At 52.1% G+C, this 57485-nt stretch carries 57 protein-coding genes (1 of these 57 running past the window's edge); 30 read left to right on the top strand and 27 right to left on the bottom strand.

All coding sequences use genetic code 11. From position 1 onward, the window contains the following. On the bottom strand, positions 1–675 hold the 5' portion of the coding sequence (locus QVF11_RS28250; protein WP_112217390.1) for a substrate-binding domain-containing protein. 321 nt of this gene lie to the left of the window's left edge; the window shows 675 of its 996 coding nt (coding positions 1–675); it begins with the start codon at positions 673–675; the stop codon falls past the left edge of the window. Positions 676–749: 74 nt separating this feature from the next. After that, complete coding sequence (locus QVF11_RS28245) at positions 750–1298, bottom strand: helix-turn-helix domain-containing protein (RefSeq protein ID WP_112217389.1); 549 nt, start codon at positions 1296–1298, stop codon at positions 750–752. A 100-nt stretch (positions 1299–1398) separates the two neighbouring features. Here QVF11_RS28245 and QVF11_RS28240 point away from each other — a divergent pair, with 100 nt between their 5' ends. Both QVF11_RS28240 and QVF11_RS28235 read left to right on the top strand, forming a co-directional pair. Continuing rightward, the gene (locus QVF11_RS28240; RefSeq protein WP_142464746.1) at positions 1399–2058 is read left to right on the top strand and encodes an AzlC family ABC transporter permease; all 660 of its coding nucleotides are present in this window, start codon (positions 1399–1401) and stop codon (positions 2056–2058) included. After that, the gene (locus QVF11_RS28235; RefSeq protein WP_287861139.1) at positions 2058–2381 is read left to right on the top strand and encodes an AzlD domain-containing protein; all 324 of its coding nucleotides are present in this window, start codon (positions 2058–2060) and stop codon (positions 2379–2381) included. The genes QVF11_RS28240 and QVF11_RS28235 overlap by 1 nt, the downstream gene beginning before the upstream one ends. 55 nt (positions 2382–2436) lie before the next feature. On the opposite strand, the gene QVF11_RS28230 is transcribed toward QVF11_RS28235, so the two are convergent. The 7 genes from QVF11_RS28230 to QVF11_RS28200 are packed head-to-tail and all read right to left on the bottom strand — an operon-like array spanning position 2437 to position 7302. Continuing rightward, a complete protein-coding gene (locus QVF11_RS28230; protein WP_142514957.1) occupies positions 2437–3021 on the bottom strand; it encodes a P-loop nucleotide/nucleoside kinase family protein in 585 nt (194 codons plus the stop codon). Next, complete coding sequence (locus QVF11_RS28225) at positions 3018–3455, bottom strand: PTS sugar transporter subunit IIA (protein WP_002954847.1); 438 nt, start codon at positions 3453–3455, stop codon at positions 3018–3020. The genes QVF11_RS28230 and QVF11_RS28225 overlap by 4 nt, the downstream gene beginning before the upstream one ends. 23 nt (positions 3456–3478) lie before the next feature. Beyond that, positions 3479–3748, bottom strand: coding sequence for a hypothetical protein (locus QVF11_RS28220; protein WP_287861135.1), 270 nt, complete (start codon positions 3746–3748; stop codon positions 3479–3481). A gap of 58 nt (positions 3749–3806) precedes the next feature. After that, the gene (locus QVF11_RS28215; protein ID WP_287861133.1) at positions 3807–4649 is read right to left on the bottom strand and encodes a class II fructose-bisphosphate aldolase; all 843 of its coding nucleotides are present in this window, start codon (positions 4647–4649) and stop codon (positions 3807–3809) included. After that, positions 4636–6003, bottom strand: a complete 1368-nt coding sequence (locus QVF11_RS28210; RefSeq protein ID WP_142514956.1) for a PTS sugar transporter subunit IIC — start codon at positions 6001–6003, stop codon at positions 4636–4638. Before QVF11_RS28210 ends, QVF11_RS28215 begins: the two co-directional genes overlap by 14 nt. Further along, positions 5996–6310 (bottom strand): PTS sugar transporter subunit IIB, encoded by a 315-nt coding sequence (locus QVF11_RS28205; protein ID WP_110276106.1) that lies wholly within the window; start codon positions 6308–6310, stop codon positions 5996–5998. The genes QVF11_RS28210 and QVF11_RS28205 overlap by 8 nt, the downstream gene beginning before the upstream one ends. Positions 6311–6321: 11 nt before the next feature. Then, entirely contained in the window at positions 6322–7302 is a 981-nt protein-coding gene (locus QVF11_RS28200) for a 6-phosphofructokinase (protein ID WP_287861130.1), read from the bottom strand. Between the two features lie 558 nt (positions 7303–7860). On the opposite strand from QVF11_RS28200, the gene QVF11_RS28195 reads away from it, so the two are divergent. The 4 genes from QVF11_RS28195 to QVF11_RS28180 are packed head-to-tail and all read left to right on the top strand — an operon-like array spanning position 7861 to position 12568. Beyond that, positions 7861–8307: a PTS fructose transporter subunit IIA gene (locus tag QVF11_RS28195; protein ID WP_142512745.1), complete on the top strand. Its 447-nt coding sequence runs from the start codon at positions 7861–7863 to the stop codon at positions 8305–8307. A gap of 10 nt (positions 8308–8317) precedes the next feature. Continuing rightward, a complete protein-coding gene (locus QVF11_RS28190; RefSeq protein ID WP_142512744.1) occupies positions 8318–9763 on the top strand; it encodes a PTS fructose-like transporter subunit IIBC in 1446 nt (481 codons plus the stop codon). Continuing rightward, positions 9753–10823: an aminopeptidase gene (locus QVF11_RS28185; protein WP_287861127.1), complete on the top strand. Its 1071-nt coding sequence runs from the start codon at positions 9753–9755 to the stop codon at positions 10821–10823. Before QVF11_RS28190 ends, QVF11_RS28185 begins: the two co-directional genes overlap by 11 nt. Further along, a complete protein-coding gene (locus QVF11_RS28180; protein ID WP_287861126.1) occupies positions 10823–12568 on the top strand; it encodes a putative frv operon regulatory protein in 1746 nt (581 codons plus the stop codon). Before QVF11_RS28185 ends, QVF11_RS28180 begins: the two co-directional genes overlap by 1 nt. 53 nt (positions 12569–12621) lie before the next feature. On the opposite strand, the gene QVF11_RS28175 is transcribed toward QVF11_RS28180, so the two are convergent. Then, complete coding sequence (locus tag QVF11_RS28175; RefSeq protein ID WP_287861124.1) at positions 12622–12834, bottom strand: YdgH/BhsA/McbA-like domain containing protein; 213 nt, start codon at positions 12832–12834, stop codon at positions 12622–12624. Positions 12835–12962: 128 nt separating this feature from the next. Continuing rightward, positions 12963–13715, bottom strand: coding sequence for a formate dehydrogenase accessory sulfurtransferase FdhD (gene fdhD, locus QVF11_RS28170; RefSeq protein ID WP_287861251.1), 753 nt, complete (start codon positions 13713–13715; stop codon positions 12963–12965). Positions 13716–14154: 439 nt separating this feature from the next. Between fdhD and fdnG the strand changes: the two genes are divergently transcribed. From fdnG to fdhE, 7 genes are all read left to right on the top strand, one after another. Further along, positions 14155–17205 carry a formate dehydrogenase-N subunit alpha gene (gene fdnG / locus QVF11_RS28165; RefSeq protein WP_287861122.1) on the top strand — a complete coding sequence of 1017 codons (3051 nt, stop codon included), beginning with the start codon at positions 14155–14157 and terminating at the stop codon, positions 17203–17205. 12 nt (positions 17206–17217) lie between these two features. Next, on the top strand, positions 17218–18120 hold the full coding sequence (gene fdxH / locus QVF11_RS28160; RefSeq protein ID WP_112216883.1) for a formate dehydrogenase subunit beta: 903 nt from the start codon (positions 17218–17220) through the stop codon (positions 18118–18120). Further along, positions 18117–18752: a formate dehydrogenase cytochrome b556 subunit gene (gene fdoI / locus QVF11_RS28155; RefSeq protein WP_112216884.1), complete on the top strand. Its 636-nt coding sequence runs from the start codon at positions 18117–18119 to the stop codon at positions 18750–18752. Before fdxH ends, fdoI begins: the two co-directional genes overlap by 4 nt. Before the next feature lie 167 nt (positions 18753–18919). Then, positions 18920–20263, top strand: coding sequence for a vWA domain-containing protein (locus QVF11_RS28150; protein ID WP_142512732.1), 1344 nt, complete (start codon positions 18920–18922; stop codon positions 20261–20263). Between the two features lie 17 nt (positions 20264–20280). Beyond that, positions 20281–21774 carry a sensor histidine kinase gene (locus QVF11_RS28145; protein ID WP_112216886.1) on the top strand — a complete coding sequence of 498 codons (1494 nt, stop codon included), beginning with the start codon at positions 20281–20283 and terminating at the stop codon, positions 21772–21774. Between the two features lie 3 nt (positions 21775–21777). Then, entirely contained in the window at positions 21778–22464 is a 687-nt protein-coding gene (locus QVF11_RS28140; protein WP_112216887.1) for a response regulator transcription factor, read from the top strand. Between the two features lie 146 nt (positions 22465–22610). After that, positions 22611–23540 (top strand): formate dehydrogenase accessory protein FdhE, encoded by a 930-nt coding sequence (gene fdhE / locus QVF11_RS28135; protein WP_181484268.1) that lies wholly within the window; start codon positions 22611–22613, stop codon positions 23538–23540. Between the two features lie 36 nt (positions 23541–23576). Here fdhE and QVF11_RS28130 read toward each other — a convergent pair whose 3' ends face one another. Together QVF11_RS28130 and QVF11_RS28125 are read right to left on the bottom strand one after the other, a co-directional pair. Next, a complete protein-coding gene (locus QVF11_RS28130) occupies positions 23577–23951 on the bottom strand; it encodes a type II toxin-antitoxin system VapC family toxin (RefSeq protein ID WP_287861117.1) in 375 nt (124 codons plus the stop codon). Next, positions 23948–24193 (bottom strand): ribbon-helix-helix domain-containing protein, encoded by a 246-nt coding sequence (locus QVF11_RS28125; RefSeq protein WP_287861249.1) that lies wholly within the window; start codon positions 24191–24193, stop codon positions 23948–23950. Before QVF11_RS28125 ends, QVF11_RS28130 begins: the two co-directional genes overlap by 4 nt. Positions 24194–24397: 204 nt before the next feature. On the opposite strand from QVF11_RS28125, the gene QVF11_RS28120 reads away from it, so the two are divergent. Further along, positions 24398–25315, top strand: a complete 918-nt coding sequence (locus QVF11_RS28120) for an alpha/beta hydrolase (protein WP_287861115.1) — start codon at positions 24398–24400, stop codon at positions 25313–25315. A gap of 17 nt (positions 25316–25332) precedes the next feature. On the opposite strand, the gene fabY is transcribed toward QVF11_RS28120, so the two are convergent. From fabY to QVF11_RS28090, 6 genes are all read right to left on the bottom strand, one after another. Further along, positions 25333–26274: a fatty acid biosynthesis protein FabY gene (gene fabY, locus QVF11_RS28115; protein ID WP_167492841.1), complete on the bottom strand. Its 942-nt coding sequence runs from the start codon at positions 26272–26274 to the stop codon at positions 25333–25335. A gap of 44 nt (positions 26275–26318) precedes the next feature. Continuing rightward, positions 26319–26756: a D-aminoacyl-tRNA deacylase gene (dtd, locus tag QVF11_RS28110; protein ID WP_112216893.1), complete on the bottom strand. Its 438-nt coding sequence runs from the start codon at positions 26754–26756 to the stop codon at positions 26319–26321. Beyond that, on the bottom strand, positions 26753–27613 hold the full coding sequence (locus tag QVF11_RS28105) for a virulence factor BrkB family protein (protein WP_112216894.1): 861 nt from the start codon (positions 27611–27613) through the stop codon (positions 26753–26755). Before QVF11_RS28105 ends, dtd begins: the two co-directional genes overlap by 4 nt. Next, positions 27607–28206: a glucose-1-phosphatase gene (yihX, locus tag QVF11_RS28100; RefSeq protein ID WP_112216895.1), complete on the bottom strand. Its 600-nt coding sequence runs from the start codon at positions 28204–28206 to the stop codon at positions 27607–27609. Before yihX ends, QVF11_RS28105 begins: the two co-directional genes overlap by 7 nt. Positions 28207–28319: 113 nt before the next feature. Beyond that, entirely contained in the window at positions 28320–29105 is a 786-nt protein-coding gene (locus QVF11_RS28095; RefSeq protein WP_112216896.1) for a DeoR/GlpR family DNA-binding transcription regulator, read from the bottom strand. Between the two features lie 33 nt (positions 29106–29138). Next, on the bottom strand, positions 29139–30035 hold the full coding sequence (locus QVF11_RS28090; RefSeq protein WP_287861111.1) for a sugar kinase: 897 nt from the start codon (positions 30033–30035) through the stop codon (positions 29139–29141). Between the two features lie 165 nt (positions 30036–30200). Between QVF11_RS28090 and yihU the strand changes: the two genes are divergently transcribed. The 8 genes from yihU to ompL all read left to right on the top strand — a co-directional run bounded on the left by yihU (position 30201) and on the right by ompL (position 39865). Beyond that, a complete protein-coding gene (yihU, locus tag QVF11_RS28085; protein WP_287861109.1) occupies positions 30201–31091 on the top strand; it encodes a sulfolactaldehyde 3-reductase in 891 nt (296 codons plus the stop codon). A 19-nt stretch (positions 31092–31110) separates the two neighbouring features. Next, a complete protein-coding gene (yihT, locus tag QVF11_RS28080; protein WP_287861107.1) occupies positions 31111–31989 on the top strand; it encodes a sulfofructosephosphate aldolase in 879 nt (292 codons plus the stop codon). A 15-nt stretch (positions 31990–32004) separates the two neighbouring features. Then, positions 32005–33246: a sulfoquinovose isomerase gene (yihS, locus tag QVF11_RS28075; RefSeq protein ID WP_112216900.1), complete on the top strand. Its 1242-nt coding sequence runs from the start codon at positions 32005–32007 to the stop codon at positions 33244–33246. Between the two features lie 3 nt (positions 33247–33249). Next, the gene (locus QVF11_RS28070) at positions 33250–34140 is read left to right on the top strand and encodes an aldose-1-epimerase (RefSeq protein ID WP_462661520.1); all 891 of its coding nucleotides are present in this window, start codon (positions 33250–33252) and stop codon (positions 34138–34140) included. 52 nt (positions 34141–34192) lie between these two features. Further along, on the top strand, positions 34193–36229 hold the full coding sequence (locus QVF11_RS28065) for an alpha-glucosidase (RefSeq protein WP_287861103.1): 2037 nt from the start codon (positions 34193–34195) through the stop codon (positions 36227–36229). A gap of 45 nt (positions 36230–36274) precedes the next feature. Further along, entirely contained in the window at positions 36275–37657 is a 1383-nt protein-coding gene (locus QVF11_RS28060; RefSeq protein WP_142513264.1) for an MFS transporter, read from the top strand. A gap of 46 nt (positions 37658–37703) precedes the next feature. Beyond that, positions 37704–39086, top strand: coding sequence for an MFS transporter (locus QVF11_RS28055; RefSeq protein WP_112216903.1), 1383 nt, complete (start codon positions 37704–37706; stop codon positions 39084–39086). A gap of 86 nt (positions 39087–39172) precedes the next feature. Beyond that, positions 39173–39865: a porin OmpL gene (gene ompL, locus QVF11_RS28050; RefSeq protein ID WP_142513266.1), complete on the top strand. Its 693-nt coding sequence runs from the start codon at positions 39173–39175 to the stop codon at positions 39863–39865. 60 nt (positions 39866–39925) lie between these two features. On the opposite strand, the gene typA is transcribed toward ompL, so the two are convergent. Then, the gene (typA, locus tag QVF11_RS28045; protein WP_112216905.1) at positions 39926–41749 is read right to left on the bottom strand and encodes a ribosome-dependent GTPase TypA; all 1824 of its coding nucleotides are present in this window, start codon (positions 41747–41749) and stop codon (positions 39926–39928) included. 379 nt (positions 41750–42128) lie between these two features. On the opposite strand from typA, the gene glnA reads away from it, so the two are divergent. The 4 genes from glnA (at position 42129) to QVF11_RS28025 (ending at position 46415) form a co-directional block, all read left to right on the top strand. Next, the gene (gene glnA / locus QVF11_RS28040; RefSeq protein WP_112216906.1) at positions 42129–43538 is read left to right on the top strand and encodes a glutamate--ammonia ligase; all 1410 of its coding nucleotides are present in this window, start codon (positions 42129–42131) and stop codon (positions 43536–43538) included. A gap of 188 nt (positions 43539–43726) precedes the next feature. Beyond that, the gene (gene glnL / locus QVF11_RS28035) at positions 43727–44776 is read left to right on the top strand and encodes a nitrogen regulation protein NR(II) (RefSeq protein WP_110276073.1); all 1050 of its coding nucleotides are present in this window, start codon (positions 43727–43729) and stop codon (positions 44774–44776) included. Between the two features lie 8 nt (positions 44777–44784). Next, on the top strand, positions 44785–46194 hold the full coding sequence (gene glnG / locus QVF11_RS28030; protein ID WP_110276072.1) for a nitrogen regulation protein NR(I): 1410 nt from the start codon (positions 44785–44787) through the stop codon (positions 46192–46194). A gap of 110 nt (positions 46195–46304) precedes the next feature. Further along, positions 46305–46415 (top strand): YshB family small membrane protein, encoded by a 111-nt coding sequence (locus tag QVF11_RS28025; protein ID WP_110276071.1) that lies wholly within the window; start codon positions 46305–46307, stop codon positions 46413–46415. A 37-nt stretch (positions 46416–46452) separates the two neighbouring features. Here the strand turns inward: QVF11_RS28025 and hemN are convergent, their stop codons facing one another. Continuing rightward, entirely contained in the window at positions 46453–47826 is a 1374-nt protein-coding gene (gene hemN, locus QVF11_RS28020) for an oxygen-independent coproporphyrinogen III oxidase (protein WP_287861098.1), read from the bottom strand. A gap of 188 nt (positions 47827–48014) precedes the next feature. Continuing rightward, complete coding sequence (gene yihI, locus QVF11_RS28015; RefSeq protein WP_110276068.1) at positions 48015–48521, bottom strand: Der GTPase-activating protein YihI; 507 nt, start codon at positions 48519–48521, stop codon at positions 48015–48017. 583 nt (positions 48522–49104) lie between these two features. Here yihI and yihA point away from each other — a divergent pair. After that, positions 49105–49737 (top strand): ribosome biogenesis GTP-binding protein YihA/YsxC, encoded by a 633-nt coding sequence (gene yihA / locus QVF11_RS28010; protein WP_110276067.1) that lies wholly within the window; start codon positions 49105–49107, stop codon positions 49735–49737. A 137-nt stretch (positions 49738–49874) separates the two neighbouring features. Here the strand turns inward: yihA and spfP are convergent, their stop codons facing one another. Together spfP and polA are read right to left on the bottom strand one after the other, a co-directional pair. Continuing rightward, positions 49875–49922, bottom strand: coding sequence for a small protein SpfP (gene spfP, locus QVF11_RS28770; protein WP_071892919.1), 48 nt, complete (start codon positions 49920–49922; stop codon positions 49875–49877). Positions 49923–50086: 164 nt separating this feature from the next. Then, positions 50087–52876 (bottom strand): DNA polymerase I, encoded by a 2790-nt coding sequence (polA, locus tag QVF11_RS28005; RefSeq protein ID WP_142513268.1) that lies wholly within the window; start codon positions 52874–52876, stop codon positions 50087–50089. Positions 52877–53272: 396 nt separating this feature from the next. Between polA and QVF11_RS28000 the strand changes: the two genes are divergently transcribed. Then, a complete protein-coding gene (locus QVF11_RS28000; protein WP_287861094.1) occupies positions 53273–54169 on the top strand; it encodes an acyltransferase in 897 nt (298 codons plus the stop codon). 50 nt (positions 54170–54219) lie between these two features. Here QVF11_RS28000 and dsbA read toward each other — a convergent pair whose 3' ends face one another. From dsbA to QVF11_RS27985, 3 genes are all read right to left on the bottom strand, one after another. Continuing rightward, positions 54220–54843, bottom strand: coding sequence for a thiol:disulfide interchange protein DsbA (dsbA, locus tag QVF11_RS27995; protein ID WP_110276064.1), 624 nt, complete (start codon positions 54841–54843; stop codon positions 54220–54222). A 27-nt stretch (positions 54844–54870) separates the two neighbouring features. Beyond that, on the bottom strand, positions 54871–55857 hold the full coding sequence (locus tag QVF11_RS27990) for a serine/threonine protein kinase (RefSeq protein ID WP_287861091.1): 987 nt from the start codon (positions 55855–55857) through the stop codon (positions 54871–54873). Between the two features lie 75 nt (positions 55858–55932). Beyond that, the gene (locus QVF11_RS27985; RefSeq protein ID WP_110276062.1) at positions 55933–56202 is read right to left on the bottom strand and encodes a YihD family protein; all 270 of its coding nucleotides are present in this window, start codon (positions 56200–56202) and stop codon (positions 55933–55935) included. Between the two features lie 71 nt (positions 56203–56273). Between QVF11_RS27985 and mobA the strand changes: the two genes are divergently transcribed. Both mobA and mobB read left to right on the top strand, forming a co-directional pair. Next, the gene (gene mobA, locus QVF11_RS27980; protein WP_112216913.1) at positions 56274–56855 is read left to right on the top strand and encodes a molybdenum cofactor guanylyltransferase MobA; all 582 of its coding nucleotides are present in this window, start codon (positions 56274–56276) and stop codon (positions 56853–56855) included. Further along, entirely contained in the window at positions 56852–57361 is a 510-nt protein-coding gene (mobB, locus tag QVF11_RS27975; RefSeq protein ID WP_112216914.1) for a molybdopterin-guanine dinucleotide biosynthesis protein MobB, read from the top strand. Before mobA ends, mobB begins: the two co-directional genes overlap by 4 nt. Positions 57362–57485 lie beyond the last annotated feature (124 nt).

Here is a 57485-nt window from a genome sequence, read left to right as displayed (position 1 = left end):
AAACCCACTGCGGCGGGTTGGCGACACGCTGCGCAGCCAGTCCTCGGCTAATCCAGCTTCGCGCAGCGCTTGCAGGTAGCCGTTGCGACGCTGAGTGATAAACGCCTGATTGTTATTTTCGCTCAATAACGCGATGCGCTGATGCCCCTGGCTAATCAGGTGGCGGGTAGCGCGATAGGTCCCGGCCTGGTTGTCGAAATCAAACCAGGCATAGGGCTGCGGCAGGCGGCTGCGGCCCAGGGCCAGAAACGGAAAACCGGATGAGAGCAATTGAATCAGGCGCGGGTCGTCGTCAAGGGTGTGGGCGACGATTAACGCATCAACGCGACGGCTCTGCACCATCCGCATATACCCGTGCTTGTCGGCTTGTTCATCATCGGCAATCAGTAGTAAATCAATCTCATAGCGCGCCAGCTCGTGGCTGATTTCACCCACCATATCGAGAAAGACATTGTTATTCAGCGGCGCAGGACGCACAGGAAACACGAGGCCAACGGCGTCAATTTTGCCCATCTTCAGGCGTCGGGCGAAGGTATTAGGGCGATATCCGCGACGCTGCGCTTCGGCTTCCACGCGGGCGCGCGTCTCCTGCGACACGTCGTCGTAGCCGTTTAACGCACGGCTGACGGTCGTGACCGAGATCCCAAGTTCTTTAGCAATGGCTTTCAACGACATAAGTATCCCTGTCCTCACGGGAGAATGCGGTAGTGTCCCGCAATACGGCCATGGCGTCCAGCCTGCCGCCGTGACTAGTTCTGCTCGGCCACCAGCAGCGCCTGGGTATCCGGCTCCAGCGCCTGGAAAACGTGTTCCCGGTCTGCGGGATAGCAAATGTAATCCCCTTCGCCCAGTTCTTCCGGTGCTTCCGTCAGGCCAACCCGCGCTCGCCCCTGGGTGACAATAATATGCTCCACTGAACCCGGCGGATGCGGCTGTGAAATACGGTCCGCTCCCGGCTGGGTCAACAAGAGATAAATATCGCGCCGTGCGCCCGGCGGGCATGCAGCCAGGAGGATCGCCTGATAGTTTGCCTGCTCGGCGACAACTTTCATCCCCTCGCCGCGACGGATCACCTGGGTCGTATTGACCTGCGGCTCCAGCAACCGGGCAAAAGGAATATCAAGCGCCACGCAGAGCGCCCACAAGGTTTCCAGGCTCGGGTTGCCGTTGCCCGATTCCAGCTGCGATAACGTCGATTTGGCAATCCCCGCTCGCCGCGCAACTTCAGCGAGGGAAAGCCCGGTGCGCGCACGTTCACGTACCAGACTTTTGGCTATCAGGCTAATTGGCTGAGTCATACCGCTCTCCACGTTTTTTATAGCGAACGATTCGTTCGCCTTGAAATGCTTTTCTGTTGCGTTCATTATAATGGAAATTCGTTCGATATGGCTAAAGAGTATGAAGCAACACTTCGCCAGTCTCAAAGGCGACACCATCAAAGCAATTGTTTTAGTCTGCCTGGCGGTAGGCATCGTGGGCATGTCCTATGGCTCGCTGGCTATCGCCTATGGTTTTCCCATTTGGGTGCCTTTTGTCCTCTCGGTTTGCGTGCTAGCGGGTGCCTCTGAGTTTATGTTTATCGGCATTGTCGCCAGTGGCGGCAACCCGTTAGCGGCAGCAGCAGCCGGTTTACTGGTTAACGCCCGCCATATTCCTTTCGGCGTCACGGTACGCGATCTGGTCGGCCAGCGCGCCGCCAGCTTCCTCGGTTGCCACATCATGAACGACGAAAGCGTGGTGTTTGGTCTGTCGCAGAAAACACCCGAACAGCGCCGGGCCGCCTACTGGCTATGCGGTCTGGGCGTGGCGCTGATTTGGCCGCTGGGAGCGCTCCTGGGCGCGGGCGTCGGTAAGCTGCTCCCGGCACCGGAGACCATCGGCCTCGATGCGGTATTCCCGGCGATTCTGCTGGCGCTGGTGGTTCCGGCATTTAAAAACCGTACTACGCTTATCCGCGCCTGCAGCGGAGCGGCGCTATCGCTGGCCGCCGTGCCTTTTGCGCCGGTTGGCCTGCCGGTCCTGCTGTCGCTGTTTGGCCTGCTGACGAGGAAAAAATAATGGGCAATATGACGCTATTTATTGCCGGTATCGCCGTGCTATCTCTGGGAACCTATTTAATGCGTTTAGGTGGAGCAAAGCTCGGCAACCGTTTAGCCTTTTCCGAACGTTCTCAGGCGCTGCTTTCCGATGCGGCGACGGTGCTGCTCTTTTCCGTCGCGCTGGAGACCACGTTTTATGAGGGTGAACATTTTGCCGGGATGGCGCGGGTGTTGGGCGTGGGCTTCGCGGTGTTCCTCGCCTGGCGCAAGATGCCGCTGATTGTGGTGATTATCGCCGCCGCCGTGGTAACGGCGCTGCTGCGGATGGCAGGAATATCTTAGGCCGGATAGCCAGGCAGCATCCGGCCATCAGGCTCACCAACGCCGGATGGCGACGCTAACGCGTCTTATCCGGCCTACAGTTTTCATTCCTTATCTGTATTTCAATCCACTCATTTAAGAGTTCAATGTCTGGTAGCTGCAGTTGATCTACCGTAAATACCGGTCCCAAGCGCATTGGTTGCGCCCGTTGCGCCAGTTGGGCCAGCTCCGGGAGATACTCTTCGCCCGGATGCCCCGGTTTACGGTCCTGCAACCGACTGGCGTAGCGCGACACCGCCAGCTCTGGCGAGATCTGATTCCAGACTTCAAGGACCTTTTCCACTCCCGCTTGTTGCAGCAACTGCTGCAACATTTCACGCGGCTGAAAACCAAACCAGGCGTCAATTAACCAGACGCAGCCTGCCGACGACTGGCCAACAATCGACCATATGACCTCATAGGCGGCACAACCCAACTGCCGGTTGAAATGACGATCAATCTCAGTAAAGCGCGCCATAAACGGCTCCTTAATACCGTCGATGGTGAGTAGCGGCAGATTAAATGTTGCCGAGAGCTGCCGGGTGACGGTGCTTTTACCCGATGCGGGAATGCCGTTAATTAAAATCACCGTTTTGCGGTCTGGAGTGAGATGTCTGTTCATAACAACGCGACGACCTCCTCCCGGCTGCTGGCGGCCCGCAGCTTAGTCATCGTTTCGTTATTATCGAGCAACGCGATAATCGCGCGGATACCCTCCTCGATATGAGCATTGCTGTCCTGCGCGCCGAACATAATGACAATATCCGCCTTCTCGCTATCGGCAAACTGAATCGGTTTGTTCAGCACCACCAGGCTAAAACAGTTACGCTTTACGCCGCATTCAGGTCTGGCATGGGGGATCGCTACGCCTTCATCAAAAACGTAATACGCACCATGGTGCAGGGTATTATCAATCACCGCCTGGCCGTATTCTGTCGAGATATACCCTTTTGCGACCAGCGGACTGGCGGCCAGGTGAATCACCTTCTGCCAGTCTGACTCCGTGACGCCGACCTGAATGGCATCGGCCTCAATAAGTAATTCTTTTATCGTCATGATGACTCCCTAAGAATCTAATCCTAAATATTGCGGCGAATAATGTTGCGCAACTCATCAATATGAATAAAAAGCGCATCTATTTCTTGCCGATGTGTTTTACTTTTGGCATACACCGACAGCGCACGGTTATAAATCAGCATTAACGCTTTCTGTACTTCGCCATTGCCGGGGTTGCCCTGTAATTCGCCTTCCAGCCGGGTTATTTCCTCCGCCAGCTGGCTGGCCTGTTGGTCATAATCCTGCTGTGGGTTATTTTCTTTTTTCCACAGCCTTTTCAAAGATTCAAACATAGCGAGCTCCTCCCTGACGGACTACAGGGCAACGGAATACCATTAAACAACGAAGGTTTTATTTAAACAGGGCGATTTTTTCCATTAATACATGAGTGACTGCATTATTCGCTGGAATTAAAAACTTGCGCACGCTGTCATTCACTTTGCCTTTTTCAAAGGTAGTTTTGCATTGATCGACCCACTGGACGTTCATTTCCGTGCCGACATTCACTTTATTGATGCCCTCGGTGACGGCCAGGCGCATATCTTCATCACTTACGCCGGTACCGCCATGGAGTACTAACGGCACACCGGTAGCGGCGCTAATCTCTTGCAGCCGCTGGTGCTGGATCTGCGCCTTACCAGTATACAAGCCGTGCACCGTTCCTACAGAAACCGCCAGCATATCGACCTGCGTCTCATCAACAAAGCGTTTGGCATCTTCCACCGTGGTAAAGCAGATATCTTCTGCAGCCACCGCTTTGCCATCTTCCGATCCGCCAATCGCCCCCAATTCACCTTCTACCGTGATATTCCGCGGCCGCGCCATCTCTACCACTATCCGCGTATTGCCGATATTTTCCTCCAGCCCCAGATGGGAACCGTCGTACATTACGGAAGAAAACCCGGCATTCATTGCTGTTTCAATCGCGCTGATATCGGAGCAGTGATCCAGATGCAGGCAGGTCGGCACATTTTCACTTTCCGCTAATGAACAAACGGCATCCACCAGTAAACGATAACCAAGATATTCCGCCGTCCCGGTTGAGATTTGAATCATTAACGGGCTATTACTCTTTTGCGCCGCTTTAAAAAAAGCGGGCAGCATTTCAATACAGTGCAAATTAAATGAACCAATGGCTTTAAATTTTCTTTCCTGCGCGATTTTCAGAATATCGTTGAAGTTATACAGACTCATGAATATTTTCCCCTTTTGGCTTAGCTGATTTACCGTTTACGAACCATGCCAGTGCGGCAACAAAAACAATGAATAAGGCGACAAATAACCAGTTATTCTGGAAGGCGTGGCCTAATACGAGGCCGGAACTAATCACGTCCGAATCGCTAAAGGTGACGCCGGTAAAGCCGTAGCTTTCCAGCATCGGCACTAAAATCGCTGGCAGGAAGGTGATAAACAGGCCGTGAACTACGCCGCCAATCATCGCCCCACGGCGGCCGCCCAGCGCGTTACCAAAAACACCCGCCGTACCACCAGCAAAGAAATTGGTTAACAAACCGGGCAGAATCATCGCCAGGCCGAACATCGGGAAGACCAGCATGCCGATGATGGAGCCGACGGTGGTCGCCAGGAAACCGACGATCACCGCATTGGGCGCATAGGGGAACAGAACCGGGCAATCCAGCGCGGGCTTGGCGTCCGGGACAATGCGCATCGCAATACCGCGAAACGCCGGAACCAGCTCATTAAGCAGTAAGCGAACGCCGCTGTAGAGCACGAAGACGCCCGCCACAAACTGAATGGACTGCATAAAGGCGTACATCAGGTAATTAATACCATTGGAGAACTGACCAATATATTCCGGGCCCGCCGCAATCGCGGGAATCAGGTACATCGGCACCATCACCACCGCCATCGCGAGGTAGGTATCCTGGAGAAACTTAAAGTTATCCGGCAGTTCAAGGTCTTCCGTGGAGCGAGAACCTTTACCCACCACTTTCGCCACGGCGGCTTGCACCAGATAGCCAATGGTACAGAAGTGCCCCAGCGCCACGTCATCAGAACCGGTAATACGCCTGACTACCGGCTGCGCCAGTGCGGGCATCAGTACCGCCATAATGCCGCCAAAGATGCCGCCGGTCAGAATCAGCGGGAACCCGGTCAGTCCGGCTTTATAACCAATCACCGCACCGATGGTCGCCATCCACAGCAATGCCTGACCGGTCAGGAAGATATATTTCAGCGGTGTCAGGCGGGCGATAATAATATTGACGGCAAAGATCACCAGCAGCGTCAGCGCCACTTCCGAGCCTAACTCACGGTTGGCTAACCCGGCGATAGCGGCAACGTCGGTAATATAGCCTTTCATACCGAATCCCTGAGTGAAAATATCGTTCAGGAACGTTAGCGTGGCGACAATAATATTAATCCCGGCCATCATGATTAAAAAACCGAGCAGGGTTTTAAACGTCCCTTCCGCCGTTTTGCCCGGTGATTTTTTTTGCAGAATCAGGCCCAGCATCGCAATAAACGCGATTAATATTGATGCCTGACCGAGCAAATCCTTGACGATAAACTCTACAAAGCTATTCATAGTCCGCTACCTTCAGGTTACGTTCTTTTAAGAATGCGACGATTTTGGCCTCAACTTCGTCTTTATCCGTCAGTTTATGCAACACCACCACACGTTTAATTTCCTCCTCACTGGCATCCGCCGTTAATATATCGGCAAAGGTTTTTTGCGTGAGGATCATATCGGATTTAAACGCGCCGGCTTCGGAAACGGTGGTATGTTCAATATGTGCCGGAATTTCCAGTTTCTTTAAAACCGCTTTCGCCGTCATTTCAATGGCAAAGCTTGAACCGAGGCCGCAGCCACATACGCAAAGAATTTTCAGCATGTAGGGTCTCCTCAAATTATATTGAGTTGTTTGGCAAGTTTATAATGGTGTCCTTCGGTATCTACCAGACGTTTTTTCATACTGACTAAATCAATTGGAATAGGTTTGTTATTTGAATTAATGATAATAGCTTTATTTTTCATCCCTGACTGAATGCAGCGAACGACTTCACTGGCCATAATTGTACCCTGATAAATCTCTTCACAGGTCGGGTCACCGTTACGTAAACCGTAGCCCACAATAGTTTTACGAATACGCACACCAATTTGCGGTTCAAGCTGCTTAATCATGGTATCAATGGCCCCCTGGAATCCGGGAGAATACTCCCTGGTGTAGCCTTCGGAGCACAGGATCACGACGCTATTCTGTTTTGCCAGCTTCTGCTTCACACGCTCGGCAAGCGCAGCCAGCGGCATCTGCGATTCCGGGATCAGGGCGATATCCGCGTTACATTTAATCGCCGATTGCAACGTTAACTCTCCACAATAACCTCCTAGTATTTCGACCATAAATACGCGACCCGGTAATGCTCTGCCGGTATTTCTTAAGCGGGAAACTTCTTTAATAATCTGCTCACAGGCGGTAGAGAAACCAATGGTATAATCGCTGCCGAACACATCGTTATCAATCGTCATCCCGACGCCAAAACAGTTAATATCAAACTCACTTAACGTATTGAGAAACTGCAGGCTACCGTCGCCGCCGGCCATAATCAGCACATCAACGCGCAGTGACTTAATTTTTTTAGCAATCGTTTCATATTCACTGCGCAGCAATTTACGACTGGTGCGTCCGGAGGTGATAATCGGAATAGCCGCAATCGAAAAATCAACCAGATCGCGCCAGGCAACTTCTTGATAATTTTTATCCAACAGCCCAGGTATTCCGCCATTAAAAATGGTGATCTCAGCATTCGCCATTTTGGCAATCTGGAATATAAAATTATTAATTCCAGAAACATCTCCACCGCTGATAACAATGCCAATTTTCATTGCCTGCCCCCGCTGTTTTCTCTGCCAACATTTTTCCCTGACTTCAAGGCTGCTATTTGCAATAGAGATCACAATATGCCGATAATTTTGCTCCAGACTAATATTGACAACCGCTTTATTACGCTGTTTTTTGTGATCAGCATCTCTTTTATAAAGTGAGACCGGCTTAACAATTAATTTTTTATTTTGTTTAAGATCATTAAGTTACTTAGCCCGATAATTCCCTGCATGGGTTGCGTGTTTTTACCCGGTAATTCCGCTTTTGCGGAAAGAGAGAAATGTGATAAATAGCGCATTTTTTTACGTCGGGAAGGTTCACAGCGCATTTTTCCGCTAACCCGCCCGACCTATACCCTAAATAATTCGAGTACTGGAGTAAGTGACTGGGGTGAATGAGCGTAGCCAACAAAGTATGACGGGGATAAAATTGTGTGCTTGCGCACAAAGCCCACTCGCGCTTACTGAGCAAAATGTCACTGCGCGCTGACATATTGCCGCTCATCTCTTCGCCGTCCCGACGTTAAAATCGTATTAATTAGGTTTTAACGGAGTCTCATCATGGCAGCCCTTACAGCGAACTGTATTGACCTGAATATTCAGGGCAATAGCGTTTATTCCATCCTCAAGCAGCTGGCGGATATGGCCTTTCATAACGGCTACGTCAGCGACCGTAATCAGTTTTTGCAAACGCTGCTGCTACGCGAAAAGCTGCACTCCACCGGTTTTGGTTCGGGCATCGCCGTTCCTCACGGCAAAAACGCCTGCGTGAAGCAGCCCTTCGTCCTGTTCGCGCGTAAATCCGCCAACGTCGACTGGAAAGCCAGCGACGGCGAAGACGTCAACTGCTGGATCTGCCTCGGCGTGCCGCAGGCCGGCGAGGACGACCAGGTCAAAATCATCGGCACCCTGTGTCGCAAAATTATCCATCAGGATTTTATCAACCAGCTGAAACAGGGCGACGCCGACCAGGTGCTGGCGCTGTTAAATCAGACCTTAACCTCATAAGGAAGCGGCTATGGAGTCATCCTTGCGTTTAGTGGCGATCACCAACTGTCCTGCCGGTATCGCCCACACTTACATGGTGGCGGAAGCGCTGGAGCAAAAAGCGCGTTCGCTCGGCCATACCATAAAAGTTGAAACCCAGGGCTCAAGCGGCGTCGAAAACCGCCTGACCAATGAAGAGATTGCCGCTGCGGATTACGTGATTCTGGCGACAGGACGCGGCTTAAGCGCTGATGATCGCGCGCGCTTTGCCGGGAAGAAGGTTTATGAGATCGCCATTTCCCAGGCGTTGAAAAATATCGACCAGATCTTTACCCAGTTGCCCTCTCATTCGCAGCTTTTTGCCGCCGATAGCGGCGTCAAGCTGGGTAAACAGGATGTACAGCAGGGTAGCGTGATGAGCCACCTGATGGCGGGAGTTTCCGCCGCGCTGCCGTTTGTTATCGGCGGCGGTATTCTGGTCGCCATCGCCAACATGCTGGTGCAGTTCGGTTTGCCATATACCGACATGTCGAAAGGCGCGCCGTCGTTTACCTGGGTTGTCGAATCTATCGGCTATCTCGGCTTCACCTTTATGATCCCAATCATGGGCGCGTATATCGCGTGGTCGATTGGCGATAAACCGGCGTTCGCTCCCGCGTTTCTGGTCTGTTATCTGGCGAACGATAAAGGTCTGCTGGGTACCCAATCCGGTGCGGGATTTCTCGGTGCAGTAGTGCTGGGGCTGGCAATCGGCTACTTCGTGTTATGGTTTCGCAAGATACGTCTCGGCAAGGCGCTTCAGCCGCTGCTCGGCTCAATGCTGATCCCGTTCGTCACTCTGCTGGTGTTTGGCGTGCTGACGTACTACGTCGTCGGCCCGGTGATGTCCGACATCATGAGTGGCCTGCTGCACTTCCTGAACACTATTCCGCCATCAATGAAAATGGGCGCAGCTTTCCTTGTTGGCGCGATGCTGGCGTTCGACATGGGCGGACCGATCAACAAAACCGCGTGGTTCTTCTGTTTCTCGCTGCTGGAAAAACATATCTATGACTGGTATGCCATCGTTGGCGTAGTGGCACTGATGCCGCCCGTCGCCGCTGGCATCGCCACCTACATCGCACCAAAACTGTTTACGCAGCAGGAGAAGGCCGCCGCCAGCAGCGCGATTGTGGTCGGCGCAACCGTCGCCACTGAACCAGCGATCCCGTACGCGCTGGCCGCCCCGCTGCCAATGATTACCGCCAATACGCTCTCCGGCGGCATTACCGGTATGCTGGTGATCGCCTTCGGAATCAAACGCCTGGCGCCGGGTTTAGGTATCTTTGACCCGCTGATCGGCCTGATGTCGCCTGTAGGTTCATTTTATCTGGTGCTGGCGATAGGCCTGGCGCTAAACATTTCGCTAATCATCATTCTGAAAGGATTGTGGCTCAAACGTAAAGCCGCGCAGCAGGAGCTTGTCCATGAACATTGAGTTACTACAGCAGTTATGCGAAGCCAACGCCGTCAGCGGTGATGAACAGGAAGTTCGCTCGATTTTGATCAATACGCTGGAACCCTGTGTGGATGAAATCACCTTTGACGGCCTCGGCAGTTTCGTCGCCCGTAAAGGCAACCGTGGGCCGAAGGTGGCCATCGTCGGGCATATGGATGAAGTAGGCTTTATGGTCACGCATATCGACGACGGCGGCTTTCTGCGCTTTACCACCATCGGCGGCTGGTGGAACCAGTCGATGCTCAATCATCGGATCACGATTCGTACTCGCGAGGGAGTGAAGATCCCCGGCGTTATCGGCTCCGTCGCCCCGCACGCCCTGACGGAAAAGCAGAAACAGCAGCCGCTGTCGTTTGACGAGATGTTCATCGATATTGGTGCGAACAGCCGCGAAGAGGTGGAAAATCGCGGCATTGCGATCGGCGATTTCATCAGTCCGGAAGCGAACTTTGCCCGCTGGGGCGACGATAAAGTCGTCGGCAAAGCGCTGGATAACCGCGTCGGCTGCGCCCTGATGGCGGAACTGTTACAGGCGGTGGATAACCCGGAAATCACCCTCTACGGCGTTGGCAGCGTGGAAGAAGAAGTCGGGCTGCGCGGGGCGCAAACCTCGGCGGAGCATATCAAGCCCGACGTGGTTATCGTGCTGGATACCGCCGTCGCGGGCGACGTGCCCGGCATCGACAGCATCAAATATCCGCTGAAGCTCGGCGACGGGCCGGGGCTGATGCTGTTTGATAAGCGCTATTTCCCCAACCAGCAGCTGGTCGCCGCCTTAAAACAGAGCGCCGGAGACAGCGGTGCCCCATTGCAGTTCTGCACCATGAAAACCGGGGCAACGGACGGTGGACGCTACAATGTGATGGGCGGCGGTCGTCCGGTGGCGGCGCTGTGCCTGCCGACCCGCTATCTGCACGCCAACAGCGGCATGGTTTCGGCAAAAGATTATGACGCACTGTTTACCCTGGTGCGCGAGCTGCTGGCCTCGCTGACGGCGGATAAGGTCAAAGCCTTCACTGACTTTCGCCAGGTGAGATAATGCTATCGGAACGCCAGTTAAAGGTCGCGGAGATTCTCGAACAGCAGCCCTGCTTGCTGGGCGAACTGGCGCGACAAACTGGCGTGTCGAGCCGCACGATCCTGCGTGATATTGATTACCTCAACTTTACCTTCAGCGGTAAGGCCCGCATTCACCCCGGCGGCAGTGCGGGCTACCAGTTGGATATTGTCGACCGACGCGGCTATTTCCAGCTTTTACAACGCCATGATAATGATGACCGGTTGCTAGCGATATTACTGCTTAACCCATTTACTACCCGCGTGCAGCTCGCCGCGACGCTGAATTTACCGGAGACCTGGGTCGCCGACAGGTTGCCGCGCCTGAAGCAGCGCTACGAGCGCGCCTTCTGTATGGCAAGCCGTCCCGGCGTCGGGCACTTTATTGATGAGCCTGAAGCCAAACGTATAATCCTGCTGGCGAATCTGCTGAAAAAAGATCCGCTGTTAATTCCGCTGCCGGGTATGACGCACGAAAACATCGATCAGCTTCAGCAGGCCTGTGAAAATTTGCACGGCTTTGCGCTGGTTTCCGGAGAGTATCTCGCAAGCGTAGTGCTTGCCGTTTATGCCCTACGCAACCAGCTCACCGCCGCCTGGCCTGAGTGTCACCATGCTGCGCTTAACAATGCGGTAGAGCAGGCGGGAATTTACCTGAGCGACAAGGCGTTCAGCACGCTGGTTGGTTTGTTGGAAATGCAGCAACAGCATACCGCGGCGATTTCCGAAGAGGGCGTCGTGTCGCTGCTAAAATCGCTACCCGGCGTCACCCCGCTGAATATTATCGACGAACAGCTAGTCGAAAATATTACCGGTCATCTGCTGCGCTGCATCGCCGCCCCAGTATGGATCCCGGAACATCGACAGGGCAGCATGAACAACCTGAAGGCCGCCTGGCCCGCCGCCTTCGACATGAGCCTGCGCTTTATCGCCCGGCTTCGCGAACAGTTGGATATTCCTCTGTTCGACAGCGACCTGATTGGGCTCTATTTTGCCTGCGCCCTGGAACGGCATCAGAACGAGCGCCAGCCGATTATTTTGCTCTCCGATCAGAACGCCATCGCCACCATTAACCAGCAGGCGATTGAGCGGGATGTACTGAATTGCCGGGTGATTATTGCGCGCAGCGCGGGCGAAGTAAGCGCCATCAGCGAAGAGGTCACTCCGCTATTAATCATCAACAATAGCCACTATCTAATTGATGATGCTTTAAAAAATGTTCTTACCATCAAAAATATTATCACCGCAGCTGGTACCGAGCAGATTAAAAATTTCCTCGCCACGGCCTTTATCCGCCAGCAGCCTGAGCGTTTCTTTTCACAGCATGGCAGCTTCCATTACGCCAATGCGGCGGGCGAAAGCTGGCAGGAGATTATCGGCAGAATTTGCGGACAGCTTGTCGCGCAGGGTCATATCACCGAAGACGAGGCGCTGCGCATCTGCGCCAGGGAGCATGAGGGTGAAAACCTGATAGTGAATCGCCTGGCGATCCCCCACTGCTGGAGCGAGCAGGAGCGCCGCTTTCGCGGGTTCTTTATCACCCTCGCGCGTCCCGTACAGGTCAATAACGAGCCGGTCAGCCATGTACTGATCGCCTGCGCCGCCGCCGACGCGCGCCACGAGTTAAAAATCTTCAGCTATTTATCCAGCGTGCTGTGCCGTCATCCGGCGGACACTATTGCGGGAATGGCGGGGTATGAAGCGTTTATTGCGTTGTTAAAGCTGTAATAACTGGCACAAAAAAAGCGCCCTGAGGCGCTCTTTCGACAGTAGCTTTAAGCTTATTTGTTCAGTTCCGCTGTCATATGCACGCGGTTACCGGTAAATGCTTCGGTAATTTTGTAAGACGACGCGCCAGCAGCCTGGGCCTGAGCGGCGATTTGCGCTTCTGCGCCGTCGATAGTCATAGCGGTAGCGGTCACGGTTTCAGCAGCGAAGGAACCAAAAGAAGCGGACAGAGCGATAACAGCGACAAAAGTTTTGATGCTTTTCATAATATAAACCCTTTAACTTAGTTGTTTGAATAAGGCGCTGTGCCTTGATGTGATAAATAGTAGCCCTCACATCAGCAAACAAAAAGCGGAAGGATTTGTTGTCAACATTCAAAAAAACTGACTTACAATCAACTTGCAATTAACCGCTGCGGATGAGTATAGATAGTGGCCCTACCCGGCTTGCAAAAACCCACCAGCGTCAGGTTGCAGCGCTCGGCAACTTCTACTGCCAGCATCGTAGCGGCAGAAACCGCAAACAGGATTTCCACTCCACACATAGCCGCCTTCTGCACCATTTCATAACTGGCGCGGCTGGAGACTAACGCGGCACCATTGTGCCAGGTATCCCCGAGTTCCGCGCGGCGTCCGAGGAGTTTATCCAGCGCCACATGGCGGCCTACGTCTTCATAGCCGCCCGACAGGTCGCCGGAAGGACTCACCCAGGCCGCAGCATGCGTACAGCCGGTCAGGCGGCCTATCGGCTGGAAATCATTCAGATGTGCCAGCGCGCGATCGAGATTCGCGAGGTCAAACGTCTGGGTAAACGGCAGCGGCTGCACCGGCTTACCGATATCGTTGAGCTGCTCAACGCCGCATACGCCACATCCGGTGCGCCCGGCTAGTGCGCGACGGCGCTCTTTCAATCCCATAAAACGGCGGCTGGACAGCTCAATTTGTACTTCCAGGCCATTGCAAGCCTGTACGACATCCATCGCATAAATTTCACGTCGATTTTCTATAATCCCTTCGGATAAGGAAAATCCCACGGCGAATTGCTGCAAATCCTTCGGCGTCGCCATCATCACGACGTGCGAGATGCCGTTATAGACCAGCGCGACGGGAACTTCTTCGGCCAGATAATCAGCCTGAGCGGCGTCCATACTGGCGCGAGACCAAATAAGACGCGAGTCTGCGCCGACGGGAGAAAGGGATTGAGACATGGTTTTACCTGGAAGTCATAACAATAACGCGGTTATTTCATCACGGATAGAGAGCAGGAGCAAACCCGATGCCGAAAGTGAACTTGCGCGTCATCAACGATGTTTACAAACTCAAAACACATAGCGTTATATAAATTGATATACATCACTCAGCACATTTTAATAACTCAACTTTTTGCGCAAGAATACGCTAAAAACAACATTATCCGCCCTCTCAGTATACATATCGGAAACATTCTCAAAAATTGTGATATTCTAAATAGGGTTATTCCACTGGCTACCTGACAAATATCAATTCCTCAAAAGTGGTACGCATCAGCGGCTGGCGGCCAGAAAAATCATAACTATTGATGAGCAATGTCGAAACAAGGAGCGAACCATGCAGGTCAGCAGAAGGCAGTTCTTTAAGATCTGCGCTGGCGGTATGGCAGGAACCACGGCGGCTGCGCTGGGCTTTGCGCCCGGTTTAGCGCTCGCGGAAACACGGCAGTACAAGTTGCTGCGTACCCGCGAAACCCGTAACACCTGCACTTACTGCTCCGTCGGCTGTGGGCTGTTAATGTACAGCCTCGGCGACGGCGCAAAAAACGCCAAAGCGTCTATCTTCCATATCGAAGGTGACCCGGACCATCCGGTCAACCGTGGTGCGCTCTGCCCTAAAGGGGCCGGTCTGGTGGACTTTATCCACTCTGAAAGCCGCCTGAAATTCCCGGAATATCGCGCACCAGGCTCAGATAAATGGCAGCAAATCAGCTGGGATGAGGCGTTCGATCGCATCGCTAAGCTGATGAAAGAAGACCGCGATGCCAACTATGTTGCACAAAACGCCGAAGGCGTCACCGTAAACCGCTGGCTCTCCACCGGGATGCTGTGCGCTTCCGCTTCAAGTAATGAAACCGGCTATTTAACCCAGAAATTCTCCCGCGCGCTCGGTATGCTCGCGGTCGACAACCAGGCGCGTGTCTGACACGGACCAACGGTAGCAAGTCTTGCTCCAACATTTGGTCGCGGTGCGATGACCAACCACTGGGTCGACATCAAGAACGCCAACCTTATCGTGGTGATGGGCGGCAACGCCGCTGAAGCACACCCGGTAGGATTCCGCTGGGCGATGGAAGCCAAAATTCACAACGGCGCCAAGCTGATTGTGATCGATCCGCGCTTTACGCGTACCGCGTCGGTGGCTGATTTCTATACCCCTATTCGTTCCGGTACTGACATTACCTTCTTGTCAGGCGTCATCCTGTACCTGTTGAACAATGAAAAAATCAACCGTGAATATACCGAAGCCTATACCAACGCCAGCCTGATCGTGCGTGAGGATTATAGCTTTGAAGACGGTCTGTTCAGCGGCTACGACGCCGAAGCCCGCAAGTACGATAAAACATCCTGGAACTATGAGCTGGATGAAAACGGCTTTGCCAAACGCGATACAACGCTGCAACACCCGCGCTGCGTCTGGAACCTGCTGAAGCAGCACGTTTCCCGCTATACGCCGGACGTTGTCGAAAATATCTGTGGGACGCCGAAAGCCGACTTCCTGAAAGTCTGCGAGTACATCGCGGAAACCAGCGCCCATGATAAAACCGCATCGTTCCTCTACGCGCTTGGCTGGACGCAGCACTCCATTGGTTCGCAGAACATCCGCACCATGGCGATGATCCAGCTGCTGCTCGGCAACATGGGGATGGCGGGCGGCGGTGTGAACGCCCTGCGCGGTCACTCCAACATCCAGGGGCTGACCGACCTCGGTTTGCTGTCACAAAGCCTGCCAGGCTATCTGACGCTACCGAACGAAAAACAGGCTGACCTGCAAACTTATCTGACCGCCAACACGCCAAAACCGCTGTTGAAGGACCAGGTCAACTACTGGGGCAACTACCCGAAATTCTTCGTTTCGTTGATGAAGTCCTTCTATGGCGATAAGGCAACAGCGGAAAACAGCTGGGGCTTTGACTGGCTGCCTAAGTGGGACAAAGGGTACGACGTTCTTCAGTACTTCGAGATGATGAAAGAGGGCAAAGTCAATGGCTACATCTGCCAGGGCTTCAACCCTGTCGCCTCATTCCCGAACAAAAACAAGACGATTGCTTCACTGTCCAAACTGAAGTACCTGGTGACCATCGATCCGCTCAATACCGAGACCTCCACCTTCTGGCAAAACCACGGTGAGTCGAATGATGTTGATCCGTCGAAAATCCAGACCGAAGTGTTCCGCCTGCCATCCACCTGCTTTGCCGAAGAGAACGGTTCGATCGTTAACTCCGGGCGCTGGCTGCAGTGGCACTGGAAGGGCGCGGATGCCCCAGGGATTGCCGTAACCGATGGCGAGATCCTGGCAGGTATCTTCCTGCGTCTGCGTAAGATGTATGCCGAACAGAGCGGTGCTAACCCGGAACAGGTGCTGAACATGACCTGGAACTACTCCACACCACATGAACCCGCTTCAGAAGAAGTGGCAATGGAGAATAACGGGAAGGCGCTGGCGGACATTACCGACCCTGCTACTGGCGCGGTTATCGTCAAGAAAGGCCAGCAGCTCAGTTCGTTTGCACAGCTACGTGATGACGGCACCACCGCCAGCGGCTGTTGGATTTTCGCCGGTAGCTGGACGCCGGAAGGCAACCAGATGGCACGACGCGATAACGCCGACCCGTCAGGTCTCGGTAATACACTGGGCTGGGCATGGGCGTGGCCGCTTAACCGTCGCATCCTCTACAACCGTGCTTCTGCTGACCCACAGGGTAATCCGTGGGATCCGAAACGCCAGATCCTGAAATGGGACGGCGCGAAATGGGGTGGGATGGATATTCCGGACTACAGCGCCGCGGCGCCGGGCAGCGATGTCGGGCCGTTTATCATGCAGCCGGAAGGGATGGGACGTCTGTTTGCCCTCGATAAGATGGCGGAAGGCCCGTTCCCGGAACACTACGAGCCGTTTGAAACGCCGTTAGGCACCAACCCGCTGCACCCGAACGTGATCTCTAACCCGGCTGCCCGCATCTTTAAGGGCGACAAAGAAGCTCTGGGTAAAGCAGATAAGTTCCCGTACGTCGGAACCACCTACCGCCTAACCGAGCACTTCCACTACTGGACCAAGCACGCGCTGCTTAACGCCATCGCGCAGCCGGAACAGTTTGTAGAAATCGGTGAAAAGCTTGCAAATAAGCTCGGTATTGCTCACGGCGATACCGTTAAGGTTTCCTCTAACCGCGGTTTTATTAAAGCTAAAGCGGTGGTGACCAAGCGTATTCGCACACTGAAAGCAGACGGTAAGGATATCGATACCATCGGTATTCCGATCCACTGGGGCTACGAAGGCGTGGCGAAGAAAGGGTTTATTGCTAATACCCTGACACCGTCCGTCGGCGATGCGAACTCACAGACACCGGAATTTAAATCCTTCCTCGTGAATGTGGAAAAGGTGTAACGGAGACGACTTATGGCTTATCAATCGCAAGATATTATTCGTCGTTCCGCCACTAACGGTTTCACTCCTGCGCCGCAGGCGCGGAATCATCAGGAAGAGGTGGCGAAGCTTATCGACGTCACCACCTGCATCGGCTGTAAAGCCTGTCAGGTGGCCTGTTCCGAGTGGAACGATATCCGCGACGAAATCGGTAGCAACGTCGGGGTGTACGACAACCCCGCCGACCTGACCGCCAAATCCTGGACGGTGATGCGCTTCTCGGAAGTGGAGCAAAACGACAAACTGGAATGGCTGATCCGCAAGGATGGCTGTATGCACTGCGCCGACCCGGGCTGCCTGAAGGCCTGTCCGGCGGAAGGGGCAATCATTCAGTACGCCAACGGTATCGTCGACTTCCAGTCTGAACAGTGCATTGGCTGCGGCTACTGTATCGCTGGCTGTCCGTTCAACGTGCCGCGCCTGAACCCGGAAGATAACCGCGTTTACAAATGTACGCTGTGCGTTGACCGCGTAACCGTAGGCCAGGAACCGGCCTGCGTGAAAACCTGCCCGACCGGCGCTATCCACTTTGGCTCCAAAGAGGATATGAAGGTACTGGCAGGCGAGCGCGTCTCGGAGCTGAAAACCCGTGGTTACGACAACGCAGGCCTGTACGATCCGGCTGGTGTCGGCGGCACGCACGTGATGTACGTGCTGCACCACGCCGATAAGCCGAATCTGTACCACGGCCTGCCGGAGAACCCAGAAATCAGCGCTACCGTGAAGTTCTGGAAAGGTATCTGGAAACCGCTGGCCGCCGTTGGTTTTGCGGCCACCTTTGCCGCCAGCATCTTCCACTACGTCGGTGTCGGTCCGAACCGCGCGGAAGAGGAAGAAGACAACCTGCATGAAGAGAATGACGAGGTGCGCAAATGAAAAGACGTGACACCATCGTGCGCTATACCGCGCCGGAGCGAATCAACCACTGGGTTACCGCCTTCTGCTTCATTCTGGCGGCGGTGAGCGGGCTGGGGTTCTTTTTCCCATCCTTCAACTGGCTGATGCAAATTATGGGCACTCCGCAGCTGGCGCGTATTCTGCACCCGTTTGTCGGCGTTATCATGTTTGCTTCGTTCATCATTATGTTCTTCCGCTACTGGCACCATAACCTGATCAATCGGGACGATATTTTCTGGGCGAAGAATATTCGCAAGATCGTCGTCAACGAGGAGGTGGGGGATACCGGGCGCTATAACTTCGGCCAGAAATGCGTGTTCTGGGCAGCGATTATCTTCCTGGTATTGCTGCTGGTGAGCGGGGTGATTATCTGGCGTCCGTACTTTGCGCCAGCGTTCTCCATCCCGGTTATCCGTTTCGCGCTGATGCTGCACTCGTTCTCTGCGGTAGCGTTGATTGTGGTTATCATGGTGCATATTTACGCCGCGCTATGGGTGAAAGGTACAATTACCGCCATGGTAGAAGGCTGGGTCACGAAGACGTGGGCGAAGAAGCATCACCCGCGCTGGTACCGTGAAGTGCGCGAAAAACAGGATAAGAGCCAATCGTAAGCGAAAGTGCTTTGTGGTTCTCTGATATGGCGTCGTTTATCGACGCCATTTTTTTAGCGGATAGCATTCAGTTTTGACAACTTTTTGACAACTTTATACAGATAACAGACCAATCGGGGTTCAGATTCCATAAGAATGGATTCGATTCTTTCACAAGGAGACGTATCGTGAATCTAAAGCACCTTTTCGCCGCTCTGACCCTCGGTTTGCTGGCAGCAAACGCGGGTGTATACGCCCAGCAACCAGTCCAGAAAGTGGCCATCAAAGCTGAACTGGCTTCCCCTGTTGTCCTGGAAAATACACAGGATAAAAACTACCTCAAAGTGTCCCTGACGGGGTTTCCTCTTAACGCCGCCAAACGCAGCCCGATTAACCTCGCGCTGGTGATCGACCGTTCCGGCTCAATGAGCGGCGAGCGAATTAAACAAGCCACAGAAGCCGCGGTAATGGCGGTAAATACCTTGAGTTCCCAGGACACGCTCTCGGTGGTGATTTACGACGATGTAGTGGATGTCATTGTCCCCGCAGCTAAGCTCAGCAATAAAGATAAGCTCATCAGCCAGATTCGCGAAAAACTGACCGCCCGCGGCGGTACTGCGCTATTTGCGGGCGTAAGTCGCGGTATCAAAGAGACCAGTAAGTTTCTGGATAAAACCCAGGTTAACCGCATTATTTTGCTCTCCGATGGCCAGGCCAATATTGGTCCATCATCAACCAGCGAATTGGCAGAGTTAGGCAAAATCGCCGCTCGTAAAGGGATTGCCATCACCACGATGGGCATTGGCGAAGGTTACAATGAAGACCTGATGGCGGCGATGGCACAGTACAGCGATGGCAACCACGTTTTTGTACAGAATACCAACGATCTGGAGAAAGCATTTGCCCATGAATTTGGCGATGTAATGTCGGTGGTCGCCCAGGATGTGGTGGTGGAAATCAAGGTCGCTGATAACGTCAAGCCGCTGCGATTACTGGGGCGTGAAGGCGATATCCAGGGCAACTCGGTTAGCGTGAAGCTCAACCAGCTTTACGCCAACCAGGAGAAATATGTCATGCTGGAGCTGCTTCCGGTAAAAGGTAGCTCAGCACAAAGCAAGCCGCTGGCAGATGTGAACGTCCGCTATGACAACCTTGCGACCCGCCAGAAAGAAAGCTGGGATGAAAAAATGGCCATACGCTACACCGCTTCTGCCAGCGAAGTGAAAAAAGCAGTGATAGAAGATGTGGTCGTCGATTCGGCGATTCAGAAGTCAGCTATTCAAAATGAGCAGGCCTTAAAGCTCATCGACGAAGGCAAAATGGATGAAGCAAAGGCGGTCCTGCGTGAAAGCACAAGTCTTATGGGTTCCCTGCAGCTCAGTGCGCCAGCGCCAAAAATGAAAGCGCAAGAAAGTGCAGAAGAAAACCGCCAGTTGCTGCAAAAGCTGGAAACGGAAAGCAAAGAATCTTCTCGTAAATCATTGAAAGAACAGAACTACAGAACCAAAAATCAGAGTTCGAAAGCGAACTAATCCACAAGGAGTGCTGGATGCCCAGAAGCAAGCTGATTTATCTCATCGTCACGCTGATGTTTTTTATCCTGCTGGCTTACCTGGGCATTCGTACTCTGGAGCATGAAGTCTTGCTGCGCCAGTACCAGACGCAAACCCTTGCCAGAGCACAAACCGCCAGCGTGGCAGCGGGTATCGAAAGTCTCCTGCAACAAAAAGCCTCACGTCTGCATGCTATCAGCGATTTTATCGATCCCCAGAATTTCGCCGCTCTCAAGACGCTAAAAGAACATGATAGCGATATTACCGCCGTGTTTACCCTGCGTAAAAACCAGCTACTTTACCCCGATGAACGCCAACCACTAAGTAATGAAGATAAAGAGTGGGTACGCCAGCTAACGCCGTTGGCTAACGACCCCAGTCAGCTTATCAGCCATATTGCCCATAATGAGCAAGAAACGCCGCAGGCGGGATGGTTTATTACCAGTGAAAATCAGGAGCCACTGTTGATTTACTGGCGACAAAAAGGCGATACGGTCATCGGTTTTCGTCTCTCATATGTGCAGCTGATGATGGATATTGCAAATAACGTTCAGGTTAGCCCTGAAGAGCAGCAGATAGTTCGGGTAAGTGAAAGTGGGCGACAGATTTTTCAAAACAAACAGGCAGTTCTGAATCAGCTGTCGCCGCTGGACTCGCGTGCACTGGACTACCCGCTTACCCTGTGGAAAATCAGTGTTTATGGCGTTAAAACCCCGCTTTATCACATTTGGCTATGGGGTAGCGCGCTCATTCTACTGCTGCTGGCGGCTGTCGCTTTATTGGGATATTCGCTGTGGCGGGAATACACTCGTGCCGCTCGCCAGGCGCGTCAACAGGTAGATTTTGTCAGCCAGGTATCGCATGAACTTAAAACTCCGCTGACCAATATCACCCTCTATGCCGAGCTATTGCGCGAAGGACTGGATGACGATCAAACGCAGGAGCTGCGCTACGTGGATGTCATCACTCAGGAGGGCCAGCGGCTATCCCGGCTTATCCAAAATATCCTGACGTTTACACGAACGCCTAAACTACATCTTCAGAAGGTGAATATTTCACGCCTCATCACAGAAATCGTTCACATCTTTACGCCTGCACTTCAGGCAAAGGGGATGACGATTTATCTCTCCTGCCCTGACGAGATCATATTGCAAAGCGATCGCGACGTGATCACGCAAGTTATCAGCAATTTTATTAGTAATGCCGAAAAATATGCAGCGCAGGGTAAACGGGTCGATATCCTGGTGCAAACCACATCTGAACAGGTTGAGATCGCCGTTCGTGATTATGGTCCGGGCATTGCGGAGAAAGAAATGAAGATGATATTTCACCCATTTTATCGGGTTAAATCATCCATTACCGAAGGCGTTTCAGGTACCGGTATTGGGCTGACCATCGCGTCACAGCTGGCCGAACGTCTGCAAGGAAAGATTCAGGTTACCGCCGAAAACCCCGGTGTGCGCTTTACGCTAACATTACCTCAAGGATGAAACATGAAGATACTGATTGCAGAAGATGACGCCAATATTCGCCAGGGGCTGGTTGATGTGCTGTCGCGTGAAGGTTACACGCTGCTTGCAGCCCCTGATGGCCGTGAAGCATTGGCTATCTACCATCGTGAAATGCCGGACTTCGTGCTGCTGGATATCATGATGCCCGAAATGGATGGTTATTCCGTTTGCCGTGAAATTCGCCGCCACAATGAACATATCCCCATTGTATTTCTCTCTGCTAAAGATGAGGAAATCGACCGCGTTGTGGGACTGGAACTGGGTGCGGATGATTACATCAGCAAACCATTTGGCATTCACGAACTGCGGGCGCGAATCAAAACGATCGCCCGCCGCTGCTTAAGCCATAACGATTCACAGCCCAATCTCAGCTTTTCCTTTGGGGATTTAGCGGTTTTTCCCAACGAACTGTGCGCATGGCGTGGCGAACAACGATTAGAACTTTCTCTGCGCGAAGTGCGAATTTTAAGCTGTCTGGAACGCCACAAAAATCAGGTGGTGACTCGAGATATGCTGTTTGACGCTGCATGGGGCTACGATTACATGCCCAACAGCCGCACTCTTGATCAGCATATTTCCCGATTACGCAAGGTGATTGAGCAGGATGCTAATCACCCTCAGCTAATCCGAACGGTGCATGGTCTAGGGTATAGATATCAGGTATCGTAATACACACATTGCGATGTCATGGGTATATCCCGTATGCCGATTGCGGTTATCATTAATGACATTCACCAGAGCGGGCGCGTGATGCCCGCCAAATCACAGAGCGGACACGACCATAGCCGAATCTGCTGAAACCAGGAAGTGACTAAATGAGCATTCGTATCATCCCGCAAGATGAGCTGGAAAAGAGCGAGAAACGCTCGACGGATATGATCCCACCGTTATTATTTCCCCGGCTCAAAAATCTGTATAACCGCCGCGCCGAACGCCTGCGCGAGCTGGCTGAGAATAACCCGCTGGGCGACTACCTGCGCTTCGCCGCGCTGATCGCCCACGCGCAGGAAGTGGTGCTGTACGACCATCCGTTACAGATGGATCTCACTGCGCGTATTAAAGAAGCAAACGACCAGGGCAAACCGCCGCTGGATATTCACGTGCTGCCGCGCGATAAGCACTGGCACAAGCTGCTGCATTCGCTGATTGCCGAGCTGAAGCCCGAGATGAGCGGCCCGGCGCTGGCAGTTATCGAGAATCTGGAAAAATCATCAGAGCAGGAGCTAGAGCTGATGGCAAGCGCGCTGTTTGCCTCTGATTTCGCATCAGTCAGCAGCGATAAAGCCCCGTTTATCTGGGCAGCGCTATCGCTATACTGGGCGCAAATGGCCAGCCTGATCCCCGGTAAAGCCCGCGCGGAATACGGCGAACAGCGCCAGTTCTGCCCGGTGTGCGGTTCAATGCCGGTCTCCAGCATGGTGCAAATTGGTACCACCCAAGGTCTGCGCTACCTGCACTGCAATCTGTGCGAAACCGAGTGGCACGTCGTGCGCGTGAAGTGCAGCAACTGCGAGCAGACACGCGATCTGCATTACTGGTCGCTGGATAACGAGCAGTCGGCCATTAAAGCCGAAAGCTGCGGCGACTGCGGCACCTACCTGAAGATTTTGTATCAGGAAAAAGATCCGAAAGTGGAAGCCGTCGCCGACGACCTCGCCTCACTGGTGCTGGACGCGCGCATGGAACAAGAGGGCTTCGCCCGCAGTTCCATCAACCCGTTCCTGTTCCCGGGTGAAGGGGAGTAAAGCTGGCGTTATATCGGGTGGCATTTGCTGCCCGACTTACAAATGATATGGCGTAGTCACGCCTGGAATCCTGGCAAAATCTTTAGTGTTGCGCGTGACGAGTTCATAACGATGCATTTGTGCCGTCGCCAGGATAATGGCATCCGGCAACGTCATCCCATACTCCTGCCTGATGTTGACACTTCGTTCTGCAATATCCTGTGAGACACCAATGATATTAAAAGCGCTCAGTGCAATGCGCGTACGATGTTCCTGGTGATACTTTTTGGCTCCCACCATCACTTCCATCCAGGAGATAAGGCTAATCGCATTTTGTGGTGAATAAGCCTCCAGTGCCTGTTTCGCTTCAACGCGTCCGCTGAACAGATCAATGAGAATATTGGTATCAAACAGCGCCGGGCCTTTACTCATTGCCACTCCTCACGAAGCTTCCTTTCATATTCAACACCATCTTCCTCGCAGCGTTGCCAAAGCCCCAGCGCATCGGCGATAGTAGTTTCAGCCTGGCCTTGCCTTTCCAGGTACTGTTCTACCGCTTCACGTAACAGTTCTGCTCGCGGAAGATTGCGCTGCTGCTTGAGGTCTTCAAGACGTTTGATAACGTCATCTGATAAATCGAGTAATATTCTGCCCACATCCCTTCCTGCTATCATGCTCATATATACCTCCAGTATATCATTGGCGACTAATTTTCAAACAACATACACCGTGGAAAGGCAGGAAAATAGCCACGCCTGAAATGATTTTCACTTTTGCGAGCCGCTTTCCATAATCCTTCTGCAACCCAAATCCCCCATTTTCTTTTGTTAAGAACCAGGCTATAACACTGTATATCCAAACAGTTTAAGGGAATGAAAATGGCGCTTGAAAAAGGTATTGCAGAGCTGGTTCGGGAGTTTATCGCTGCGGGTCGCCCCTCTTCGCGCGAACAGAATATTGATGACCGGAGAAACGGTTACGTCGCCAGCACCGTGTTAGCCGGGGAACAAGAAGAGCGCGTGCAGGTAGAAGATATCGAACTCGAAGGCATGATTTTTCGCGTAGCCTCTCCCCTGAGTGCTACTGGCGCACTGCCAGCCGTTATCTATTTTCACGGCGGCTGCTTTATCAGCGGCGGCTTCGCTACTCACGACAATCAGCTTCGCCAGCTGGCTTATCGCAGCGGCTGTCGGGTTATCGCCGTGCAATACCGACTGGCACCAGAACATACTTTCCCTGCCGCACATGACGATGCAGAAAAGGGAGCGCTGATAATATATCGTCATGCAGAGCAGTTGGGCATTGACGCTTCGCGTATTACGCTTGCTGGCGACAGCGCCGGGGGACATCTGGCATTAGTGACCGCTCTGCGCCTGAAGACAGCACAGGTCTGGAAACCCGCACTGCTCATTTTGATTTACCCGATGCTGGATGCCACCGGCAGCATGAAGAGCTATCTCGATAACGGTAAAGATTACATCATCACCGAAGATACGCTGCTCAGCGGCTACGAAATGTACCTTTCATCGACGGAACTCCACCATCCGGAAGCCAGCCCACTCTGGCGTAAAGACTTTAGCGGCCTGCCGCCGGTGCATATTCTGACGGCGGAATATGACCCTTTGCGTGATGAAGGCGAAACGCTATATCAGCGCATGGTTGAACAGGGTGTTGACTGTACCTGCCAGCGCTATCTTGGGGTGATTCACGGTTTCTTTCAGTTAGGTGGTGTGAGCCCAGCGGCGCGAAACGCCATGGGGGATATCGCCTGGCGGATCAAATCACCAGGCCAATAGATAAGCACGAGGGAAATCTACTCTTCCTCGTTACCGCCCTCTTCATACGAGCCAAAAGGTTTCGCGGGCAGAACAATGTAGATACCTTCGAAGACAGCGCCCAGTTGATCATCGCCAAACAGTTCAACCTGCAGTTGAACGCGTGCTTTGCGCCCCCGCGCCAGGCGGTCAAGATCGCCGCTTAACGAGCCAAGGTCGGCAACGGCGCTCGGGCGTCCGCTAATTGGCTGGCTGTAACGGATATGGGCATCGGCAAGAATAATCGTCCCGCCAAGGTGCCGTTCGCGCAGCATCAGCCAGATAAGCCCCCAACCGGTTAACGTTGCCTGTGAAAACAAGCTGCCGGCAAACAGCGTGTGGTGCGGATTCTGGTTACCGGCCTCCGGCATGGTGGTGATAAATTTTTGCCCGGTGTACTGCTGAATGCGCACACCCATTTTCTCGCTGAGCGGAATATGCTGATACCAGGCCTGTTGCAACTGAGCGCACCAGTCGCCGCGATGCAAAATATCGTCCAGCGAGGCTATCGGCTTAATCATCAGAAAATGGCGAATCGGCGTGGTGGTCGGCGTGGTAATTTCACCCTGATTAACAAAACCGAGCTTAGCAAAAAACTCTACCGCATCTTCTCGTGCGCTACAGGTCACACGCTTAACGCCTTCCTGTCGAGCTACCGATTCCAGCGTCATCGCCATCAGCGTGCCCAGACCTTTATCCTGCACCGACGGGTGAACGGCCATAAAACGAATAGAGGCTTCATTCTCCGCATTGACATACAGTCGCCCAACGGCAACCAGATTACCCTCTTCATCGACCACCATCTGGTGGTGCGCCATCGCATCCCACGCGTCTCGCTCGGATCCTTTCGGCTGATGCAGCGGTTTACGCAGCATCTCCCAGCGAAACTGATAGTAGCTCTCTAACTCTTCTTCTGTTTGCGGTACACGAAGGTGATACATAGCTGTACTCTCTTTTGTTACCCGCAGCCTGCCCGGAAGCTGGCTCATACCTGCAACCAAAAAGTCACGGGGCCATCATTCACCAGAGAGACCTGCATATCGGCAGCGAATCTTCCGGTCTGTGTATTCATTTCCTGCTGTCGACAGCGCTCGACAAAATACTCATATAGCGCTTCTGCTCTTTCCGGCGCGGCCCCTTTAGAAAAACCAGGGCGCATTCCGCGTTCGGTATCCGCCGCCAGCGTAAACTGAGAGACCACCAACACGCTGCCGCCAGCCTGCTGTACGTTAAGATTCATCTTTCCTTCAGCATCGCTGAAAATACGGTATCCCAGCACGCGCTCGCACAGGCGATTCGCCTTTTGCTCATCGTCTTCTCTCTCGACACCTAACAGCACCAGAAGCCCCGGGCCAATTTCACCCGTCACTTCATCCTCCACGGTAACGCTAGCTCGGGATACGCGTTGAATTAATGCAATCATGATTGTTCTGTTTCTTCTTTTTTCAGTTTGCGGTATTCACCGAGAGTGACAGTAATTTCAGCACCAAGCAAGACGATACACCACGTCCAGTACACCCAAACGAACAAAATGGGTACTACGGCGATCACACCGTAAATCAGCTGATACGACGGAAAAGCGGTGATATATAACGCAAAAGCCTTCTTACCCGCCTCAAAAAGTAGCGCAGCGACCAGCGAACCAATCACTGCATCGCGATTGCGCACCTCCGCCGTTGGCACAATGCTGTAGAGCAGCCAGAATGCCACCCAGGAAAGAATTAGCGGAAAAATGCGCAGTACATCGTCAATAACGCTATTCAGCTCGCTGGCCCAGCGTAACGACAGAAGATAGGAACTGATCGCCAGGCTCGCTCCCGCCAACAACGGCCCCAGCGTGAGGATCATCCAATAGACGGCAAAGGAGTAGGTTTTTGGTCGAGTTCGGGTACTTCGCCAAATGGTATTCAGTGCGCTATCAATGGAATACATCAGCAGCAGCGAGGTTACAATCAGGCCGAAAGCCCCCACGGCGGTCATCCGACTGGAGTTAGCCACAAACTGCTCAATGTAGCCCTGAATCACATCCCCGGTAGCCGGAATAAAATTCGCAAAGATAAAATGACGAATCTGGATGCTGACATCAGAAAACATCGGAAATGCCGCAAACAGCGCGAAAACGACGGCAATAAGCGGCACAAGGGAGAGTAACGACACATAAGCAAGGTTGCCCGCCAGCGTCGTCATGTTATCTTCATCAATACGCCGCCAGAGCAACTTAAGCCAGGAAACCAGCGGCCGCGTACGGCGCGTTGTTTTTTGATGAAGGTTTTTTAGCATAGCTGTTTCGCAAAGTAGTCGGGAATGGTCTCCTTCCCGGTCACCTGAATACTGGTAATCCCTAACCGCTCAGCGCCCGCGATATTTTGGGCGTTATCATCAAAAAAGACCGTATCCTCAGCAGAAAAACCTTCGGATTCGAGGACGCTCTGATAGATCCGCGCCTCAGGTTTGCGCATCCCCATCTCTTGCGAAAGATAAATATGGTCAGCGACGGCGCGTATCTCTGGATATTCATCCGGCCAAAAGGTGGTATGCAGACGGTTAGTATTCGACAGGACCACCACGCGATGCCCTTGCTCACGCAGCTTTTGCATAATGGTGGTCACTTCTGGGCGCAGGGCCACAAATACCGCCTGCCAGCCATGGGCGAACTGCTCGTAGCTAAGCGGCATGCTCATTTCATGGCACATCGCCGCCGCAAAATCTTCATCGCTGATTTCACCGCGTTCATGCTGATGAAACGCCTCACCCATAGCGAAATGCTGCTTCAGCGTTGCGAGCGGGATACGCGTTAAATCACTCCACGTCCCGAGCACACGGTTGAAGTCAATATCGACAATCACATTACCTAAATCAAAGATATAGAGCATGGTCCTCTCCTTTTGTACCGTGGAAAATTAACTGTAGCGGGAAAGGAGAGGTTTTACTATTCATGAGTAAAGGTTGAAGACCCCCAGCACATCTGGAACTGAGGAATAGCTAGCTAGCCCTCTTCCTGGGCAAGAATAATTTCTGTCTGATTTTCATCCAGCCACGATTTTAACCCGCCTGACGGGTACTCATCGGTAAACAACGCTGTCACCTGCGCGACGTTACCGATCTCCACGGCAGCAGAAGCGTGATATTTAGTATGATCGGCGGCGAGGAGAATTTGCCTCGAGTGCGCCATCATCGTTTTCACCACGCTGGCTTCGTTGACATCAAACTCCAGCAGTGCACCATCGCTTTCAATGGCCCCGACGCTTGTCACCAGATAATCAGCCCGAAAGTCAGCCACAAACGCCGTCGCGGAAGGGCCGATGATACCGCTATTGTGTGGACGCAGCGTACCGCCGGGCACCATGACCTCGAAGCGTGGGTTGTTATAAAGAATATGCGCCACCCGCAGGCTGTTGGTGATGATGCGCAAATGGTTATGGTTTAACAGCGCCCGCGCCACCTGCTCAACGGTGGTGCCGATGGTAATAAACACCGTTGAACCATCCGGAATATAGTCAGCCACCGCTTCCGCGATGGCTTTTTTCTCTTCCGTCCAGGAGACTTCACGCTGTTCGAACGCCATATTGACCACGCTCGACGCTCTGCCCGCCCCGCCGTGGTGACGCGTAATTAATCCCTGTTCGCTTAGTTTACGAATATCACGGCGCACGGTCTGCGTGGAAACATCCAGCAGGCTGGCCAGCTCGTCAATATTCATATAACCGCGCTCGCTAATCAGCATAAGCAACTGATCGTGCCGCGGGTTACCGGTCAGTTCGGTAAGACTCATGAAATTTCCTCGAAAAACCATTGCCCTGGCATTTTATACAAAAAGTGACAGAAAAGATCGGGTTTGATCACAGTCAGGGATACCCGCACGCCCTCCCGGGCGCGTACACTTCAGTGCCGCAACCCCACTGGCAAACTTGACGGCATCTTCCTGGGCGCAGCCAGAAGCCAGACTGAAGGCCAGCGCACCATGGAAAACATCTCCTGCACCGGTAGTATCAACCACATCCACGGCAAATCCAGGTTGATGCTGTAACACATTATTTTTTATCCAGTCACAGCCTTCCCCGCCTCGCGTCACATAAACATGTCCATTTGTGAGCGCTTGTGCTTTTTTCAGACCAGCCTCCGATTCTTCTATCCCGGTCAGACGCGACAGACCCGGTTCAGAGAAAGCAGCATGATCGCTTAACACCACCAGCTCGCTAATGTCCTGCGGCGTAACATCACCATCCAGCACGGTGATCACTCCAGCCCGACGCGCGAGGGTAAATGCCTGCTTTGCCCCTTCGTGCCAGCGAACATCTGCCAGCACCACGTCCCACTGGGAAAAATCAATCGCATTCAACCAGTCGGCATCCGGCAGTAAATCCGGACTAGGGTAGTTGACGATAATCCGCTCCCCTTTCGCATCAACCATTATTGCCGATTGTGAAGAGTTCGCTCCCGTATAGCGCCGGGTGTAGCGAGTATTTACCCCCAGGGACTCCAGCTCCGCCAGCAGACTGTTTCCGGTGTCGTCATCGCCAACCCGACCAATAAAGTCCACCTGCGCGCCCAGTTTCGCCGCCGCCACAGCCGCTGTTGCGGCAGGTCCGCCGCCCACTTCCGTATAGCGCTTCGCCACATACTTCCCTCCTTCAAACGGTAAACCTTCTACGTAATAGATGCGATCCATCACGGTAATACCCACACAAGCAACGCGAATCATGGTCATTCCTTAAACGTTTCGAGATGGGATCATTTTAATTTCACAAAATGTTTAAAAAGTGACGGCTGTCAATTTTTTGACTATAAATTACAAATACGATCAAAAACAGACAATAAACACTCATTTTAAATGACAAAAAATGACACCACGTCTCAGGAGAACGTTATGGCAGCTATAGCATTTATCGGATTGGGTCAAATGGGTTCACCCATGGCGAGCAACCTGTTGAAGCAGGGCCATCAGCTCAGCGTCTTTGACGTTAACCCGAATGCCATGCAGCAACTGGTGGAAAAAGGGGCGCGTCCTGCCACCAGTCCAGCAGAGGCAGCGAAAGAGGCAGAGTTTGTCATCACGATGCTGCCAAACGGCGATTTGGTACGCAGCGTTTTATTCGGTGAATCAGGCGTCTGCGAAACCCTTTCCCCACAAGCGCTGGTGATTGATATGTCGACTATTCACCCGCTGCAAACCGACAAACTGATTACCGATATGCGCGCCAAAGGCTTCGACATGATGGATTGCCCGGTCGGGCGCACTTCAGATCACGCCGTCGCGGGGACATTGCTGCTGCTGGCGGGTGGCACGGCAGAGCAGGTCGAACGCGCAACGCCGGTACTGATGGCTATGGGTAACGAGCAGGTCAACGCAGGCGGTCCGGGTATGGGGATCCGCGTGAAGCTTATCAATAACTACATGAGTATTGCGCTGAATGCGCTGTCCGCCGAAGCCGCCGTGCTGTGCGAAGCGCTCGACCTCTCCTTCGATGTGGCCTTAAAAGTGATGAGCGGAACGCCTGCCGGAAAAGGTCATTTCACCACCTCCTGGCCAAACAAAGTGCTGAAAGGCGATCTCTCTCCGGCCTTCATGATCGATCTGGCCCACAAAGATCTTGGCATCGCGCTGGATGTTGCCAATCAACTGCATGTGCCGATGCCGCTCGGTGCCGCCTCCCGTGAAGTTTATAACCAGGCGCGCGCTGCAGGTCGTGGTCGGGAAGACTGGAGCGCCATTCTTGAGCAGGTTCGCGCATCTGCCGGACTGAACAATCAACATTGATAAGTAAAAGGACTGAACAATGACGAAGTACACCCTGAAAGATATCACCCGAGCTTCCGGCGGTTTTGCCATGCTGGCCGTCGATCAACGAGAAGCCATGCGCTTAATGTTTGCCGCTGCGGGTGCACAACTCCCGGTCAGCGACAGCGTGTTGACCGATTTCAAAGTGAATGCGGCGAAGATTCTTTCTCCTTATGCCTCGGCCATTCTGGTCGATCAGCAATTCTGTTACCGCCAGGTGGTGGAGCAAAACGCGGTATCCAAAAGCTGCGCCATGATTGTGGCCGCCGACGAGTTTATTCCCGGCAACGGAATCCCCGTTGATAGCGTGGTGATTGATAAAAATATCGATCCACAGGCCGTGAAGCAGGACGGTGCCAAAGCATTAAAACTGCTGGTGCTGTGGCGCAGCGATGAAGATGCCCAGCAGCGTCTGGATATGGTGAAAGAGTTCAACGAGCTATGCCACTCCAGCGGCCTGCTGAGCATTATCGAGCCAGTCGTTCGCCCGCCGCGTCGTGGCGATAAGTTCGATCGCGAGCAGGCCATTATCGATGCCGCGAAAGAGTTGGGCGACAGCGGCGCCGATCTCTACAAGGTCGAAATGCCGCTCTACGGCAAAGGTTCTGCGCAGGAGCTACTCACCGCCTCCCAACGTCTGAATGAAAACATCAACATGCCGTGGGTCATTCTCTCCTCAGGTGTCGATGAAAAACTGTTTCCTCGCGCGGTCAGCGTTGCAATGACCGCTGGTGCATCAGGCTTCCTGGCCGGGCGTGCGGTCTGGTCATCGGTCGTGGGGCTGCCAGATACCGAACTGATGCTGCGCGATGTTTCTGCACCGAAGTTGCAGCGTCTGGGCGATATCGTCGATGAAATGATGGCTCGTCGCCGTTAATACGAGGATCGAAGAATGAAATGGTTTAACACCTTGAGCCACAACCGCTGGCTGGAGCAGGAAACCGACCGCATCTTTAACTTTGGCAAGAACGCGGCGGTACCGACTGGATTTGGCTGGCTGGGAAATAGTGGTCAGGTCAGAACGGATATGGGAACGCATCTGTGGATCACCGCCCGTATGCTGCATGTCTACTCCGTTGCCGCATCCATGGGCCGCCCCGGTGCGTTTCAGTTAGTCAGTCACGGGATCAACGCTCTGAACGGCGCGCTGCGCGATAAACGCTACGGCGGCTGGTACGCCTGCGTCAATGACGAAGGCGTGATGGATGCCTCCAAGCAGGGCTATCAGCATTTCTTTGTGTTGCTTGGCGCGGCAAGCGCGGTCACGACCGGTCATCCACAGGCCAGGCAACTGCTCGATGACGCCATCGAAGTGATTGAAAAATACTTCTGGAGTGAAGATGAGCAGATGTGCCTGGAGTCCTGGGACGAAGCCTTCAGCCAGACGGAAGATTATCGCGGCGGCAACGCCAACATGCACGCAGTTGAAGCCTTCCTGATCGTTTACGACGTCACTCATGATCGTAAATGGCTGGATCGGGCGCTACGCATCGCGTCGGTGATTATTCACGATGTGGCCCGCAGCGGTGAGTATCGCGTTAACGAGCACTTCGATTCGCAGTGGAATCCAATTCGCGATTACAACAAAGATAACCCAGCGCATCGCTTCCGTGCCTACGGCGGCACTCCGGGCCACTGGATCGAGTGGGGCAGATTGATGCTGCATCTGCACGCCGCGCTGGAAGCTCGCTTCGAAACGCCACCAGCCTGGCTGCTGGAAGATGCTAAAGGTCTGTTCCACGCCACCATCCGCGATGCCTGGGCACCGGACGGCGCGGACGGTTTTGTCTACTCGGTGGACTGGGACGGTAAACCGATCGTTCGCGAAAGAGTGCGCTGGCCGATCGTCGAAGCGATGGGCACCGCCTATGCCCTGTACACCCTCACCGGCGACAGCCAGTACGAAACCTGGTACCAGACGTGGTGGGATTACTGCATCACTTATCTGATGGACTACGAGACCGGTTCATGGTGGCAGGAGCTGGATACCGATAACAAGGTGACCACCAAAGTCTGGGACGGCAAGCAGGATATTTACCATCTGCTGCACTGCCTGGTGATCCCACGCCTGCCCCTGGCTCCTGGGCTGGCTCCAGCGGTTGCTGCTGGTCTTCTGGATATCAACGCAAAATAGGTCATAAGGATAGCAGCCATGCATAGCGGTGGAAAAACTATTCAACTTCAGGCCGGGCACTACCAGGCAAAAATCGTGACGGTTGGAGCAGGGCTGGCGGAGTTGACGCACCATGGGCGTCACGTTGTTATTCCGCACAAGCCTGAAGAGATGCCGCTGGCACATCTGGGGAAAGTATTAGTTCCCTGGCCAAACCGCGTGGCAAACGGCTGCTATCAGCATAACGGCAAGACCTTCCAGCTTGCCGTTAACGACTCGGTTTCGCATACCGCTATTCATGGATTGCTGGCCTGGCGGGACTGGCAGATTAACCAGCACTCGGCATCGGAAGCGTCGCTGATGATTTTTCTGCCGCCTTCTTACGGCTATCCCTTTTCGCTGCTTGTCGAAGTCATATACCGCCTTGACGCCATAGGCGGTCTGCATGTTTCTATCAGCACGCTCAATATCGGCGATCAACCAGCCCCTTACGGTTCCGGCGCGCATCCCTATTTAACCTGCGATCTTGAGAAAATAGATAGCTGTACGCTAACCCTTCCGGCAAACGAGGTATTGGGCATTGATCCCCAGGAATTGCATCGCGTTGAGCACACAGAACTAAATTTCACCACGCCACGCCCTATCGCGGCGACGCAGATCGATCACACCTTTAAAACGACAGCGCCGGACGATGAGTGGGAAGTCAGGATGTTCAGCGCAGCAAAAAAAATGACTACGTACTTACGTTGCGATCAGCCATGGCTGCAGGTTTACAGCGGCGAGAAATTAAATCGTCTGGGACTTGCCGTAGAACCCATGACCTGCCCGCCTGATGCCTTTAATTCCGGAATTGGCCTTATTTCTCTTGCCCCAGGCGAGATGCACCGGATGCGCTTTTTGATCGGCGCTGAATAGTCCCATTCCGACGCAAAAATTACCGAATTACCCTATATCTACGGAGACGAAAATGAATTCGTTACAACAACGGTCAAGCGCTTTAGAACTCACAATCCTACAGGATGGCTTTGCGCTAACGTATCAACAGCGCCTGATTCTGCGCCATACCTCGCAAACCCCTTGCCTGTGGATTGGCGCCGGCGTCGCGGATATTGATATGTTTCGCGGCAACTTCAGTATTAAAGATAAACTGAACGAGAAAATTGCCCTCACGAGTGCCACGGTCAGTGAATCGTCTGACGGCTGGCGGGTCGATTTCAGCCGCGGCACCACCATCAACGCTACGCTACAAATATCCACTGATGAACAGGGCCGCCTGAAGCTGGATCTGCAAAACGACGATCTCAGCCACAATCGCATCTGGCTGCGGCTGGCCGCTAACCCGGCCGATCATATCTACGGCTGCGGCGAACAGTTCTCTTACTTTGATTTACGCGGCAAGCCGTTCCCCCTGTGGACCAGCGAACAGGGCGTGGGTCGTAATAAAAATAGTTATGTCACCTGGCAGGCGGACTGCAAAGAGAACGCGGGCGGCGACTATTACTGGACCTTCTTCCCGCAACCCACCTTTGTCAGCACGCAAAAATACTACTGCCACGTTGATAACAGCTGCTACATGAATTTCGACTTTAGCGCACCGGAGTATCACGAGCTGGCGCTGTGGGAAGACAAAACCACCCTGCGCTTTGAGTGCGCTGACACCTATATTTCCCTGCTGGAAAAACTGACCGCGCTGTTAGGCCGCCAGCCAGAGCTGCCGGACTGGATTTACGACGGCGTCACGCTGGGTATTCAGGGCGGCACCGAGGTTTGCCAGTACAAACTGGACACCATGCGCAACGCGGGCGTGAAGGTGAACGGTATCTGGGCGCAGGACTGGTCCGGGATCCGTATGACCTCCTTTGGCAAGCGCGTGATGTGGAACTGGAGATGGAACAGCGACAACTACCCACAGCTGGATAGTCGGATTAAGCAGTGGAAAGAAGAAGGCGTGCAGTTCCTCTCGTATATCAACCCGTACGTTGCCAGCGATAAAGATCTCTGCGCCGAAGCGGCAGACCGCGGCTATCTGGCAAAAGATGCCGCTGGCGGTGACTACCTGGTTGAGTTCGGCGAGTTTTACGGCGGCGTTGTCGATCTGACTAACCCGGAGGCCTACGACTGGTTCAAAGAAGTCATCAAAAAGAACATGATTGAGCTCGGTTGCGGCGGCTGGATGGCGGATTTTGGCGAATACCTTCCAACCGATACGTATCTGCACAACGGCGTCAGCGCCGAGATCATGCACAATGCCTGGCCTGCGCTGTGGGCGAAGTGTAACTACGAGGCGCTACAGGAGACCGGCAAGCTCGGCGAGATCCTGTTCTTTATGCGTGCGGGTTACACCGGCAGCCAGAAGTACTCCACTATGATGTGGGCGGGCGATCAGAACGTTGACTGGAGCCTTGATGATGGTCTGGCTTCGGTCGTCCCTGCGGCGCTGTCGCTGGCGATGACCGGCCACGGCCTGCACCACAGCGATATCGGCGGCTACACAACCCTGTTTGACATGAAACGCACGAAAGAGCTGCTGTTGCGCTGGTGCGACTTCAGCGCCTTCACCCCGATGATGCGCACCCACGAAGGTAACCGCCCAGGCGATAACTGGCAGTTTGATGGCGATGCAGAGACTATCGCCCACTTTGCCCGTATGACAACCGTGTTCACCACCCTGAAACCGTATCTCAAACAGGCCGTTGCGCAGAACGCCGCCTCCGGCCTGCCGGTGATGCGCCCGCTGTTCCTGCATTACGAAGACGATGCAGCCACCTATACCCTGAAATATCAGTATCTGCTGGGTCAGGATCTATTGGTTGCGCCGGTTCACGAACAGGGTAAATGCGACTGGACGCTGTATCTGCCAGAAGACAGCTGGGTCAACGTCTGGAGCGGTGAAACCTACCATGGCGGCGAAATTACCATCGATGCGCCAATTGGCCAGCCACCCGTCTTCTATCGCGCGAAGAGTGAGTGGGCATCGCTGTTTGCTACTTTACGCCACATCTAATACGGCTCGCCCGCGGGGAAACTCGCGGGCAAACGGAGAATAACAATGAGTCAAAATTCAGCTAATCCGGCAACCCTGCGCTTGCCTTTTAAAGAAAAACTAGCCTATGGGATGGGCGATTTAGGTTCCAATATTCTTCTGGATATCGGTACGCTCTATTTACTCAAGTTTTATACCGATGTTCTTGGATTACCAGGAACTTACGGCGGTATTATTTTCCTTATCGCCAAGTTTTTTACCGCGTTTACCGATATGGGCACCGGGATTATGCTCGATTCGCGGCGTAAAATTGGTCCGAAGGGTAAATTCCGTCCATTCCTGATTTACGCAGCTTTCCCGGTTACGCTTCTGGCTATCGCTAACTTTGTCGGCACGCCGTTTGAAATCACCGGCAAAACGGTGATGGCAACGGTGCTGTTTATGCTGTACGGACTGTTCTTCAGCATGATGAACTGCTCTTACGGCGCGATGGTACCCGCGATAACGAAAAACCCGGATGAGCGCGCTTCGCTTGCCGCCTGGCGTCAGGGTGGCGCCACGCTCGGCCTGCTGCTGTGCACCGTCGGCTTTGTGCCGGTGATGAACCTGATCGAAGGCAACTCGCAACTGGGTTATATTTTCGCCGCCACGCTGTTCTCCCTGTTCGGCCTGCTGTTTATGTGGCTGTGCTATGCAGGAGTTAAAGAGCGCTACGTCGAAGTTAAGCCCGTTGATGCGGCGCAAAAGCCGGGATTACTGCAATCCTTCCGCGCCATCGCCGGTAACCGCCCGCTGTTTATTCTGTGCATTGCCAACCTCTGTACGCTCGGTGCGTTTAACGTCAAGCTAGCGATCCAGGTCTATTACACCCAGTACGTCCTGAACGACCCAATCCTCCTCTCCTGGATGGGCTTCTTCAGTATGGGCTGTATCTTTATCGGCGTATTCCTGATGCCGGGAATGGTGAGACGCTTTGGTAAGAAAAAGGTCTATATCGGCGGCCTGCTGATTTGGGTAGCGGGCGATCTGCTCAACTACTTCTTTGGCGGCGGATCGGTCAGTTTTGTTGCTTTCTCCTGCCTGGCCTTCTTTGGTTCGGCGTTCGTCAACAGTCTGAACTGGGCGCTGGTCTCCGACACAGTGGAATATGGCGAATGGCGCACCGGCGTGCGTTCTGAAGGTACGGTGTACACCGGGTTTACCTTCTTTCGCAAAGTGTCGCAGGCGCTGGCTGGCTTCTTCCCCGGCTGGATGCTGACCCAGATTGGCTACGTGCCCAACGTGGTGCAATCGGCGGGTACCGTCGAAGGCTTACGCCAGCTGATTTTTATTTATCCGTGCGCGCTAGCGGTGATCACCATCGTGGCGATGGGTTGTTTCTACAACCTTAACGAGAAGATGTATGTCCGCATCGTTGAAGAGATAGAAGCCCGTAAACAACCTGTCTGATAAAAATAATGAATAGCGCCCTTCAGGGCGCTACTGAGGAGCGATTATGTCTGACCATGATCCGCTAACGTTAAAACTGAGCCTACGGGAAAAATGCGCCTATGGCGTGGGTGACTTCGGCTCAAATTTGATGCTGTGTATCGGCACGCTGTATCTGCTTAAATTTTATACCGATGAACTAGGGATGCCTGCATATTACGGCGGGATCATCTTTCTGGTAGCGAAGTTCTTCACCGCCTTTACCGATATGCTAACCGGCGTATTACTGGACTCGCGGCGTAATATCGGCGCAAAGGGGAAATTCAGGCCTTTTATTCTGTATGCCTCATTCCCCGTCGCGCTGGTCGCCACAGCGCAGTTTTTAGCGACAGATTTTACGCTAACGGTGAAAACGGGGCTGGCAACGGTGCTGTTTATGTTGTTCGGCCTGTTCTATAGCCTGATGAACTGCTCTTACGGGGCGATGGTTCCCGCCATCACTAAAAACCCGCACCAGCGCGCAGAACTCGCTGCGTGGCGACAGGGCGGCGCAACCCTGGGCCTGTTACTGTGTACCGTTGGCTTTATGCCCATTCAGGCGCTTTTTACAAGTTCACCTTCGCTTGGCTATCTGATTGCTGCGCTGATCTTCTCCGTTTGCGGGTTATTCAGCATGTGGTGGTGCTTTAGCGGGGTGAAAGAGCGCTATATTGAAATCGTACCGGATCATCATAAACCCAGTATTCTCAAGTCGTTCTGCGCGATTTTCCGTAACCCTCCTCTGCTGGTGCTGTGTATTGCTAACCTATGTACGCTGGCGGCATTTAACATCAAGCTGGCGATTCAGGTCTATTACACCCAGTACGTTCTGAACGATATCCATCTGCTGTCATGGATGGGTTTTTTCAGTATGGGATGTATTCTGGTGGGCGTTTTTCTTGTCCCCACAACGGTGAAGCGCTTCGGTAAAAAGCAGGTTTACCTGGGTGGACTGGCATTGTGGGCCATAGGCGATGTGCTGAACTTTTTCTGGGGAAGTACATCATTTTTATTTGTGACATTCTCCTGCATGGCCTTCTTTGGCACTGCCTTCGTTAACAGCCTGAACTGGGCGCTGGTTCCGGATACGGTTGATTACGGTGAGTGGAAAACGGGTATTCGTGCGGAAGGGTCGGTTTATACTGGTTATACCTTTTCACGAAAAATTTCCGCAGCGCTTGCTGGGTTCTTGCCAGGTATTATGCTGACGCAAATTGGTTATATCCCCAATATTGCGCAAAGTGAAACTACGCTGCTCGGTTTACGTCAGCTTATTTTCCTCTGGCCCTGCGGTCTGGCGATTATCGCGGCATTCACTATGGGCTTCTTTTATAAGCTCAACGAAAGCCGTTTTGCCTTTATTATTGAGGAAATTGGCCAACGAAAAAAACAACACAACCCAGTATTGTGAATAACTAAAAGACTTCTTTTTTAATTATTGCCGCTCTATCCATTTTAATGGATAGCGGCTCCCCTACGTTAAAAAATGGATTTATTATGAAAAAAATAAACGCGATACTTCTGTTAACCTCTGTTATCTCTACCTCTGTTTTTGCCGGTGCCTACGTGGAAAACCGTGAAGCATATAACCTCGCATCCGATCAGATGGAGGTCATGCTGCGCGTTGGCTATAACTTTGATATGGGCGCTGGCCTGATGCTCACCAACACCTATACTCTGCAACGCAAGGATGAGTTAAAGCATGGCTATAACGAAATCGAAGGCTGGTATCCGCTATTCAGACCAACGGATAAATTAACGATTCAGCCGGGAGGGTTAATTACTGACAAGAGCATTGGCTCCAGCGGTGCGGTTTATCTGGATGTGAATTATAAATTTACCCCGTGGTTTAATCTGACCGTGCGTAACCGCTATAATCACAATAACTACAGCTCAACTGACTTAAACGGTGAGCAAGATAATAATGATACCTACGAAGTAGGTACCTATTGGAATTTTATTATCACCGATAAATTTTCTTATACTTTTGAACCACACTATTTTACGCGGGTGAATGACTTTAATAGTAGCAACGGTAAAGACCATCACTGGGAAATTACCAATACCTTCAGATATCGGATCAATCAAAACTGGCTGCCTTACTTTGAACTACGCTGGCTGGATCGTAATGTGGAGCCGTACCACCGGGAACAAAACCAGATACGTGCTGGGGTGAAGTATTTCTTTTAAGTTTTTTAAGCAAAAAAAAGCCGCTGATTATCAGCGGCTTTTCATAGCAAGAAGCATTAATTAATCTTCTTTAGAACCACGCATCGCGCGTTTACGATCGTTCTCGGTCAGATGACGCTTACGGATACGGACAGAAGTCGGGGTGACTTCTACCAGTTCGTCGTCATCGATGAACTCAAGAGCTTGCTCCAGCGTCATTTTCAGTGCCGGAACCAGGGTCGTCGCTTCGTCAGTACCGGAAGCACGCATGTTGGTCAGTTTCTTACCGGTCAGGCAGTTTACAGTCAGGTCGTTAGAACGACTGTGAATACCGATGATCTGGCCTTCGTAAACTTCTGCACCGTGACCCAGGAACAGCTTACCGCGGTCCTGCAGGCTGAACAGTGCGAACGCAACTGCTTTACCCTGGCCGTTGGAGATCAGAACACCGTTCTGACGCTGACCCACATCACCCGCACGAACGTCGTCGTAATGGCTGAAGGTGGAGTACAGCAGACCGGTACCGGAAGTCATGGTCATGAATTCTGAACGGAAGCCGATCAGACCACGGCTTGGGATCACGTAGTCAAGACGTACGCGGCCTTTGCCATCTGGATTCATGTTTTTCAGGTCGCCTTTACGCTCACCCAGTGCCTGCATCACAGAACCCTGGTGCTGCTCTTCGACGTCCAGCGTGACGTTTTCGAACGGCTCTTGTTTACGACCATCGATTTCGCGGAAGATAACTTTCGGACGGGAAACCGCCATCTCGAAACCTTCACGACGCATGTTCTCGATAAGAACCGACAAGTGCAGTTCGCCACGACCAGAAACGCGGAATGCATCTGCATCCGGAGTCTCTTCAACGCGCAGCGCCACGTTATGTACCAGCTCTTTGTTCAGACGGTCAAGGATCTGACGAGAAGTAACGTACTTACCTTCTTTACCGCAGAACGGAGAGGTGTTGACGCAGAAGAACATAGATACGGTCGGCTCATCAACAGACAGCGCCGGCAGCGCTTCAACATTCTGCGTATCGCAGATGGTGTCGGAGATGTTCAGCTCGCCCAGACCGGTGATCGCGATGATATCGCCAGCTTCTGCAACGTCGCTCTCGATACGCTCAAGACCCAGATGGGTCAGAACTTTACCGACTTTACCGTTACGGGTTTTGCCTTCGCTATCAACGATAGTAACCTGCTGGTTCGGCTTCACTTTACCGCGTTTGATGCGGCCGATGCCGATGACGCCAACGTAGTTGTTGTAGTCCAGCTGGGAGATTTGCATCTGCAGCGGGCCATCAAGGTCAACGTTCGGAGCCGGTACGCGATCGACGATAGTCTGATACAGCGGAGTCATATCGTCAGCCATATCTTCGTGATCCAGACCCGCGATACCGTTCAGCGCAGAAGCGTAAACGATAGGGAAGTCCAGCTGTTCGTCGGTAGCGTCGAGGTTTACGAACAGGTCGAATACCTGATCGACAACCCAGTCAGGGCGTGCGCCCGGACGGTCAACTTTGTTGATAACAACAATTGGCTTCAGGCCATGAGCAAAGGCTTTTTTGGTCACGAAGCGCGTCTGCGGCATCGGACCATCCATTGCATCAACGACCAGCAGAACGGAATCGACCATGGACATGACACGTTCAACTTCACCACCAAAGTCGGCGTGCCCCGGGGTATCAACGATGTTGATACGGTAATCATTCCATTTGATAGCGGTGTTTTTAGCCAGGATGGTAATCCCACGCTCTTTCTCCAAATCGTTGGAGTCCATCACACGCTCTTGAGTTTCGGCACGCGCATCGAACGTACCGGATTGCTGCAGCAGCTTATCAACCAGGGTAGTTTTACCATGGTCAACGTGCGCGATGATGGCGATGTTACGCAAATTTTCGATCACAACTTTGCCTCAGGCATTTAGAAATAGCGCGTTATTGTACACGGATTAATCGCACTACAAAACAGGATCACAAACATCCCCCGCAAACAAGTATTGCAGAGTTTCTTTGTGACCGCTTTCACGGAGCGTTAAAAGGGTTATTAAAGGTCAATTGCACCAAATAAGTGCCCAATGTTCACACAATTGCACTATTATAGTGCAATGCATTCATAATGGTGCAGCCCTTTTGCACGATGGTGTGCATGATAACGCCTTTTGGGGGCAATTTAAAAGTTGGCACAGATTTCGCTTTATATTTTTTAAGGCAACAACGCCACCTTAAGCAGTTAGAAAGTTTTCGTTACCACGACGACAATGACCAATCCGGGAGAGTTTAAGTATGTCCGCTGAACACGTTTTGACGATGCTGAACGAGCACGAAGTGAAGTTTGTCGATCTGCGCTTCACCGATACCAAAGGTAAAGAACAGCACGTTACTATTCCTTCTCATCAGGTAAATGCCGAATTCTTCGAAGAAGGCAAAATGTTTGATGGCTCCTCGATTGGCGGCTGGAAAGGTATTAACGAATCCGACATGGTTCTGATGCCGGACGCAACTACCGCGCTGATCGACCCGTTCTACGAAGAACCGACGCTGATCATCCGTTGCGATATCCTGGAACCAGGCACCCTGCAGGGCTATGACCGTGACCCGCGCTCCATCGCCAAACGTGCGGAAGAATACCTGCGCGCAACCGGCATTGCGGATACCGTGCTGTTCGGGCCAGAACCAGAATTCTTCCTGTTCGACGACATTCGTTTTGGTGCGTCTATCTCCGGTTCCCACGTTGCTATCGATGATATCGAAGGCGCATGGAACTCCTCCACCAAATACGAAGGCGGCAACAAAGGCCACCGTCCTGGCGTGAAAGGCGGTTATTTCCCGGTTCCGCCAGTAGACTCTTCTCAGGATATCCGTTCCACCATGTGTATGATCATGGAAGAGATGGGCCTGGTTGTTGAAGCTCACCACCACGAAGTCGCAACTGCAGGTCAGAACGAAATCGCTACCCGCTTCAATACTATGACCAAAAAAGCGGACGAAATTCAGATCTACAAATATGTTGTGCACAACGTCGCACACCGTTTCGGTAAAACAGCGACCTTTATGCCAAAACCAATGTTTGGCGATAACGGTTCCGGTATGCACTGCCACATGTCCCTGTCCAAGAACGGCGTAAACCTGTTCTCCGGCGACAAATACGCAGGCCTGTCTGAACAAGCGCTGTTCTACATCGGCGGCGTAATCAAGCACGCTAAAGCCATTAATGCCCTGGCGAACCCGACCACCAACTCTTACAAGCGTCTGGTCCCGGGTTACGAAGCACCGGTCATGCTGGCTTACTCTGCCCGTAACCGCTCCGCTTCCATCCGTATTCCGGTAGTGACCTCTCCGAAAGCGCGTCGTATCGAAGTCCGCTTCCCGGATCCGGCTGCTAACCCGTACCTGTGCTTTGCTGCATTGCTGATGGCTGGCCTTGACGGTATCAAGAACAAAATCCATCCGGGCGAAGCGATGGACAAAAACCTGTACGATCTGCCGCCGGAAGAAGCGAAAGAGATCCCACAGGTTGCAGGTTCTCTGGAAGAAGCATTGAACGAACTGGATGCTGACCGTGAATTCCTGACCGCTGGTGGCGTATTCACCAACGACGCAATCGATGCTTACATCGCCCTGCGTATTGAAGAGAACGACCGTGTACGCATGACTCCGCACCCGGTTGAGTTCGAGCTGTATTACAGCGTTTAATTTTGCTGTAAATCCGCGGTATTCCGTGTTGTGGCGTGGGGTACCGAGGATGTTTTGTTGCCGTGGAAACTTTCAGCCCATCTCAGGATGGGCTTTTTTCTCCACCAACGCGCTGATCTCATGAGCTTTTTACTCATAAAAAGCTATACTGCACTAAAATAGTGCACTCTAATTCAGGAGACTGTCAGATGGCAACAGGCACACTGCCCGATGCTGGGCAGATCCTTAACTCTTTAATCAACAGTATCTTACTGGTCGATGACGACCTGGCGGTGCATTACGCGAACCCGGCTGCACAGCAGTTGCTGGCGCAAAGCTCACGTAAGCTATTTGGTACTCCGCTCCCGGAGCTGTTGAGCTATTTCTCGCTGAATATTGGTCTCATGCAGGAGAGCCTGCAGGCGGGCCAGGGCTTTACCGATAACGAAGTAACGCTGGTCATCGATGGTCGGTCGCATATCCTGTCTCTGACGGCACAGCGCCTTCCTGAGGGCTACATTTTGCTGGAAATGGCACCGATGGATAATCAGCGACGTCTGAGCCAGGAACAGCTTCAGCACGCACAGCAGATTGCCGCGCGTGACTTAGTGCGCGGTTTGGCCCACGAGATTAAAAACCCGTTGGGTGGCCTGCGCGGTGCCGCACAGTTGCTGAGCAAAGCGCTGCCCGATCCTTCGTTGACGGAATACACCAAAGTCATCATTGAACAGGCCGATCGGTTAAGAAATCTGGTCGACCGCCTGCTGGGACCGCAGCATCCTGGAATGCACGTCACAGAGAGCATTCACAAGGTTGCAGAGCGAGTGGTGAAGCTGGTGTCTATGGAGTTGCCGGATAACGTCAAACTGGTTCGTGACTACGACCCAAGCCTGCCGGAACTCCCACACGACCCGGATCAAATTGAACAAGTGCTGCTGAATATCGTACGCAATGCGCTGCAAGCGCTGGGGCCTGAGGGCGGAGAGATAGTCCTGCGTACCCGTACGGCGTTCCAGCTGACCCTGCACGGGGTTCGCTACCGCCTTGCAGCACGTATTGACGTTGAAGATAACGGCCCGGGAATACCGTCTCACTTACAGGATACGCTGTTTTATCCGATGGTGAGCGGGCGCGAAGGCGGTACTGGCCTCGGGCTATCTATCGCCCGCAGCCTTATCGATCAGCACTCCGGCAAAATTGAATTTACCAGTTGGCCAGGGCATACCGAATTCTCGGTATACCTGCCTATTCGGAAGTAGAGGTGTTTATGCAACGAGGGATAGCATGGATCGTTGATGACGATAGCTCCATCCGTTGGGTGCTTGAACGCGCGCTCACCGGGGCTGGCTTGAGTTGTACAACGTTTGAGAGCGGCAGCGAGGTGCTTGATGCCCTCACCACCAAAACCCCGGATGTCCTGCTGTCTGATATCCGTATGCCGGGAATGGATGGACTGGCGCTGCTGAAACAAATTAAACAGCGTCACCCGATGCTCCCGGTCATCATAATGACGGCGCATTCAGATCTGGACGCGGCGGTCAGCGCTTATCAGCAAGGTGCCTTTGATTATCTGCCAAAACCGTTTGATATCGATGAAGCTGTGGCGCTGGTCGATCGCGCAATCAGCCATTATCAGGAACAGCAGCAGCCGCGAAATGCGCCAATAAATAGCCCAGCGGCCGATATTATCGGCGAAGCGCCAGCAATGCAGGACGTTTTTCGCATTATAGGCCGCTTGTCACGTTCCTCCATCAGCGTGCTGATCAACGGGGAGTCCGGTACCGGTAAAGAGCTGGTTGCCCATGCTCTGCACCGCCACAGCCCGCGCGCCAAGGCACCATTTATCGCGCTGAATATGGCGGCAATCCCCAAAGACTTGATTGAATCAGAACTGTTCGGCCACGAGAAAGGGGCCTTTACGGGCGCGAATACCGTGCGCCAGGGGCGTTTTGAACAGGCAGACGGTGGCACGTTGTTCCTCGACGAAATCGGCGATATGCCGCTGGACGTACAAACTCGGTTGCTGCGCGTGCTGGCTGATGGCCAGTTTTATCGCGTAGGCGGCTATGCGCCGGTGAAAGTGGATGTGCGCATTATCGCCGCCACCCACCAGAATCTTGAGCTGCGCGTACAGGAAGGAAAATTCCGCGAGGACTTATTCCACCGCCTGAACGTGATTCGCGTCCATCTCCCGCCGCTACGCGAGCGTCGGGAAGATATTCCGCGTCTGGCGCGCCACTTCCTGCAAGTTGCCGCTCGTGAACTCGGCGTTGAAGCTAAGCTGCTGCACCCGGAAACGGAGATGGCGTTAACCCGGCTGGCCTGGCCGGGTAACGTGCGTCAACTGGAGAACACCTGTCGTTGGCTGACGGTGATGGCGGCAGGCCAGGAGGTTCTGACCCAGGATCTTCCCAGTGAGCTGTTTGAAACCGCGATACCGGATAATCCGACGCAAATGCTGCCGGATAGCTGGGCCACGCTGTTGGGGCAATGGGCTGACCGCGCTTTACGTTCCGGTCATCAAAACCTGCTGTCAGAAGCGCAGCCGGAGATGGAGCGCACGCTCTTGACCACCGCGCTACGCCACACTCAGGGGCATAAACAAGAAGCAGCACGCCTGCTGGGATGGGGCCGTAATACGTTGACACGTAAGCTAAAAGAACTGGGAATGGAGTAGTAGAACAGTGTCGTGTAAAAAATAGTCTGCCAGCGCAAACTGCTGCTATTTTGTACTTTACTGTTCAAATGCGTTGAGTATGATCGTGCCCGGAAAGACAGGGGGAAATCATGCTTGAATCACTCATAAATATTATATCGAGCGGTGTCGCAGCCGGTCACACCCCGCAGACGGCAATAGCTGCTGTTCTGTGTGCGGCGATGGTTGGATTGTTTAGCTGATAATTCACCCTCTCCCGGCAAGGAGAGGGTGAATAGATTAAATCACGCGGGAAAACTGCTGCATCCGCGCTTTCTGGCGCAAATATGCGTCAAAGCACATGCATATGTTGCGAATCAGCAACCGACCTTTCGGCGTCACCTGAATCCCTTTCTCATCCACATCCATCAGCCCGTCTTTGGCCAGCGGCGCCAGCAGTTTCATATCTTCAGTGAAGTAGCCATTGAAGTCTAAGTCCCACTGCGTTTCTACAGCGGAGAAATCGAGACGGAAATTGCAGATCAGCGCTTTAATGACATCGCGACGAATACAGTCATCGCGAGTCAACGCAATGCCACGCCATAAAGCCGTTCCGGTTTCATCAATCTGCTGATAATACTGCTTCAGCTCTTTTTGGTTCTGCGCATAGCAGTCGCCAATCATACTGATCGCCGAAACACCCAGCCCCAGCAGATCGGAATCTCCTTGGGTGGTATAGCCCTGGAAGTTGCGATGCAAAATACCTTCACGTTGGGCTATCGCCAGTTCATCGTCCGGACGAGCAAAGTGGTCCATACCGATAAACTGATATCCCGCAGCGGTCAGCGAATCAATCGTTTCCTGCAGGATATCCAGCTTCTGCTCTGCTGAAGGTAAATCGGCATCTTTGATTTTGCGCTGCGCGGCGAAGAGCGTCGGCAAATGCGCATAGTTAAATACGCTCAGACGATCGGGATTTAGCTCAGCAACACGCCGGAGCGTAAAAGCGAAGCTCTCTGGCGTTTGCTTCGGCAGTCCGTAAATCAAATCGATATTGGTAGAAGTAAAGCCAATCTCTCGGGCGTGGTTGAGCAGGGCGAAGATAAACTCTTCATCCTGCTCGCGGTTCACCAGGCGCTGCACCTCTTTGTTGAAATCCTGCACGCCCATGCTCAAGCGGTTGAAACCTTCAGCGCGTAAATGATCCAGTACATCAAGCTCAATTTCACGCGGATCGACTTCAATGGAAATCTCAGCCTCGGCGTTAAAATTGAAATGCGTACGCAGCAGGCTCATCAGGCGGCTAATTTGCGCCTTATTTAAATATGTCGGCGTACCGCCGCCCCAATGCAGTTGGTTAACCTGGCGACCCGCAAAAAGCGGCGCGCGATGGATAATCTCCTGCTCAAGGACGTCCAGATACTGATCGGCTTTATGCTGCTGGCGGGTAACAATTTTATTGCAGCCACAAAAATAGCAGAGCTTATGGCAAAACGGGATATGCACGTACAGCGATAGAGGTCGCTGCGGATAACGGGCTACCGCTGCGTCAAATTCAGCAGCGCCAAATTCCGGAGAAAACTCCAGCGCGGTGGGGTACGAAGTATAACGCGGCCCGGAATAGTTATATTTTTGGATCAGGGCCAGATCCCAGTCGATTAACTGCACAGACATGCTCACTCCTTCCGATGGTGCCGTCGGCGGGTACGCCGCTCCGGCCCAACCACATCAGGGGTAATGAGCCGGTTGCGCAGCCATTTCTGACGCCGCGACAACCGTCGTAGTTTAACGAATAACCACAGCAGATAACATATAACCAAAAGGGTTATAAGCAGGACCGGGAATCCGATGGGGTGCAAATGTTAGTTTCCGCCCTTCAGTAAACGCATCATATCTTCTTTGCGTTCTTCCTCTTCCTCATCTTCGTCATCATCGTAGGAGAGGCCGAGTTGTTGCATCAGTTCATCAATACGGTCCAGTTTGGCATCAACCCAGGTCTGCTCTTCAGCATTCAAGGTTCCGCCCTCTTCCAGACGTTCCAGCAGCGCGTCCAGGCGCTCATCGTTCTCCAGCAAATCCAGCTCAGCCTGCGGTGAAAGCATAGGTTTCTCGCTCTTCGGTTTATGCTGCTTAATCACTGGGGCATTCTCTGTCACACCCAGCGGGATCGGTTTTTTGCTGCCAATGCGCGGATCTTGCTGTTGGCCTTGTTTTTTACCTGCAGAGGCGGCATCACCACCGGTCGCACGACTTCCTGCCGCATGACCGCGATGTTTCTTCTGCTGCTTACGATCGCGAGCTTCCTGGTTCAATTCTTCACGCGTTTTGCGACTTTTTTTGCCACGAGGTACAGATGTCGGTTTTTTCATGGTGTTAATCTTCAGGCCGTTTTCTTCAGTATAGAATTGAGGCGGAATCTAGCAGAAAGCAAGCAAAGAAAAAAGGCGACAGATTACTCTGTCGCCTTTTTCCGCACTGACAACCCTTAATGGGTTTCTACTTTCCATGTTAGCTAACGACAACCCCTGTCTTTCCTTTAGCTACCAACAGTCCCTGTTACATCCATTTCCTTTTAAAACGTCTCCAGACGCCTGTCATCCTGACAATCCGTAGTCCTCGCCTCCTGGCGCTTCCTGACACCTCGTCCTGAGTCTTAATCCTGTTAGCTTCCTTCGCCCTTGCCCGCTACTTTACTGGTTTAAGAAAAACCTACAACCAGCAACTGTATAAAAAATGCTAATTTCAGAATCTTCTCTTCACTTAATTGTATGATTTATAGAATGTTAGTGAATTTTTAATCAGGCTTTTCTCACAAATGTCTTATATCAACAATGGCCAATGTCTCACAAAGCATGTGGTTTTTACTCACATCGGTGAGTTGCGGTAAAAACAGCCTTTTTCTATTGTTCAGGTATAATCCTCGCCATAGCCTGATTAACGGAGACGACCGTCTTGACCAACTGGAATTATCAACTGACGCATTTTGTCACTAGCGCACCAGATATACGCCATCTTCCTTCTGATACCGGTATCGAAGTGGCATTCGCTGGCCGCTCTAACGCAGGGAAATCCAGCGCCCTGAATACGCTGACTAACCAGAAAAGCCTTGCTCGTACATCAAAGACGCCTGGGCGTACGCAGCTCATTAACCTGTTTGAAGTTGCTGAGGGAAAACGTCTGGTCGACCTGCCAGGCTATGGTTACGCTCAAGTTCCTGAAGAGATGAAAATCAAATGGCAGCGGGCGCTGGGTGAATACCTGGAAAAACGCCTGTGTCTGAAAGGGCTGGTCATACTGATGGATATCCGGCACCCGCTTAAAGATCTCGATCAGCAGATGATCCTATGGGCCGTCGAAAGCGATATCCCTGTTCTTGTGCTGCTGACTAAAGCCGATAAGCTGGCCAGTGGCGCGCGCAAAGCCCAGCTCAACCAGGTCCGTGAAGCGGTAATCGCATTTAATGGTGATGTGCAGGTGGAAGCATTTTCTTCCCTGAAGAAGCAGGGCGTAGATAAACTGCGTCAGAAACTGGATAGCTGGTATAACGACATTCCTCCTCAGGAAGAGCCTGAAGACGGCGAGTAATTATCGTCAATTTTCCCGGGTATGGGCATACAGAGCCTTATCCGGGCAGCCTGCCTCGCCAATATCAAGACGCAAAAAATTTTCTTTCACGCAATAAAAAACGCCCCGGTCATAAATGACCGGGGCGGCTAAAATATTCAGCCAAATCCGATTACGTGAAGTAAAAGGTCTGAAAGATAGAACATCTTACCTCTGTACCCTACGTCTTTAACTCTACTCTTGTTTCCGTTATGGATAAAGCATTTTTGTAGTTTATTTTCAGTCTTTACATAGCAAATTCAAATGATCATCACAAAACGGTATAAGTTATGTTACTCACTTACAAAAAATGGCCTTATGTACTGAACACTTAGTGCGCTTGATCCCAATTTTCCCCACTACCCACTTCTACCAGCAGCGGAACTGCCAGCGTCGTGCTGCTTTCCATCAGTTCGTGGATCTTTTTCGCGACCGTATCTAAATCGTCTTTATGAACTTCGAAGACTAATTCATCGTGTACCTGCATGATCATACGCACTCGCGGTTTTTCACTTAACAGCCAATCATCTACAGCGATCATTGCGCGTTTAATGATATCCGCAGCAGTTCCCTGCATCGGCGCGTTGATTGCCGCACGCTCAGCACCAGCGCGACGTGCACCGTTGCTGGATTTAATGTCCGGCAAGTAGAGTCGGCGGCCATCGAGCGTTTCAACATATCCCTGCTCTTTTGCCTGCGCACGGGTACGTTCCATATAATCCAGCACACCTGGATAGCGCTCAAAGTAGAGATCCATATATTTCTGCGCTTCTTTACGCGGAATATTGAGCTGTCGCGCAAGGCCAAATGCGCTCATCCCGTAAATCAGGCCAAAGTTGATAGCCTTTGCGCTGCGTCGCTGTTCGCTGCTCACGCTTTCAAGCGGCAAACCAAAAACCTCTGCCGCAGTAGCGCGGTGGATATCTTTCCCCTCCGCAAACGCGGTTAGCAGGCCGTTATCACGCGACAGGTGCGCCATAATGCGCAATTCAATTTGCGAGTAGTCGGCGGAGACAATGAGATAATCTTGCGGAGCAATAAACGCCTGACGAATACGGCGTCCTTCTTCGTTACGTACCGGAATGTTCTGCAGGTTCGGATCGGTAGATGACAGGCGTCCCGTTGCAGTAACCGCCTGGTGATAAGATGTATGCACGCGACCCGTTTTCGGGCTGATCATCAGCGGCAGCTTATCGGTATAAGTGGATTTGAGTTTTGCCAGACCACGATATTCAAGGATAACTTTTGGCAGCGGATAATCCAGAGCCAGCTCTTCCAACACCTCTTCCGACGTAGACGGAGCGCCGCCCGGCGTCTTCTTCAGTGGTTTAATCCCTTGCTTTTCAAACAGGATGGTTTGCAGCTGCTTAGGCGAAGAGAGGTTAAACTCTTCTCCTGCAATATCATATGCCTTCTTCTCCAACTCAATCAGGCGCTTGGCGATTTCCTGAGAATGCGCATGCAGCACGGCTGGGTCAATCTTCACGCCATTACGCTCAACGCGAGAGAGCACTGGCACCAACGGCATTTCTATATTTTTAAAGATGTTCAGCGGGCCTTCATTCTGCTGAAGCTTTGGCCACATCTTCAAATGCAGTTGCAGAGTCACGTCAGCATCTTCCGCCGCGTAACGACCAGCTTCTTCCAGTGCGATTTGATTAAAGGTGAGCTGATTTTTACCCTTGCCGGCAATCTCTTCAAAAGTAATGGTTTTGTGCTTCAACCAGCGATCGGAAAGGCTATCCATATCATGGCGGCCCGCTACGCTGTCAAGAATGTAGGACTCCAGCATGGTATCAAAGGCAATACCGCGCAGCTCAATGTCATAGTTAGCCAGAATACCGCGATCATATTTGAGGTTCTGTCCTACCTTAAGAGCCTTATCGTTTTCCAGTAAGGGCTTCAGCAGTTCCAGCACGCGGTCGCGCGGGATCTGATCCGGCGCATCCAGATAGTCATGAGCAACCGGTACATAAGCTGCGATGCCTGGCTCAACGGCGAATGACAGGCCGACCATATTGGCGGATACATTATCAAGGCTGTCAGTTTCGGTATCAAAAGCAAAAAGCGGCGCTTTCTTCAGTTTTTCGATCCACGTCGTCAGTGTTTCTTCATCAAGAATCGTGACATAGTTTTCAGAGGAGAGCGTTGCCGCCGTCTCTTCTTCAGCATCTGCAGCATCTGCCGCCACTTCGACTGGTTTCGCGGTAGGTTTAACGCCTTTTGCCTGCATCCATTTACCGGACTCAACATCGGTTATCCAGCGTTTGAATTCATACTTTTTAAACAGCGTCAGCAGTTCATCCGCTGCGGGTTGCTCAACGAGCAGTTCCTCACAGCTCAAATCCAGTTCAACATCCGTTTTAATCGTCGCCAGCTGATAAGAGAGATACGCAACCTCTTTATTCTGTTCTAGCTTCGCCGCCATCGTTTTAGATCCGCGGAAGCTCAGGCCGGCGATTTTCTCAGACTCAGCATACAGGGTATCAAGCCCACCCAGCCCCTGTAGCAACGCCTGCGCGGTCTTTTCGCCGACCCCAGGAACACCAGGAATGTTGTCCGAGGAGTCACCCATGAGAGCAAGGAAATCAATGATCAGTTCAGGTGGAACGCCGTATTTTGTGACGACTTCATCCGGACCAAGAATAGTGTTAGTCATCGTGTTAATCAGGGTAATACCCGGCGTAACTAACTGAGCCATATCTTTATCACCCGTGCTAATCAGCACTGGACGACCTGCCTTTTCAGCTTCACGCGCCAGTGTACCGATCACATCATCAGCTTCAACGCCCGGAACAGCCATCAGAGGTAAGCCCATCGCCTTAACCATGGTATGCAACGGCTCGATCTGCGCACGCAGATCGTCCGGCATCGGTGGACGATGAGATTTATAGTGCTCAAATAATTCATCACGGAAAGTCTTCCCTTTGGCATCAAAAACCACGACTGCATGAGTCGGTTGATACTGTAGGATCAGGCTTCGCAGCATATTCAGTACGCCGTACATTGCGCCAGTCGGTTCACCAGCGCTGTTAGTCAGCGGGGGAAAAGCGTGATATGCCCGGTAAAGGTAAGAGGAGCCGTCAACGAGGATGAGGGGGTTTTCTGGGATCTGAACCATAATTTCCGTGCCTGTTTATCAGATTATGGGTAAAGGATGCCACAGACGGGCATAAAATCCTGAATTTTTCCCCTATTTCATCGAAAAGATTCATTGATCTCCACGATCATTGCACAACTTAATCTGTGGATAACTTTGTGCATAGTTTTAAAATGATAGCTGGGCAACTCTTAACAAAATAGCCCTTTAAATAATTAATTCATATTTATCATTTAGTTAACGTTATATATTTTATCGTAATGTCATTTTGATGACTCAATACTCCATGTGGATATAAGATCCGGAAATTTTTCTGCTCTGGTAAGACCCGTTATTTGCTGTATTTTCTGATAAAATCAGTCCCTTGCGCTGTTTAAATGCGTTTTTTGTCAGCCTAACTTTCTGAATAAACTAACTATGTCGAGATTACTCGCTGCGATAACCCTTCTGCTGAGTATCGCCCTTACTATCTTAGTCACTATAATCTGCTCGGTGCCGATAATCATCGCCGGACTGATTAAACTTCTTGTGCCGATTCCTGCGGTCTGGCGCTCGATATCTGTTTTCTGCAACTTCATGATGTATTGCTGGTGTGAAGGGTTGGCACTACTGCTACATCTTAATCCGTGGTTAAAATGGGATGTTCAAGGTATTGAAGGCCTGAACAAGAGAAACTGGTATTTACTTATCAGCAACCATCACAGTTGGGCTGATATCGTGGTGCTCTGTGTGCTGTTTCGCAAACATATCCCAATGAATAAATACTTTCTCAAACAGCAGCTAGCCTGGGTACCGTTCATTGGTCTTGCTTGCTGGGCCCTGGACATGCCGTTTATGCGCCGTTACTCACGTGGTTATTTAATTCGTCATCCAGAACGTCGCGGTAAAGATGTTGAAACCACCCGTCGTTCCTGCGAGAAATTCCGCGTCCACCCAACGACTATCGTTAACTTTGTCGAAGGTTCACGTTTTACTGAAGAAAAACAGCGTCAGACTCGCTCACCTTACAATAACTTATTACCCCCAAAAGCTGCGGGTATCGCTATGGCATTGGGCGTGCTGGGATCGCAGTTTGATAAGCTGCTCAACGTGACGTTATGTTACCCAGAGAACAACCACAGGCCATTTTACGACATGCTAAGTGGTCGATTGACGCGGATTGTGGTGCGAATAAATCTGGAGCCTGTAGCTGAAGATCTACATGGCGACTATGTGAATGATAAAAACTTTAAGCGCCACTTCCAGCGTTGGTTAAATATGCTGTGGGAAGAAAAGGATCGTCAACTGACGGAAATAATGCGGCAGAAAAAATGATTTTAGTCGCTGAAAAGAACAACGCCGGTCAATGACCGGCGTTTGTTTTTTTATTTCTTCTCAACTAACTGCTTAACAGTATCGGCATACTGAGCAACAAATGCGTCCATGTTGCTGGTATCCATCCCTTGCGGGTTAATCTGATATTTTCCGTTAACGTACATCGCGGGTACGCCCTGCAGTTGGAAATCAGCAGCGGCTTTTTCTTGCTGAGCAACCAGAGATTTCACCACGAAGCTGTTCCACGCCGCATCGTACTCTTCGCCTTTCACACCAGAATCAACAAAGATTTTACGGATATCGGCCACGGTCTGGACGGACTGGGTTTTCTGTACCGCTTCAAACATTGGAACAGTAATCTTGTCTTCCACGCCCAGCGCCATCGCCACAGCCCACGCCTGAGTCAGATCCTTGCCCAATGGGCCCAGGAACTCAACGTGGTATTTAGTCATCTTGACGCCTTCAGGCAGCTTTTTCTTCACATTATCTGACACATGAAGTACTTCTTCAAACTGATAGCAATGGGGGCAGTAGAACGAGAAGAACTCGAGCACCTGAGGCTCGCCAGCAACTGGCTTGTCGAGAGTGATGTACTGCTTACCGTCGGTGATCTGGGCAGCGGATGCACTAAAAGCCAGAATCATACCAGCCAGCGCCAGCCAAATTTTGTTCATGATTAATTCTCTCCTGGATATTTCACATTAATACATTGGCGTTAACTGAAGAGGGGGTTCCTGCAGAACCTTCACCTGCTCAAGAAAAGTTATTGTCTGCCCGCGCCAGTAATCTTCCCCGGTTAACCATGGGAAATTTATAGGGAAAGCAGGATCATTCCAGCGTCTGAGCAACCACGCCAGATAATAAACTAACCGCATCGCACGTAAAGGTTCGATGAGAGCGATTTCATCCGTATTAAAAGAGCTGAACTCTTCATAGGCTTCAATGATCATCTCAAGCTGCATCCGCTGCTCGGCTTTATCACCATTTAACAGCATCCAGAGATCCTGGATAGCGGGACCATTACGCGCATCATCTAAATCAACAAACAGAGGGCCATCACGCCAGAGGATATTTCCGGCATGGCAGTCACCGTGCAAACGTAAGATATTAGCGTTCCCGTGCCATTGTGCCATTACAGCATCAATCAGTTTATCGGTAGCGCTGAGAAAGGCCTCTTTCAGACCAGCAGGAATCAACGGAGAGATCTCAAAGACCTGGCGTGGCTCAAGGAGATATTCATTAGTACCAATCTCCGGGCGAGCGACAAAACGCTGCTTGCGACCCGTTTGATGCATACGGCCAAGATAGCGTCCAACCCATTCCATCTGATCGAGATTATCCGCCTCAAACTGACGTCCACCCAGGCTTGGGAAAACGGCAAAGAAGAACCCCTGGTGCTGGTGAAGCGTACTTTCATGGAAAGATAATGGCGCCGCAACGGGAACATCATCCTGCATGAGTTGAAGGGTAAACTGATGTTCTTCGAGGATTTGTTCTGCAGACCAGCGTTCAGGACGATAGAACTTCACCACATAGCGGTGGCGATCTTCGTCCTGAAACTGGTAAACGCGGTTCTCATAGCTGTTAAGCGGGGTGAGCCCAGATTCCACCCGCATACCCAGATCAAACAAACCATCAATGATGGTATCCGGGTGAAGCGTCTGAAAATTGAAAGCCTTATCGTGCATCCTGACATCCGATAATCGTGCGAATGATTCAGGATATCATCTCATAGCCTGTTCCGTGGCAGCGCTTACAACCTTTTACTCTTTAATGACTCCGCGAGCGCGAAGCAATGCGGTTTTGAAGTCTTCTTCATAATCTTTCTGAATACCGGGAATAACGGCCTCTTTTGTCGAGTCGCGCATTTTCAGATGATAAATCAGAATATCGTCGGAAAGATCGCTTAATTCCCCCGTATAACCGGCCTCTTTGGCCAGTTTTTGCAAGAATTGAATCAAATTTAGTTCAGGTTCTTTCTGCCAGGCAGGTTGGAGGAGTTCAATGACTTCATTCAGACGTTTACATTTCATAGTAATGCTCCTTACTCTAGATAAAGACACGTTAGCAGGGACAATCCCACAATGAAAGAGGCGATATTGATATGCAAGGCAGGGTAATAACCGGTGTTGTGCTGGCGGGAGGAAGAGCCACACGCATGGGGGGGATAGATAAAGGATTGCAGCAGCTAAATGGTAAAGCCTTGTGGCGTCACGTCGCCGACTCGCTAGAAACTCAGGTAACAAACCTGGTGATTAGCGCTAACCGCAATCTTGATAGCTGGCAAGGGAGCGGCTACCCGATTATTACCGACAGCCTGAACGACTTCCCTGGCCCACTGGCCGGGATGCTCTCCGTTATGCAACAAATCGAGAGCGAGTGGTTTTTGTTTTGCCCGTGCGATACGCCATTTATTCCCTCATTTCTTGCCGAGCGCTTAATACAGCAGAAAAAATCATCCCCGGCCGTTTGGGTTCATGATGGTGAGCGCGACCATCCAGCTATTGCTTTAGTTAATCAAGAGGTGATTGCAGAACTGGAAATCTATCTGGCCGGGGGAGAGCGGCGAGTAATGGTATTCATGCGTAAGATTGGTGGGCATAGTGTTGATTTCAGCGATGTAAAATCAGCCTTTATTAACGTAAACACTCTTAACGATTTGCAGAGTATGCAGGTGCCATCATGATACCTCTTTTGGCTATCGCTGCCTGGAGCGGTACAGGTAAAACAACGTTGTTGAAGGCGCTGATCCCGGCATTATGTACTGAAGGTCTACGCCCGGGGCTCATTAAACATACTCACCATGATATGGACGTGGATAAACCCGGCAAAGATAGCTATGAGCTACGTAAAGCCGGAGCTGCACAGACTATTGTCGCCAGTTCACAGCGCTGGGCATTAATGACGGAAACACCTGATGAACCAACTCTGGACCTTGTCTGGCTGGTAAGCAGAATGGACGCATCAACGTTAGATTTAGTGCTAGTTGAAGGTTTTAAGCATGAATCTGTGCCAAAAATTCTACTTTATCGGCAAAACAACGGACATAGCGTAGAAGAGTTGGTGTTTGATGAGCACGTGATTGCGATAGCCAGCGATATTCCTGTCGAAACATCACTTCCACTGTTAGATCTAAATGATATTCAGCAGATAGTCACTTTTATTATGCAGTGGTTAAAGAGGCCTAAATAAGCATCCGATAGATATTTCAGATATAGCCATGTGCAATTATCCTGATATATCTATCGATATTTGCGGACTATAAAAACGCAAAAAGCCCATCCTGACGGATGGGCTCTTCACTTAATTAATGCCT

The organism is Klebsiella sp. (genome assembly GCF_027492335.1).
Taxonomy (GTDB): domain Bacteria; phylum Pseudomonadota; class Gammaproteobacteria; order Enterobacterales; family Enterobacteriaceae; genus Klebsiella; species Klebsiella huaxiensis.
Note: the sequence above shows the minus strand (reverse complement) of the source record. Positions and strands in the feature narration are given on the sequence as shown.

Bases quoted from the DNA above. Each gene is read 5' to 3' on its own strand.
- QVF11_RS28215 (WP_287861133.1), bottom strand. From the start codon at position 4,649: ATGAGTCTGTATAACTTCAACGATATTCTGAAAATCGCGCAGGAAAGA.
- QVF11_RS28230 (WP_142514957.1), bottom strand. From the start codon at position 3,021: ATGAACAGACATCTCACTCCAGACCGCAAAACGGTGATTTTAATTAAC.
- QVF11_RS28055 (WP_112216903.1), top strand. From the start codon at position 37,704: ATGTCTGACCATGATCCGCTAACGTTAAAACTGAGCCTACGGGAAAAA.
- QVF11_RS28065 (WP_287861103.1), top strand. From the start codon at position 34,193: ATGAATTCGTTACAACAACGGTCAAGCGCTTTAGAACTCACAATCCTA.
- yihI (WP_110276068.1), bottom strand. From the start codon at position 48,521: ATGAAAAAACCGACATCTGTACCTCGTGGCAAAAAAAGTCGCAAAACG.
- dtd (WP_112216893.1), bottom strand. From the start codon at position 26,756: ATGATTGCATTAATTCAACGCGTATCCCGAGCTAGCGTTACCGTGGAG.
- QVF11_RS28195 (WP_142512745.1), top strand. From the start codon at position 7,861: ATGGCAGCCCTTACAGCGAACTGTATTGACCTGAATATTCAGGGCAAT.
- yihX (WP_112216895.1), bottom strand. From the start codon at position 28,206: ATGCTCTATATCTTTGATTTAGGTAATGTGATTGTCGATATTGACTTC.
- QVF11_RS28130 (WP_287861117.1), bottom strand. From the start codon at position 23,951: ATGAGTAAAGGCCCGGCGCTGTTTGATACCAATATTCTCATTGATCTG.
- fdoI (WP_112216884.1), top strand. From the start codon at position 18,117: ATGAAAAGACGTGACACCATCGTGCGCTATACCGCGCCGGAGCGAATC.
- QVF11_RS28120 (WP_287861115.1), top strand. From the start codon at position 24,398: ATGGCGCTTGAAAAAGGTATTGCAGAGCTGGTTCGGGAGTTTATCGCT.
- QVF11_RS28235 (WP_287861139.1), top strand. From the start codon at position 2,058: ATGGGCAATATGACGCTATTTATTGCCGGTATCGCCGTGCTATCTCTG.
- QVF11_RS28185 (WP_287861127.1), top strand. From the start codon at position 9,753: ATGAACATTGAGTTACTACAGCAGTTATGCGAAGCCAACGCCGTCAGC.
- QVF11_RS28210 (WP_142514956.1), bottom strand. From the start codon at position 6,003: ATGAATAGCTTTGTAGAGTTTATCGTCAAGGATTTGCTCGGTCAGGCA.
- glnG (WP_110276072.1), top strand. From the start codon at position 44,785: ATGCAACGAGGGATAGCATGGATCGTTGATGACGATAGCTCCATCCGT.
- QVF11_RS27985 (WP_110276062.1), bottom strand. From the start codon at position 56,202: ATGAAATGTAAACGTCTGAATGAAGTCATTGAACTCCTCCAACCTGCC.
- QVF11_RS28225 (WP_002954847.1), bottom strand. From the start codon at position 3,455: ATGACGATAAAAGAATTACTTATTGAGGCCGATGCCATTCAGGTCGGC.
- QVF11_RS28025 (WP_110276071.1), top strand. From the start codon at position 46,305: ATGCTTGAATCACTCATAAATATTATATCGAGCGGTGTCGCAGCCGGT.
- QVF11_RS28140 (WP_112216887.1), top strand. From the start codon at position 21,778: ATGAAGATACTGATTGCAGAAGATGACGCCAATATTCGCCAGGGGCTG.
- QVF11_RS28125 (WP_287861249.1), bottom strand. From the start codon at position 24,193: ATGATAGCAGGAAGGGATGTGGGCAGAATATTACTCGATTTATCAGAT.
- yihS (WP_112216900.1), top strand. From the start codon at position 32,005: ATGAAATGGTTTAACACCTTGAGCCACAACCGCTGGCTGGAGCAGGAA.
- QVF11_RS28220 (WP_287861135.1), bottom strand. From the start codon at position 3,748: ATGTTTGAATCTTTGAAAAGGCTGTGGAAAAAAGAAAATAACCCACAG.
- QVF11_RS28095 (WP_112216896.1), bottom strand. From the start codon at position 29,105: ATGAGTCTTACCGAACTGACCGGTAACCCGCGGCACGATCAGTTGCTT.
- dsbA (WP_110276064.1), bottom strand. From the start codon at position 54,843: ATGAACAAAATTTGGCTGGCGCTGGCTGGTATGATTCTGGCTTTTAGT.
- mobB (WP_112216914.1), top strand. From the start codon at position 56,852: ATGATACCTCTTTTGGCTATCGCTGCCTGGAGCGGTACAGGTAAAACA.
- yihT (WP_287861107.1), top strand. From the start codon at position 31,111: ATGACGAAGTACACCCTGAAAGATATCACCCGAGCTTCCGGCGGTTTT.
- QVF11_RS28175 (WP_287861124.1), bottom strand. From the start codon at position 12,834: ATGAAAAGCATCAAAACTTTTGTCGCTGTTATCGCTCTGTCCGCTTCT.
- QVF11_RS28060 (WP_142513264.1), top strand. From the start codon at position 36,275: ATGAGTCAAAATTCAGCTAATCCGGCAACCCTGCGCTTGCCTTTTAAA.
- QVF11_RS28145 (WP_112216886.1), top strand. From the start codon at position 20,281: ATGCCCAGAAGCAAGCTGATTTATCTCATCGTCACGCTGATGTTTTTT.
- hemN (WP_287861098.1), bottom strand. From the start codon at position 47,826: ATGTCTGTGCAGTTAATCGACTGGGATCTGGCCCTGATCCAAAAATAT.
- QVF11_RS28190 (WP_142512744.1), top strand. From the start codon at position 8,318: ATGGAGTCATCCTTGCGTTTAGTGGCGATCACCAACTGTCCTGCCGGT.
- QVF11_RS28205 (WP_110276106.1), bottom strand. From the start codon at position 6,310: ATGCTGAAAATTCTTTGCGTATGTGGCTGCGGCCTCGGTTCAAGCTTT.
- QVF11_RS28200 (WP_287861130.1), bottom strand. From the start codon at position 7,302: ATGAAAATTGGCATTGTTATCAGCGGTGGAGATGTTTCTGGAATTAAT.
- fdxH (WP_112216883.1), top strand. From the start codon at position 17,218: ATGGCTTATCAATCGCAAGATATTATTCGTCGTTCCGCCACTAACGGT.
- polA (WP_142513268.1), bottom strand. From the start codon at position 52,876: ATGGTTCAGATCCCAGAAAACCCCCTCATCCTCGTTGACGGCTCCTCT.
- fdhE (WP_181484268.1), top strand. From the start codon at position 22,611: ATGAGCATTCGTATCATCCCGCAAGATGAGCTGGAAAAGAGCGAGAAA.
- yihU (WP_287861109.1), top strand. From the start codon at position 30,201: ATGGCAGCTATAGCATTTATCGGATTGGGTCAAATGGGTTCACCCATG.
- QVF11_RS28000 (WP_287861094.1), top strand. From the start codon at position 53,273: ATGTCGAGATTACTCGCTGCGATAACCCTTCTGCTGAGTATCGCCCTT.
- mobA (WP_112216913.1), top strand. From the start codon at position 56,274: ATGCAAGGCAGGGTAATAACCGGTGTTGTGCTGGCGGGAGGAAGAGCC.
- QVF11_RS28105 (WP_112216894.1), bottom strand. From the start codon at position 27,613: ATGCTAAAAAACCTTCATCAAAAAACAACGCGCCGTACGCGGCCGCTG.
- QVF11_RS28240 (WP_142464746.1), top strand. From the start codon at position 1,399: ATGAAGCAACACTTCGCCAGTCTCAAAGGCGACACCATCAAAGCAATT.
- QVF11_RS28090 (WP_287861111.1), bottom strand. From the start codon at position 30,035: ATGATTCGCGTTGCTTGTGTGGGTATTACCGTGATGGATCGCATCTAT.
- QVF11_RS28245 (WP_112217389.1), bottom strand. From the start codon at position 1,298: ATGACTCAGCCAATTAGCCTGATAGCCAAAAGTCTGGTACGTGAACGT.
- glnL (WP_110276073.1), top strand. From the start codon at position 43,727: ATGGCAACAGGCACACTGCCCGATGCTGGGCAGATCCTTAACTCTTTA.
- QVF11_RS28180 (WP_287861126.1), top strand. From the start codon at position 10,823: ATGCTATCGGAACGCCAGTTAAAGGTCGCGGAGATTCTCGAACAGCAG.
- fdhD (WP_287861251.1), bottom strand. From the start codon at position 13,715: ATGGACGCCGCTCAGGCTGATTATCTGGCCGAAGAAGTTCCCGTCGCG.
- ompL (WP_142513266.1), top strand. From the start codon at position 39,173: ATGAAAAAAATAAACGCGATACTTCTGTTAACCTCTGTTATCTCTACC.
- fabY (WP_167492841.1), bottom strand. From the start codon at position 26,274: ATGTATCACCTTCGTGTACCGCAAACAGAAGAAGAGTTAGAGAGCTAC.
- QVF11_RS27990 (WP_287861091.1), bottom strand. From the start codon at position 55,857: ATGCACGATAAGGCTTTCAATTTTCAGACGCTTCACCCGGATACCATC.
- glnA (WP_112216906.1), top strand. From the start codon at position 42,129: ATGTCCGCTGAACACGTTTTGACGATGCTGAACGAGCACGAAGTGAAG.